51 protein-coding genes (2 of these 51 running past the window's edge) are annotated in these 57521 nt (G+C 71.7%); 33 read left to right on the forward strand and 18 right to left on the reverse strand.

Annotation, left to right across the window (positions count from 1 at the left end):
• The 3 genes in view from AS97_RS16435 to nirD are tightly spaced (at most 32 nt apart) and all read left to right on the forward strand, a layout consistent with a single transcriptional unit that may run on beyond the window.
• A protein-coding gene (locus AS97_RS16435) for an FAD-dependent oxidoreductase (protein ID WP_210565189.1) crosses the window boundary here: on the forward strand, positions 1-1157 show its 3' portion. 223 nt of this gene lie to the left of the window's left edge; 1157 of the gene's 1380 nt are visible here — the last part of the coding sequence; the start codon falls outside the window, past its left edge; its stop codon occupies positions 1155-1157.
• Between the two features lie 32 nt (positions 1158-1189).
• Positions 1190-3844 (forward strand): nitrite reductase large subunit NirB, encoded by a 2655-nt coding sequence (nirB, locus tag AS97_RS16440; RefSeq protein WP_282615725.1) that lies wholly within the window; start codon positions 1190-1192, stop codon positions 3842-3844.
• Positions 3841-4212 carry a nitrite reductase small subunit NirD gene (gene nirD, locus AS97_RS16445; RefSeq protein ID WP_059148052.1) on the forward strand — a complete coding sequence of 124 codons (372 nt, stop codon included), beginning with the start codon at positions 3841-3843 and terminating at the stop codon, positions 4210-4212. Before nirB ends, nirD begins: the two co-directional genes overlap by 4 nt.
• A gap of 114 nt (positions 4213-4326) precedes the next feature.
• Here the strand turns inward: nirD and AS97_RS16450 are convergent, their stop codons facing one another.
• The 3 genes from AS97_RS16450 to AS97_RS16460 all read right to left on the reverse strand — a co-directional run bounded on the left by AS97_RS16450 (position 4327) and on the right by AS97_RS16460 (position 7621).
• Complete coding sequence (locus tag AS97_RS16450; RefSeq protein WP_210565190.1) at positions 4327-5604, reverse strand: hypothetical protein; 1278 nt, start codon at positions 5602-5604, stop codon at positions 4327-4329.
• Positions 5605-5682: 78 nt separating this feature from the next.
• Entirely contained in the window at positions 5683-6888 is a 1206-nt protein-coding gene (locus AS97_RS16455; protein ID WP_210565191.1) for a CU044_5270 family protein, read from the reverse strand.
• A gap of 1 nt (position 6889) precedes the next feature.
• Entirely contained in the window at positions 6890-7621 is a 732-nt protein-coding gene (locus AS97_RS16460; protein ID WP_247204391.1) for a sigma-70 family RNA polymerase sigma factor, read from the reverse strand.
• A 493-nt stretch (positions 7622-8114) separates the two neighbouring features.
• Between AS97_RS16460 and AS97_RS16465 the strand changes: the two genes are divergently transcribed.
• From AS97_RS16465 to AS97_RS16480, 4 genes are all read left to right on the forward strand, one after another.
• Positions 8115-9158 (forward strand): LacI family DNA-binding transcriptional regulator, encoded by a 1044-nt coding sequence (locus AS97_RS16465; protein WP_210565192.1) that lies wholly within the window; start codon positions 8115-8117, stop codon positions 9156-9158.
• A 414-nt stretch (positions 9159-9572) separates the two neighbouring features.
• Positions 9573-9788 (forward strand): hypothetical protein, encoded by a 216-nt coding sequence (locus tag AS97_RS16470; RefSeq protein WP_079059565.1) that lies wholly within the window; start codon positions 9573-9575, stop codon positions 9786-9788.
• Between the two features lie 58 nt (positions 9789-9846).
• Positions 9847-10779 (forward strand): oxidoreductase, encoded by a 933-nt coding sequence (locus AS97_RS16475; protein WP_210565193.1) that lies wholly within the window; start codon positions 9847-9849, stop codon positions 10777-10779.
• 231 nt (positions 10780-11010) lie between these two features.
• Positions 11011-11808 (forward strand): putative protein N(5)-glutamine methyltransferase, encoded by a 798-nt coding sequence (locus AS97_RS16480; protein ID WP_086711443.1) that lies wholly within the window; start codon positions 11011-11013, stop codon positions 11806-11808.
• A 159-nt stretch (positions 11809-11967) separates the two neighbouring features.
• Here AS97_RS16480 and AS97_RS16485 read toward each other — a convergent pair whose 3' ends face one another.
• Complete coding sequence (locus AS97_RS16485) at positions 11968-12408, reverse strand: MarR family transcriptional regulator (protein ID WP_059146302.1); 441 nt, start codon at positions 12406-12408, stop codon at positions 11968-11970.
• 248 nt (positions 12409-12656) lie between these two features.
• On the opposite strand from AS97_RS16485, the gene AS97_RS16490 reads away from it, so the two are divergent.
• The 10 genes from AS97_RS16490 to AS97_RS16535 all read left to right on the forward strand — a co-directional run bounded on the left by AS97_RS16490 (position 12657) and on the right by AS97_RS16535 (position 23235).
• The gene (locus AS97_RS16490; protein WP_059146303.1) at positions 12657-13481 is read left to right on the forward strand and encodes a CoA-transferase; all 825 of its coding nucleotides are present in this window, start codon (positions 12657-12659) and stop codon (positions 13479-13481) included.
• 20 nt (positions 13482-13501) lie between these two features.
• Positions 13502-14383: a CoA-transferase gene (locus AS97_RS16495; protein WP_346159109.1), complete on the forward strand. Its 882-nt coding sequence runs from the start codon at positions 13502-13504 to the stop codon at positions 14381-14383.
• Positions 14380-15582, forward strand: a complete 1203-nt coding sequence (locus tag AS97_RS16500) for a thiolase family protein (protein ID WP_210565195.1) — start codon at positions 14380-14382, stop codon at positions 15580-15582. Before AS97_RS16495 ends, AS97_RS16500 begins: the two co-directional genes overlap by 4 nt.
• Before the next feature lie 59 nt (positions 15583-15641).
• A complete protein-coding gene (gene pcaH, locus AS97_RS16505) occupies positions 15642-16409 on the forward strand; it encodes a protocatechuate 3,4-dioxygenase subunit beta (protein WP_059146306.1) in 768 nt (255 codons plus the stop codon).
• Positions 16409-17053 (forward strand): protocatechuate 3,4-dioxygenase subunit alpha, encoded by a 645-nt coding sequence (pcaG, locus tag AS97_RS16510; protein WP_210565196.1) that lies wholly within the window; start codon positions 16409-16411, stop codon positions 17051-17053. The genes pcaH and pcaG overlap by 1 nt, the downstream gene beginning before the upstream one ends.
• A 25-nt stretch (positions 17054-17078) precedes the next feature.
• Positions 17079-18359, forward strand: a complete 1281-nt coding sequence (pcaB, locus tag AS97_RS16515) for a 3-carboxy-cis,cis-muconate cycloisomerase (RefSeq protein WP_210565197.1) — start codon at positions 17079-17081, stop codon at positions 18357-18359.
• 421 nt (positions 18360-18780) lie between these two features.
• Positions 18781-19992, forward strand: a complete 1212-nt coding sequence (gene pcaD / locus AS97_RS16520) for a 3-oxoadipate enol-lactonase (protein ID WP_210565198.1) — start codon at positions 18781-18783, stop codon at positions 19990-19992.
• A gap of 101 nt (positions 19993-20093) precedes the next feature.
• Positions 20094-21359, forward strand: coding sequence for a sugar ABC transporter substrate-binding protein (locus AS97_RS16525; protein WP_185929927.1), 1266 nt, complete (start codon positions 20094-20096; stop codon positions 21357-21359).
• On the forward strand, positions 21359-22297 hold the full coding sequence (locus AS97_RS16530; protein ID WP_086707392.1) for a sugar ABC transporter permease: 939 nt from the start codon (positions 21359-21361) through the stop codon (positions 22295-22297). The genes AS97_RS16525 and AS97_RS16530 overlap by 1 nt, the downstream gene beginning before the upstream one ends.
• Positions 22297-23235, forward strand: coding sequence for a carbohydrate ABC transporter permease (locus tag AS97_RS16535; protein ID WP_247204392.1), 939 nt, complete (start codon positions 22297-22299; stop codon positions 23233-23235). Before AS97_RS16530 ends, AS97_RS16535 begins: the two co-directional genes overlap by 1 nt.
• An 8-nt stretch (positions 23236-23243) precedes the next feature.
• Here the strand turns inward: AS97_RS16535 and AS97_RS16540 are convergent, their stop codons facing one another.
• Positions 23244-23423 carry a hypothetical protein gene (locus tag AS97_RS16540; protein ID WP_210565199.1) on the reverse strand — a complete coding sequence of 60 codons (180 nt, stop codon included), beginning with the start codon at positions 23421-23423 and terminating at the stop codon, positions 23244-23246.
• A gap of 38 nt (positions 23424-23461) precedes the next feature.
• On the opposite strand from AS97_RS16540, the gene AS97_RS16545 reads away from it, so the two are divergent.
• Positions 23462-23698, forward strand: coding sequence for an amino acid permease C-terminal domain-containing protein (locus AS97_RS16545; protein ID WP_210565200.1), 237 nt, complete (start codon positions 23462-23464; stop codon positions 23696-23698).
• Here the strand turns inward: AS97_RS16545 and AS97_RS16550 are convergent.
• Entirely contained in the window at positions 23670-24254 is a 585-nt protein-coding gene (locus AS97_RS16550) for a DUF308 domain-containing protein (RefSeq protein WP_210565201.1), read from the reverse strand. The genes AS97_RS16545 and AS97_RS16550 overlap by 29 nt on opposite strands.
• A gap of 209 nt (positions 24255-24463) precedes the next feature.
• On the opposite strand from AS97_RS16550, the gene AS97_RS16555 reads away from it, so the two are divergent.
• Both AS97_RS16555 and AS97_RS16560 read left to right on the forward strand, forming a co-directional pair.
• The gene (locus tag AS97_RS16555; protein WP_210565202.1) at positions 24464-25657 is read left to right on the forward strand and encodes a histidine kinase; all 1194 of its coding nucleotides are present in this window, start codon (positions 24464-24466) and stop codon (positions 25655-25657) included.
• Positions 25657-26316 carry a response regulator transcription factor gene (locus AS97_RS16560; protein WP_059146315.1) on the forward strand — a complete coding sequence of 220 codons (660 nt, stop codon included), beginning with the start codon at positions 25657-25659 and terminating at the stop codon, positions 26314-26316. Before AS97_RS16555 ends, AS97_RS16560 begins: the two co-directional genes overlap by 1 nt.
• Before the next feature lie 42 nt (positions 26317-26358).
• Here the strand turns inward: AS97_RS16560 and AS97_RS16565 are convergent, their stop codons facing one another.
• Positions 26359-27462, reverse strand: a complete 1104-nt coding sequence (locus AS97_RS16565; RefSeq protein ID WP_086707403.1) for a helix-turn-helix domain-containing protein — start codon at positions 27460-27462, stop codon at positions 26359-26361.
• Positions 27463-28015: 553 nt separating this feature from the next.
• On the opposite strand from AS97_RS16565, the gene AS97_RS16570 reads away from it, so the two are divergent.
• The 4 genes from AS97_RS16570 to AS97_RS16585 all read left to right on the forward strand — a co-directional run bounded on the left by AS97_RS16570 (position 28016) and on the right by AS97_RS16585 (position 31427).
• Positions 28016-29212, forward strand: coding sequence for a helix-turn-helix transcriptional regulator (locus AS97_RS16570; protein WP_210565203.1), 1197 nt, complete (start codon positions 28016-28018; stop codon positions 29210-29212).
• Between the two features lie 132 nt (positions 29213-29344).
• Positions 29345-30550, forward strand: coding sequence for a helix-turn-helix transcriptional regulator (locus tag AS97_RS16575; protein ID WP_210565204.1), 1206 nt, complete (start codon positions 29345-29347; stop codon positions 30548-30550).
• Between the two features lie 101 nt (positions 30551-30651).
• On the forward strand, positions 30652-31251 hold the full coding sequence (locus tag AS97_RS16580; protein ID WP_086707407.1) for a hypothetical protein: 600 nt from the start codon (positions 30652-30654) through the stop codon (positions 31249-31251).
• Positions 31248-31427 (forward strand): hypothetical protein, encoded by a 180-nt coding sequence (locus AS97_RS16585; protein ID WP_086707409.1) that lies wholly within the window; start codon positions 31248-31250, stop codon positions 31425-31427. Before AS97_RS16580 ends, AS97_RS16585 begins: the two co-directional genes overlap by 4 nt.
• Positions 31428-31561: 134 nt before the next feature.
• Here AS97_RS16585 and ppdK read toward each other — a convergent pair whose 3' ends face one another.
• The 6 genes from ppdK to dusB form a co-directional block, all read right to left on the reverse strand.
• Positions 31562-34288 (reverse strand): pyruvate, phosphate dikinase, encoded by a 2727-nt coding sequence (gene ppdK / locus AS97_RS16590; RefSeq protein ID WP_059146321.1) that lies wholly within the window; start codon positions 34286-34288, stop codon positions 31562-31564.
• Between the two features lie 636 nt (positions 34289-34924).
• Complete coding sequence (locus AS97_RS48580; protein WP_059146322.1) at positions 34925-38422, reverse strand: tetratricopeptide repeat protein; 3498 nt, start codon at positions 38420-38422, stop codon at positions 34925-34927.
• Positions 38422-39381 carry a MoxR family ATPase gene (locus AS97_RS16600; RefSeq protein WP_210565205.1) on the reverse strand — a complete coding sequence of 320 codons (960 nt, stop codon included), beginning with the start codon at positions 39379-39381 and terminating at the stop codon, positions 38422-38424. The genes AS97_RS48580 and AS97_RS16600 overlap by 1 nt, the downstream gene beginning before the upstream one ends.
• Before the next feature lie 15 nt (positions 39382-39396).
• Positions 39397-41625: a caspase family protein gene (locus AS97_RS16605; RefSeq protein ID WP_125758624.1), complete on the reverse strand. Its 2229-nt coding sequence runs from the start codon at positions 41623-41625 to the stop codon at positions 39397-39399.
• Positions 41622-42914, reverse strand: coding sequence for a hypothetical protein (locus tag AS97_RS16610; RefSeq protein WP_247204393.1), 1293 nt, complete (start codon positions 42912-42914; stop codon positions 41622-41624). Before AS97_RS16610 ends, AS97_RS16605 begins: the two co-directional genes overlap by 4 nt.
• An 85-nt stretch (positions 42915-42999) precedes the next feature.
• Positions 43000-44286, reverse strand: a complete 1287-nt coding sequence (gene dusB, locus AS97_RS16615) for a tRNA dihydrouridine synthase DusB (protein WP_210565206.1) — start codon at positions 44284-44286, stop codon at positions 43000-43002.
• Positions 44287-44414: 128 nt separating this feature from the next.
• Here dusB and AS97_RS16620 point away from each other — a divergent pair, with 128 nt between their 5' ends.
• Entirely contained in the window at positions 44415-45902 is a 1488-nt protein-coding gene (locus AS97_RS16620) for an MFS transporter (protein ID WP_210565207.1), read from the forward strand.
• 227 nt (positions 45903-46129) lie between these two features.
• Here AS97_RS16620 and AS97_RS16625 read toward each other — a convergent pair whose 3' ends face one another.
• Positions 46130-47089, reverse strand: coding sequence for a helix-turn-helix transcriptional regulator (locus AS97_RS16625; RefSeq protein ID WP_346159058.1), 960 nt, complete (start codon positions 47087-47089; stop codon positions 46130-46132).
• Positions 47090-47359: 270 nt separating this feature from the next.
• Here AS97_RS16625 and AS97_RS16630 point away from each other — a divergent pair, with 270 nt between their 5' ends.
• Complete coding sequence (locus tag AS97_RS16630) at positions 47360-48733, forward strand: MFS transporter (protein WP_247204810.1); 1374 nt, start codon at positions 47360-47362, stop codon at positions 48731-48733.
• Between the two features lie 138 nt (positions 48734-48871).
• On the opposite strand, the gene AS97_RS16635 is transcribed toward AS97_RS16630, so the two are convergent.
• Together AS97_RS16635 and AS97_RS16640 are read right to left on the reverse strand one after the other, a co-directional pair.
• The gene (locus AS97_RS16635) at positions 48872-49516 is read right to left on the reverse strand and encodes a response regulator transcription factor (protein ID WP_125758583.1); all 645 of its coding nucleotides are present in this window, start codon (positions 49514-49516) and stop codon (positions 48872-48874) included.
• Entirely contained in the window at positions 49504-50709 is a 1206-nt protein-coding gene (locus tag AS97_RS16640) for a sensor histidine kinase (protein WP_210565209.1), read from the reverse strand. Before AS97_RS16640 ends, AS97_RS16635 begins: the two co-directional genes overlap by 13 nt.
• A gap of 93 nt (positions 50710-50802) precedes the next feature.
• Here AS97_RS16640 and AS97_RS16645 point away from each other — a divergent pair, with 93 nt between their 5' ends.
• The gene (locus AS97_RS16645) at positions 50803-51387 is read left to right on the forward strand and encodes a hypothetical protein (protein WP_247204394.1); all 585 of its coding nucleotides are present in this window, start codon (positions 50803-50805) and stop codon (positions 51385-51387) included.
• Here the strand turns inward: AS97_RS16645 and AS97_RS16650 are convergent.
• Positions 51356-51649 carry a hypothetical protein gene (locus AS97_RS16650; protein WP_236669562.1) on the reverse strand — a complete coding sequence of 98 codons (294 nt, stop codon included), beginning with the start codon at positions 51647-51649 and terminating at the stop codon, positions 51356-51358. The two genes, AS97_RS16645 and AS97_RS16650, sit on opposite strands and share 32 nt — an antisense overlap.
• Positions 51650-51788: 139 nt before the next feature.
• On the reverse strand, positions 51789-53171 hold the full coding sequence (locus AS97_RS16655; protein ID WP_014060587.1) for a glycine--tRNA ligase: 1383 nt from the start codon (positions 53169-53171) through the stop codon (positions 51789-51791).
• 150 nt (positions 53172-53321) lie between these two features.
• On the opposite strand from AS97_RS16655, the gene AS97_RS16660 reads away from it, so the two are divergent.
• From AS97_RS16660 to AS97_RS16685, 6 genes are all read left to right on the forward strand, one after another.
• Positions 53322-54317, forward strand: coding sequence for a metal ABC transporter substrate-binding protein (locus AS97_RS16660; protein WP_086706235.1), 996 nt, complete (start codon positions 53322-53324; stop codon positions 54315-54317).
• Between the two features lie 47 nt (positions 54318-54364).
• Complete coding sequence (locus AS97_RS16665) at positions 54365-55159, forward strand: metal ABC transporter ATP-binding protein (RefSeq protein ID WP_086706241.1); 795 nt, start codon at positions 54365-54367, stop codon at positions 55157-55159.
• A gap of 1 nt (position 55160) precedes the next feature.
• Entirely contained in the window at positions 55161-56033 is an 873-nt protein-coding gene (locus tag AS97_RS16670; protein ID WP_086706233.1) for a metal ABC transporter permease, read from the forward strand.
• A 145-nt stretch (positions 56034-56178) separates the two neighbouring features.
• Positions 56179-56604, forward strand: a complete 426-nt coding sequence (locus tag AS97_RS16675) for a Fur family transcriptional regulator (protein ID WP_014060591.1) — start codon at positions 56179-56181, stop codon at positions 56602-56604.
• A gap of 198 nt (positions 56605-56802) precedes the next feature.
• On the forward strand, positions 56803-57141 hold the full coding sequence (locus tag AS97_RS16680) for a hypothetical protein (RefSeq protein ID WP_059146332.1): 339 nt from the start codon (positions 56803-56805) through the stop codon (positions 57139-57141).
• A protein-coding gene (locus tag AS97_RS16685; protein ID WP_185929917.1) for a hypothetical protein crosses the window boundary here: on the forward strand, positions 57141-57521 show its start. It continues 1056 nt past the right edge of the window; 381 of the gene's 1437 nt are visible here — the first part of the coding sequence; it begins with the start codon at positions 57141-57143; its stop codon lies off the right edge, out of view. The genes AS97_RS16680 and AS97_RS16685 overlap by 1 nt, the downstream gene beginning before the upstream one ends.

The raw sequence follows: 57521 nt of genomic DNA on the forward strand, positions 1-57521 counted from the left end.
CCGCCGCCGGGACCGGGGCCGGGGTGCGGCGGCTCAGCGGGGTGCGGGTGGTCCGCGTCGACCGCCCCACGGCGGAGGTGCTGTGCGACGACGGCCGTCGCGTGCCGTACGACGCGCTGGTGCTGGCCACCGGCTCCAACCCGGTGCTGCCACCGCTGCGCGGCCTGTTCGAGCCGGAGGGCCGCGACGACCTCCGTGCCCTCCCGGATGGCGTCCACGCCTTCCGCACCATGGACGACTGTTTGGCCCTCGGCGCGGCCGTACGGCCCGGGACACGGGCCGTCGTCATCGGCGGCGGACTCCTCGGCGTCTCCGCCGCCCGTGCGCTGGGCCAGCGCGGTGCCCAGGTGGTCCTGGCCCACCAGGGCGAACACCTGATGGAACGCCAGCTGGACCCGGGCGCGTCACGGCTGCTGCGACGGCATATGGCGGCGCTGGGCGTGGAGGTCCACACCGAGTGCCGGGCCCGGGGCCTGCGCACCGACGGGCGGGCAGCGCGGGCAGTCCACGCCGTCGAACTGGCCGACGGATACGCCCTGGAGGCCGATCTGGTCGTGCTCGCGTGCGGAGTCCGGCCACGGGTCGGGCTGGCGCGGGCGGCGGGGCTGGAGGTGGCACGCGGCATCGTCGTCGACGACGAGCTGCGGACGCGTGACCCGCGAGTCTTCGCGATCGGCGACTGCGCGGAACACGACGGCGTCGTGTACGGCTTGGCGAGCGCGGCGCAGGAACAGGCGGACGTGCTGGCGCGCCTGCTCTCCCCCGCCCCGCCCCTCCCCGAACCCAGGGGGCACGGCCCCCTGGAGTCCCACCGGGGCTCCGCCCCGGACCCCGCTCCCCAATCGCCGGAGGGGCTGGATTTTCGCTACACGGGCACCCGTGCCCTCACCCGCCTGACGCTCACTTCGACGTCCGGCCCCCTCGACCTCGCTGCCTTCGGCAACCCCACCCCCGCCCCCGGCGACGACGTCATCCACCTCACCGACGCCACCCGCAACACGTACCGCAAAGTCGTGGTCCGCGGCGACCGTCTCCTCGGCGGCATCCTTCTCGGCGATCTCGGCACCGTCGGCGCGCTCGCCCGTGCCTGGGAGGGCGACGAGCCGCTCCCGGCCACCCCCCTGCTCCACCTGCTGACCAACGATGGAGGCTCCTGACGATGAGCGCACCGATCACCACGAGTGCACCGATGACGACGACGATGGCGAGCGCGCCGAAGCCCGAGCCCGCCGCCGCCCCCACCCTCGTGTTGGTCGGCCACGGCATGGTCGGCCAGCGGTTTCTCGAAGCGCTCGTCGAGCGGAACGTCACCGAGACCGCCGCCCGCATCGTCGTGTTCTGCGAGGAGCCCCGGCCCGCCTACGACCGCGTCCAGTTGACCTCGTACTTCTCCGGCCGCACTCCCGACGAACTCTCCCTCGTCGAGGACGGCTTCATGGCCCGGCACGGCATCGAGCTGCATCTCGGCGATCCGGCCGAGTCCATCGACCGCGCCGCCCGCACCGTGACCGCCCGCTCCGGGCTGACCGTCGCATACAACACGCTCGTGCTGGCCACCGGCTCGTATCCGTTCGTCCCGCCCGTGCCCGGCAAGGACAGTGACGGCTGCTTCGTCTACCGCACCGTCGAGGATCTGCTCGCGATCGAGGAGTACGCAGAACACCGCGCCACCGGCGTCGTCGTGGGCGGGGGGCTGCTGGGCCTGGAGGCGGCGGGGGCGCTCAAGGGGCTCGGCCTGACCACGCACATCGTGGAGTTCAACCCGCGGCTGATGGCCATCCAGGTGGACGAGGGCGGTGGCGCGGCCCTGCGCCGCACGGTCGAGGACATGGGCCTGATCGTGCACACCGGCGTCGGCGGCAAGGAGATCACGGCGGACGACAACGGCGCGGTCACCTCCATGGCGCTGTCCGACGGCTCGTCCATCGACACCGATCTCGTCATCTTCTCGGCGGGCGTACGCCCCCGCGACCAGCTGGCCCGGGACTGCGGTCTGGAGGTCGGCGAGCGCGGCGGGATCGTGGTGGACGAGCGGTGCCGCACCAGCGATCCGGCGGTGTACGCGATCGGCGAATGCGCGCTGGCCGCCGACGGCCGGGTGTACGGGCTGGTCGCGCCCGGCTATGAGATGGCCGAGGTCGCGGCCGGCACCATCACCGCGCAAGCCACCGCCCAAGCCACGGCCCAAGCCACCAAGCGCTTCAGCGGTGCCGACACCTCCACCAAGCTCAAGCTCCTCGGCGTCGACGTCGCCAGCTTCGGCGATGCCCACGGCACCGCCGACGGCTGCCTGGACGTCGTCTACTCCGACTCCCGCACAGGCGTCTACAAGAAGCTGGTGGTCGGCGCCGACGGCGCCCTCCTCGGTGGGGTGCTGGTCGGCGACGCCGACGCGTACGGCATGCTGCGCCCGCTCACCGGCTCGGTGCCGCCCGTCGCCCCCGAACAGCTCGTGCTCCCGGCAGGGCTGGGCGCGCCCGTCGCCCTCGGGCCATCGGCGCTGCCGGACGAGGCGGTCGTCTGCAACTGCCACAACGTCACCAAGGGCGCGATCCGTGCGGCCGTCACCGACCACCACTGCACCACCGTCCCGGAGGTGAAGAAGTGCACCAAGGCGGGCACGGGCTGCGGCAGTTGCGTCAAGGCGCTCACCTCACTCGTCAACGACGAGCTGGAGGCGAGCGGCGTCAGCGTCGACAAGGGGCTGTGCGGCTGCTTCGCGTACACCCGCGCCGAGCTGTACGAGATCGTCCGCACCCTGCGCATCACCACCTACGCCCAGCTACTGGACAGCCACGGCAGGGCCGAGGCCCGGCAGGGCGACGGCTGTGAGGTGTGCAAGCCCGCCGTCGGCTCGATCATCGCCTCACTGGCCCCGACCCTGGGCGCGAGCGGCTACGTCCTGGACGGCGAGCAGGCCGCGCTGCAGGACACCAACGACCACTTCCTGGCCAATCTGCAGCGCAACGGGTCGTATTCGATCGTGCCCCGGATCCCCGGCGGGGAGATCACCCCGGAGAAGCTGATCGTGATCGGCGAGGTGGCCCGGGACTTCGGGCTCTATACGAAGATCACCGGCGGTCAGCGGATCGACCTCTTCGGCGCCCGGGTGGACCAGCTCCCCCTGATCTGGGCGCGGCTGGTGGACGCCGGATTCGAGTCGGGCCACGCGTACGGCAAGGCGCTGCGCACCGTGAAGTCGTGTGTGGGGCAGACCTGGTGCCGCTACGGCGTGCAGGACTCGGTCCGGATGGCCATCGACCTGGAGCTGCGCTACCGGGGGCTGCGCTCACCGCACAAGCTCAAGTCGGCCGTTTCCGGGTGTGCCCGCGAATGCGCGGAGGCACGCGGCAAGGACTTCGGCGTGATCGCCACCTCCACCGGCTGGAACCTGTACGTGGGCGGCAACGGCGGAGCAGATCCGCGCCACGCCGATCTGCTCGCCCAGGACCTGGACGACGAGGAGCTGATCCGGCTCATCGACCGGTTCCTGATGTTCTACATCCGCACCGCGGACCGTCTGGAGCGCACCTCGGCCTGGCTGGAGCGGATCGAGGGCGGCCTGGACCATGTGCGCGATGTGGTGGTCGACGACTCGCTGGGGCTCTGCGCCGAGCTGGAGGCGATGATGGCCGACCATGTGACCGGCTACCGCGACGAGTGGGCCGAGACCCTGGGCGATCCGGAACGGCTGCGGCGCTTCGTCTCCTTCGTCAACGCACCTGACGCGCCGGACCCGACGGTGAAGTTCGTGCCCGAGCGCGACCAGGTCAAGCCGGACCTGACCATCCTGTCCGGCCCCACCCTCCCCGTCCGTACTCTCGAAGGGACCGCCAGCCGATGACCATGGCACCCGAGCGGACCGCCGTCCGCGTGGAACTCCTCATCGAACAGCGGTGGTTCGCGGTCTGCGAGCTGACCGACCTCACCCCCGGGCGCGGAGTGGCCGCCCTGCTGCCGGACGGCAACCAGGCGGCGATCTTCCTGGACCGGTCGGGACGCACGTACGCGATCGCCAACCGCGACCCGTTCACGGGGGCGTACGTCCTCTCCCGGGGATTGCTGGGCTCGGCGGGCGGGCGGCCGTTCGTCGCCTCCCCGCTGCTGAAGCAGCGCTTCGACCTGGAGACGGGGCGGTGCCTGGACGACGAGACGGTCGCCGTCCAGGCGTATGTCACACGCACGGGGGACGCGGTGGCGCGCGTCGCCTGAGGGGGCGGCACACGTCCCGTGAGCGGTCTCCGCACGTCCCGTGAGGGGCCAGCGTGCGTCCCGCGAGGCGAGCAGTGCACGCCCCGCGAAGGGCCGCACGCCCCGCGCGGAGGGTCAGCCCACGTCGCGTGAGACCACCACCCCGCACATCACAGGGTCGCTCTGGCAGCCCGCCGTCCCCGCGGCGAACACCCCGTTCGTCCCGGGGACCGCGGCGATGCCGGACACCGTGGACATCTCGCTGTGCTCGGTGACGTCGGCGGGCAGCTCCTCGGTCGCCCATCCCGTGCCGGTCCAGCGGGACAGCACGGAGTGACGGCCGCCGGCGGACCAACCGGCGATCCACAGCTTCCCGGCGCCGTCCGCACCGGCGGCGTTGGCCTCGTCGACCGGCAGCGCGGGCAGCGACTGCCAGCGGCTGCCGGTCCACTGGGTGGCCATGGTGCCCTCGGGCACCTCCGCGTCGTTGGTCTTGCCGACCACGTAGACCGAACCGTGGCCGGTGGCCACGGCGTGGTTGGCGACCCAGCCGGTCGGGTGCTCGGCCGGGGTCGGCACCTCGCGGACCGTCCAGCCGCGGCCGTTCCAGTGGTAGAGCAGCGGGTCGGACACATCGCCGGTCACGGCCTCGGCGGTGACCCACACATCGTCGGGGTCGGTGCCGGTGATGTCCCACGGCCGCACCTCCCCGCCACCGGGGGCGGCGGGGAGTGACACCTCCTGCCACCCGGAGCCGGTCCAGCGCTCCAGGCGGGACGTGGAAGCGCCGCTGTCCCGGTCCCAGTCGAAGCTCGTCAGCCAGGCCGACTTCTCGCCGAACGCGGCGATGTCGCCGACAAAGCTCATCCAGCCCTCCTGGGGCGTGGCGTGGGCGGTGTCGGCCCACTTCTCGCCGTCCCAGTGCCGCACCACGACCGGTGAGGTGGTGTCGCCGAGCCGGACGCCGGCGACCCAGACGTCGTCGGGTGCGGCGGCGCTGACCTTCTCGAGCTGCCCGGGCTCGTCTCCGGTCCCGGCCGCGGGCACGTCCGTCCAGGTGGTGCCGTTCCAGTGCTTGATCGCGGGGGTGGGCCCGTCGGCGCCGTCGGTCTTCCGGCCCACCGCCCAGGCGTCCTTGGCACCGGTCGCGGCGACGTCCCAGAACTCCGTGGAGACGGTCTCGCTCAGCGGCGTCCGCAGCGTCCACGGGGTGGCGGCGCGGGCCGCCGGGCCGGACGTGCCGCCGGTCGCGGCGTTCGCGCCATTCGCGAGGGCGGCATTCGCGGGGGCGGCATTCGCCGGGGCGGCGAGGGTGCCGAAGGTGCCGAAGGTGCCGAGTGCGACCGCGCACACCGTGACCGCGTTGCGCAGCCATATCCGGCGGGTTCCGGGCCGTCCTGTGGTTCTGTCCATGACCTTCCTTCTGCTCGGGTGGGGCTCTCAGAAGGAAATGGCCGCCGCCCGGCCGTTCTTACAGCCCGCCCCGGCCGGTCATTCCGACGTTTCCGGGGCTTCCGGGATCTTCAGCTGCCGGTCGGTCCACTCCGACCTGACGGTGGCGGTGTAGTTGACCACCGTGCCCGAGGTGAGCCCCGCCTCGGCGGCCTTCGCGTCCGGCTCGGTCAGCACCTCCTGCTCGGACAGCAGGGCCCCGGTCGACGGGTCCACGATCAGCTCGGACCGTCCGGTCCCGTAGCCGGGCCGGTCGGACGCGGGCAGGGCGAAGCCGACGCCCTCGCGGCCCAGCGGATCGGTCACCTCGCCGAGCGCGCGAATGCCCGGCAGCCCCGCGATGACGCGGTACGCGGCGGCCCGTACCTCGGCCTTGACCGGCAAGCCGATCAGCCCGGCCGCCTGCCGCCACATCCACTCGGTGCGGCCGCGGACCTCGCTCCCGCCGTCCTCCCGGTACAGGTCCGCCAGCACCTCCTGCAACTTCGCGCTGTCGCCCGGGAGTTTCCGCAGGTCCTCGTAGGTGACATTGCGCGCGCCGAGGGCGGCGATCCGGTCGCCCGAGTTGATGCGGTCCACCGTCGGCCGCTTCCCGGCCCCGGTCTCGATCCGCAGACCGAGCCTGCCGCCCTGTCCGGTGTCGGCGAGCGTCAGGTCCTTCGGCGAGCCGACGGCCCGCCAGCGCGCCGCATCGCGCTCGCTGCGGGGCTTGGTGGTGGCCTCGAGCCCCATGACGTTGAGGCTTTCCGTGCCGGGCCGTACCCCGAAGGACCGCTGCTGTTTCTCGGAGGAGGACACCGCGAAGGTCTCCCCGGACGCGTCGACGACGCCGATCCAGCCCGACCGCGTGGCCACCTGCCAGTAGGTGCCCTCGTCCGCCGCCGTCCGGTCCAGCCGGTCGGCGACGTGTCGCAGCGCCAGACGGCCGTTGGCGGGGATGTGCCGGGCGCCGTCCGCCGTGGAGCCGGGGCCGGCGGACGTCCGGGAGCCCTCGGCGCCCGAGCCGCCCTGGGGGAGGGTGGCGACGAGCACCCCGGCGGCCGCCGCCGTCGCCGCGACGGGCAGCGCCCAGCGCCAGGTGAACATCCGCGGGGACCGGCGGAGCTGCGGCGCCTCGGCCCGGCCGGCCAGGATGGTCTCCAGGTCGCGGCGGGCGCGTGCGGAACCGGCCAGGTGGTCCGGATCGAACTCCGGGGGCCGCGCGTCCGCCAGGGTCTTCATCACATCGTGCCGCTTGCGTGCCATCTCAGGTCTCCTTCACTGTCACGTTCGCGCGCGGGGCGCGAGGGCGAGGGTCAAGGTCGGGGGCGGGGCCGGGGCCGGGATCGAGGGCCGGGGCGGGGCCGGGGCCGGGATCGAGGGCCGGGGCGGGGCCGGGGCCGGGATCGAGGGCCGGGGCGGGGCCGGGGCCGGGATCGAGGGCCGGGGCGGGGCCGGGATCGGGTTCAGGGGAGGGGCCGGGGCCGGGATCGGGTTCAGGGGAGGGGCCGAGCGCGTCCACGGCCCGCTCCAGCCGCCGTCTGGCCCGGTGCAGCCGCACCGCGAACGTGGCGCTGGAACAGCCGAGGACACGCGCGGCCTGTCTCGGGCCGAGCCCGTGCCAGGCGACCAGCGTCAGCAGCTCGCGGTCAGCGGCGGACAGCCCCGCCAGCGCCTGCAGCGCCACCGCACGCTCGGTCACCCCCGCGGCCACGTCCTCGACCTGGGCGCCGGAGGTGATGATGCGCTGGGCCTCCTGGGCGGCCAGGTCGTACTGCCTGCCGTCGCGGCGCCGCAGCTCGCGGGTCAGATTGCGGGCCACGCCGAGCAGCCACGGCAGCGGCGGTGTGGGGATGTCCCGCATCCGCCGCCAGGCGACCGTGAAGGTCTCGCTGGTGATGTCCTCACCGACCTGCCGACCCACCAGGCTGGCCGTGTAGGCCAGCACACGGGGGTGGCACTCCTCGTAAAGGTCCCGAAAGCGTTGGGCGTCGGTCACGCCGTCTCCTCATCTCGGCTCTCTCACCATGCAGTGGTCGAGGGCCGCGCTTTCTTACACCCGGGGAGAGGAAAGTTTGGGCGGCGCGGTGCATAGCCGCTGGAGCGGGGTCACCGGCCAAGTGGTGCGTGATCACTGCTCAGGCGGAGAGCGGCGCTCAGCCGGTCGCGCAGGGCCAACGGCCAAGCGGACCACGGCGCCCAACCGGCCGAGCGGCGCCAACGACCACGCGGACCCGGCACCCAGCCGACCGCGCGGGACCAACGGCCAGGCAGCCGAGGGTGCACGGCCGGTGCAGCAGGTCAACGACCAGGCATGGGCTGCCCTCAGCCGGCCGACCGCGTGGCGCTGCGTAAGCTCAGGAACTTATGGGGACGTTTCTCTCTCGTCTCTTCACGCCCGGTCCGGTTTTCCGGAAGACTTCTGCAAGGTTCCGAGGGTGCGCCCCGGAAAATGAGAGGCGGGGGTGGCTCCCGTCAGCCAAGGAGGCGGAATGTCTACGGAGAGCAGGGGCACCAAGGGCGGCGCCCGGCCCAAGGTGACGATCACGGCCATCGCACGGGAGGCCGGGGTGTCGGTGCCCACGGTCTCCCGGGTGGTCAACGGCCGTTCGGATGTCGCGCCCGCGACCCGGGCCCGGGTCGAGGACCTGCTGCGGGTCCACGGCTACCGCCGCCGCCAGCGCGTGCCCGGCGACCACGCCGCCCTGGTGGACCTGGTCTTCAACGACCTGGACAGCCCCTGGGCGGTGGAGATCATCCGCGGCGTGGAGGAGGTCGCCCACCAGGACGGGGTGGGCACGGTGGTCTCGGCGATCCACGGTCGCGCGGGCTCGGCCCGACAGTGGCTGAAGAACCTGCGAGCCCGCGCCTCGGACGGGGTGATCCTGGTGACGTCCGTGCTGGAGCCGGTGGTCCACGAGGAGCTGCGGCGGCTGAACGTGCCGATCGTGGTCGTCGACCCGGCCGGCTCCCCGGCGCTGGACGCGCCCACCGTGGGGGCGACCAACTGGGCGGGCGGCATGGCCGCCACCGAACATCTGCTGAGCCTCGGCCACCGCCGGATCGGCCTGATCGCCGGTCCGCCGCGGCTGCTGTGCAGCCGTGCCCGGCTGGACGGCCACCGTGCGGCGCTGGAGGCGGCGGGCGTGCCGTTCGATCCGGCGCTGGTGGTGCAGGGCGACTTCTACCACGAGTCCGGTTTCCACGGCTGCGTTCAGCTCATGGACGCCGATGCCCCGCCCACCGCCGTGTTCGCCTCCAGCGACCAGATGGCTCTGGGCGCGATCGAGGCTCTGCGGCGCCGGGGGCTGCGGGTTCCGGAGGATGTGAGCATTGTCGGCTTCGACGACTTGCCCGAGGTGCGGTGGTCGGCGCCGCCGTTGACGACGGTGCGTCAACCGCTTTCGGACATGGGGAAGTTGGCCGCCCGTACGGTGTTGCGGCAGGCACGGGGGGAGGAGATCGAGTCGCCGAGGGTGGAGCTGGCCACGCAGTTGGTTGTCCGCTCCAGCACGGCCCCGCCTGCCACGGGCTGATCCCCCACCTCGCCCCTTCCCGAACCGAGGGCTGGCCCCCAACCCCCGCCGGGGCTCCGCCCCGGACCGGCCCTCAATCTCCCCCAGCTACCGCTGGGAGGTGCCCCCTGACGGGCTGGATTTTCCAGCCCGTCCGACGATTGAGGACACGCCCGAAGGGCGTTCGGGAGCTCAGCCACCGGCCGGGCGGGCCGTGCGGCCTCGACGGGGCGAGGGGCTTGACCCTCTTCGGGAAGGGGCGGGGTGGGGAATGACCCCACCCGCCGCCAGAACCCTTGACACCGCATCAGCACCCCCATACCTTCCACGCAACCGCTTCCAAGAATTATCGGGATACTTCCGGAAGACACAGGCTGCGCATACCTCGGTCAAGCTGAAGGTCAAGGTCAAGGGCAAGGTCACGGCCCACCCTGCGTGGCTCCACCCTTCGCGTCCACCCTCGCGACGGCCCTGCTGCTGGCCGGGACGGCGCTCGCCGGCTGCGGGAGCGGCGGGCCCGGGGGTTCGGATGACGGCTCCCTCGACGTCTGGGTCTACCACCGCCGGGCGGCGCTTCCCACGCCCACCGGCAAGGACCTGTGGTTCGAGTGCCGTTCCGCACGGCTCGCACCTTCGCGAGCCCGCCCTTAGGCTGTCGCCGGACACCAGGGGCTACCGGCGCGTAACACGCACCGCGAAGGAGCGCGTGATGAAGGGCTGGACCGCGAGCGACATCCCCGATCAGACCGGCCGCACTGCCGTCGTGACCGGCGCCAACAGCGGGCTCGGCTTCGTCACCGCCCGGGAGTTGGCACGGCGCGGCGCGCGGGTGGTGCTCGCCTGCCGCAATGAGGCGCGCGGGGCCGAGGCCGCGCAGCGGATCCGGGCGCAGGCGCCGGGTGCACGGGTGGAGGTGGCGCCGCTCGATCTCGCCGACCTGACGTCCGTACGGGCCTTCGCGGCCGGGCACAAGGGCGACCGGCTCGATCTGCTGATCAACAACGCGGGTGTGATGGCCCTTCCGCACGGCAGAACCGCCGATGGCTTCGAAACGCAGTTCGGCGTCAACCACCTGGGGCACTTCGCGCTGACCGGACTGCTGCTGCCCAAGCTGCTGGCGGCGGGGCCGGGGGCACGGGTGGTCACCGTGTCCAGCTTTGTGCACCTGCTGGGGACCGTCGACCCGCGGGACCTGAACATGGAGCGCGGATACCGCCGTTGGGCCGCCTACGCCCGCTCCAAGTCCGCCAACCTCCTCTTCACCCATGAGCTGGCCCACCGCCTGCGCGCGGCGGGCGCCCACCTCGTGGCGGCCGCCGCGCACCCCGGCTACGCCGCGACCAACCTCATGTCCGTCGCACCGAAGATGGAGGGCCACCGGGCGAAGCAGCGCTTCATGGAGATCGGCAACCGCTACTTCGCCCAGAGCCCGGAGCAGGGCGCACTCCCCACCCTGTACGCGGCCACCGGTCCGGACGTCCGCCAGGACGACTTCTTCGGTCCGCCGCTCCAGGGGCTGTGGCACGGCTCCCCCGGCCGCTCGGCCCGCGCGAAGTGGACGCTCAGCGATACGGCGGGGCGTGGGCTGTGGGCCGCGTCCGAGCGGCTGACCGGGGTGCGGTACGAGGCGCTCGCGAGCTGAAGTCTCTTCCGCCACCGCCACCGCCACCGCCACCGCCACCGCGGGCGGCCGGTCCCCCGGACCCGTTTTGGGGTACTGTTGCCGCGCCAGTGCCTACCGAGGAGGTGAGACCCATCAACGCCAGTTCAGGCTGGGTGCTCGCCCTTGAGGGCTGTGCGGTTGCCGCGACATACGCGGCCTAGCTGACCGCCGGGAGCGCCCTGAGACCTCCCGAAAGGCTTTCCAGGCCCCATGTCGGCTTCATCAGCTTCACCTTCACTCATCACCTTCCCCTCCGTCGTCTCCAGGCTCCGCGCCGCCGGGTGTGTGTTCGCCGAGGACGAGGCGCGGTTGATCCTCGCCACGGCCCGTACCCCGGCCGGGCTCCGCGCCATGGTGGAGCGGCGCGCCGCCGGGCTGCCGCTGGAGCATGTGCTCGGCTGGGCGGAGTTCCGGGGGCTTCGGATATCCGTGGACGCCGGGGTCTTCGTGCCACGGCGACGCACCGAGTTCCTGGTCGATCAGGCCGAGGCGCTGGCCCGGCGCGGGGCCGTCGTGGTCGATCTGTGCTGCGGCTCGGGCGCGCTGGGCGCCGCGCTGGCCTCGACCCTGGACGAGGTGGAGCTGTACGCGGCCGATATCGACCCCGCCGCGGTGGCCTGCGCGCGGCGCAACGTCGAGCCCGTGGGCGGCAGGGTGTACGAAGGCGATCTCTACGAGCCGCTACCCGCCGCGCTGCGCGGCCGCGTCGATGTCCTGCTCGCCAACGTCCCGTATGTGCCGACCGAGGAGGTCGAACTGCTGCCCCCGGAGGCCCGGGTCCATGAGGCCCGGGTGGCGCTGGACGGCGGCGCGGACGGGCTCGACGTACTGCGCCGGGTGACCGCCGAGGCGGGCCGATGGCTGGCCCCGGGCGGCTCACTGCTGTTCGAGGCGAGCGGCCGGCAGGCGCCTCCGGCCATGGCCATCGTGGCGGACGGCGGGCTGGAGCCGCGGCTGGCCGAGTGTGACGAGTTGGACGCGACGGTCATCGTCGGCACCAGGCCATAGGGGCCTTGGAAACCACAGGCGCCCCCGCCACCCGTGCGCGCCGCGCGGCGCGGGCTTCTCCCCGGGGACGCTCGGGTCGTGGCGGGCAGGTCCACGCCGCCGGCCGGTCCGGCGGCGGACGACCCGAGCGGTACCCGGGCCATCGGCGCCCAAGGGCGCCTACGCGCGCAGCTCCTCCGCCGCGTCCGTGACCCGGGCGATCAGCCGCAGCAGCGTCTCGCGCTCCGTCTCGTCCAGCGGGGACAGGAAGACCCGGTTCATCCGGGCCGTCCGCGTGACCAGCTTGCGATGGACGCGGGCTCCCTCGTCCGTCAGCCGCAGGACGTTGCGGCGGCCGTCGTTCGGGTCCCGCACCCGCTCCAGCAGACCGCGCCGGGCCAGCCGGGCGACCAGGTCGGCGATGGTGGAGCGGTCGAGGTGGACGTGTTCGCTCAGCGTCCGCTGGTCGATCTCCGGCTTCTCCATCAGCGCGTTGACCACCGCGAACTGCGGCGAGGTGATCTCCTCGGAGACCATCGCGCCCCACAGCAGGGAGTGCGCCTGCTGGAAGCGGCGGGCCAGATGCCCGGGGTGCGTGTTCAGATCCACCGCGCCGCCCATGTCGTGCCTCCCGGCCCCCACTGCTCACTGCTCACTGCTCACTGCTCGCCGCTCGCCGCTCGCCGCTCGCCGCTCGCTCGATGAACTCATTAGTCCGTGCACTGAGTGATTCTGCCCTGTGGAAGACCCCATGTCGAGAGGCCGACATTCACCTTAGAATCCCTTGACGAGCGCACCAGCCAATGGCAGCGTGCGAAATCGACACCACATTAGTCAGTACACTGAGCATTGCCGATCGCGGAGTGACGATGGCCGACATCCGAAGCCTCCAGGACGCCGTGGCGGACCTCGTCCACAACGGGGACACCGTCGCGATGGAGGGATTCACCCACCTGATCCCGTACGCCGCCGCGCACGAGGTCATCCGCCAGGGCATCACCGACCTGACCCTCGTCCGGATGACTCCGGACGTCATCTACGACCAGCTCATCGGCGCCGGACTCGTCCGCAAGCTGGTGTTCTCCTGGGGTGGCAACCCCGGCGTCGGCTCGCTGCACCGCTTCCGTGACGCCGTCGAGAACGGCTGGCCGCGGCCGCTGGAGCTGGACGAGCACAGCCACGCGGGCATGGCGAACCGCTATGTGGCCGGTGCCTCCAAGCTGCCGTTCGCCGTGTTGCGCGGCTATCGCGGCAGCGACATCCCGACCCGTACGGACACCGTCTCCACCGTCACCTGCCCCTTCACCGGGGAGGAGCTGGCCGCCGTCGCGGCCCTCAACCCCGACGTCACCGTCATCCACGCCCAGCAGGCCGACCGCGCGGGCAATGTGCAGATGTGGGGGCTGACCGGGGTGCAGAAGGAGGCGGCCCTCGCGGCGAACCGGGTGCTGGTGACCGTGGAGGAGATCGTCGAGGAGCTGGCGCCACGGCCGGGCGGAGTCGTCCTGCCGACCTGGGTGATCGACGCGGTGTGCGTGGTCCCCGACGGTGCCCGCCCCTCCTACGCCACCGGGTACTCGACCCGCGACAACGCCTTCTACCAGGCATGGGATCCAATCGCCCGCGACCGCGAGGTGTTCACCAAGTGGATCGACGAGAACGTGCGCACCACCGAGGGAGCCCTCACCCGATGAACGCGACCCCCGCAGGGACGATGGACTTCACATCCGACGAGCTGATGGAGGTCAACGCCGCCCGCGCGCTCGCCGACGCCACCACCTGCTTCGTCGGCATCGGGCTCCCCAGCACCGCCGCCAACCTCGCCCGCGCCACCGTCAACCCCGGCCTCGTCCTCATCTACGAATCCGGCACGATCGGCTCCAAGCCCACCCGGCTCCCCCTGTCCATCGGCGACGGCGAGCTCGCCGACACGGCCGACGCGGTGGTCCCGGTGCCGGAGATGTTCAACTACTGGCTCCAGGGCGGCCGGATCGACGTCGGCTTCCTCGGCGCCGCCCAGGTCGACCGCTACGCCAACATCAACACCACCGTCGTGGACCGCGGCCCGGACAAGCCCGAGGGCCGCCTCCCCGGCGCGGGCGGCGCCCCCGAGATCGCCTCCAACTGCCGCAAGGTGCTGATGGTGCTGCGCCACTCCACCCGCAACTTCGTGGAGCGGCTGGACTTCGTGACCACCATGGGCCACGGCGGCGGCCCCGGCGACCGTACGAAGCTCGGCATGCCGGGCGCGGGCCCCGTCGCCGTCATCACCGACCTGGGCGTTCTGCGCCCCGACCCGGCCACCGCCGAACTGGTGCTGACCGAGCTGCACCCGGGCGTCACCGTGGAGCGGGTGCGGGCCGCCACCGGCTGGGAGCTGACCGTCGCCGGCACCGTGGGCACCACCGAGCCGCCCACCCCCCATGAGCTGGCGGCGCTGCGCGCCCTCAAGGCCGCCGGAAAGCCCGCAGCGGCCAGAGAATCCGGAGCAGCCGGAAAGTCCGGAGCGGCCAGGAAGCCCGGCGCCGCCGCCGGAGAGCCCGCAGCCGCCGGAAAGCCCGCAGCCGCCGGAAAGCCCGGGAAGGAGACCCGATGACCACCTTGCGTGACGTCTATATCGTCGACGCCGTCCGCACCCCCGTCGGCAAGTACGGCGGCGGGCTGGCCGGAGTGCGCCCCGACGACCTGGCCGCCCATGTGGTGCGCGGGCTGCTCGCCCGCACCCCCGCCCTGGACCCGGCGCGCATCGACGACGTCTACTTCGGCAACGCCAACGGCGCGGGCGAGGACAACCGCGATGTCGCCCGCATGGCCGTGCTGCTGGCCGGGCTGCCCGTCACCGTGCCCGGTGCGACCGTCAACCGGCTCTGTGCCTCGGGCCTGGAGGCCGTGCTGCAGGCCGCCCGCGCAATCGCGGTCGGCGACGCGCATATCGCCCTCGCCGGCGGGGTGGAGTCGATGAGCCGCGCCCCCTGGGTACTGCCCAAGCCCGAGCGCGCCTTCCCCACCGGGCATCAGCAGCTGTACTCCACGACCCTCGGCTGGCGGATGACCAACCCGGACATGCCGCCGGAGTGGACCGTCGCCCTCGGCGAGGGCGCCGAACTGATCGCCGACAAGCACGGCATCACCCGCGAGGCGCAGGACGCGTTCGCGTTCGGCAGCCATGAGAAGGCGGCGCGGGCGTGGAAGGACGGGGCGTACGACGCCGAGGTGCTGCCGTATCCGGACAGCGACCTCGTCCGCGACGAAAGCATCCGCGAGACCACATCGCCGGAGGCCCTGGCCAAGCTCAAGCCCGCCTTCCGCAAGCCCGGCGGCACCGTCACCGCGGGCAACTCCTCGCCCCTCAACGACGGGGCAGCCGCGCTGCTGCTGGTGGACGAGGAGGGACTGAAGGCCACCGGGCGCGAGCCGCTGGCCCGGATCGGCGCCTCCGCCGTCACCGGTATCGAGCCGCAGTACTTCGGGCTCGGACCGGTCGAGGCCGTACGCCGCGCCCTGGCCAAGGCGGGCCGCTCCTTCGCCGATCTGGCCACGCTCGAACTCAACGAGGCGTTCGCCGCGCAGGTACTGGGCTGCCTCGCCGAATGGTCCGCCCAGGACCCCGGCTTCGACCCCGCGATCGTCAACCCGCGCGGCGGCGCCATCGCCATCGGCCACCCGCTCGGCGCCTCCGGGGCCCGGCTCGCCGGGGCCGTCGCCCATCAGCTCGCCGCCCGCGGCTCGGGAACGGGCCTGGCCACCTTGTGCATCGGCGTCGGACAGGGCCTCGCCCTCGTCCTGGAGAGGTAATCCGGGACGGCAAGACCGGCAATGGCTGGAACGGCTGAAAGGTAAGGCTGACGGCAGACATGGCTCTCACCCAGTCCGACATCGACCGCGAACTCGCGCACATACGGGAGTCGTACGACACGGCGCGCGCCGAAGGGGCTCCCGCCGCCGACCATCCACCGCGCGACTTCCCCCCGTACCGCAGCAGTGTGCTGCGCCACCCCAAACAGCCACTGGTCGCGGTCCACGGCGACCCGGAGACCGTGGAGCTGCACACCCCCGTCTTCGGCCACACCGACATCACCGCGATCGACAACGACCTCACGGCACAGCACCAGGGCGAACCGCTCGGCGAGCGCATCACCGTCTCCGGACGGCTCCTGGACAGTCGGGGCCGCCCCGTCCGGGGCCAGCTCATCGAGCTGTGGCAGGCCAACGCGTCGGGCCGCTACGCCCATCTGCGCGATCAGCACCCCGCGCCGCTCGACCCCAACTTCACCGGTGTGGGGCGGACGCTGACCGACGACGACGGTTCCTACCGCTTCACCACCATCAAGCCGGGCGCCTATCCGTGGCGCAACCACGAGAACGCGTGGCGCCCCGCGCATCTGCACTTCTCCGTCTTCGGCTCGGCGTTCACCCAGCGCCTGGTCACCCAGATGTACTTCCCCGGCGATCCGCTCTTCGTCTACGACCCGATCCTGCAGTCGGTGACGGACCCGGCGGCGCGGGGGCGGCTGGTCGCGGCGTACGACCACGCGCTGTCGCAGCCGGAGTGGTCGCTGGGCTACCGCTGGGACATCGTGCTGGACGGGCCGTCCGCCACGTGGATCGAGGAGGGCCGCTGATGGCCGGGAGGCTCGTACCCGAACAGGGGCTCGCGCCCGAGCAGGGGCATGCATCGGAGCAAAGGCTCGCGCCCACCCCGTCCCACACCGTGGGCCCCTTCTACGGCTACGCCCTGCCCTTCCCCGACGGCGGCGAGATGGCCCCCGCGGGCCACCCCGGCGCCCTCACGCTCCACGGCTACGTCTACGACGGCGAGGGAGCCCCCGTCCCGGACGCGCTGATCGAGCTGTGGCAGGCGGGCCCGGACGGCTCGCTCGCCGGCGCGGGCGGGTCCATGCGGCGGGACCCGGTGACCGGCGGTTTCCTCGGGCGCAACGGCGTGGACTTCACCGGCTTCGGCCGGATCGCCACCGACGCGGACGGCCACTGGACGGCCCGTACGCTGCCGCCGGGCGGCCCGGCCGCGCCCGCCGCCCCGTACATCAGCGTGTGCGTCCACGCCCGGGGGCTGCTGCACCACCTCTTCACCCGGGTGTACTTCCCCGGGAACGCCGAGGCCAACGCCGCCGACCCGCTGCTCGCCTCGCTGGATCCGGCGCGCCGCGAGACGCTGGTGGCGACGGCGGGGTCCCCGCCGGGGACGTATCGCTTCGACATCCGCTTGCAGGGCGAAGGGGAGACGGTCTTTCTTGAGTTCCGGTAGTTCACGTCCTTCGGACGGTCACGACGTGGGGCTGCTGTCCCCGGTGCGGGCCGGGTCGGCGGTGGAGGACGCCACGGGCGACACCGCGTTTGTGCAGGCCATGCTGGACGCGGAGGCCGCGCTGGCGCGGGTGGTGGCACCCGCCGGGGCGGCGGAGGCGGTGGCGGGCGCGGCCCGCGTCGAGCTGTACGACGTACGCGATCTGGCGCTGCGCGCCCGCTCCGGGGGCAACCCGGTCATTCCGCTGGTCGCCGATCTCACGGCGGCGGTGGCCCATGCGGACGGCGAGGCCGCGCCGTATGTCCACCGGGGCGCGACCAGCCAGGACATCGTGGACACGGCCATGATGCTGGTGGCCGCCCGTGCGCTGCCGCTGATCGTGGCCGATCTGGACCGTACGGCGGCGGAGCTGGCCCGGCTCGCCGCCGCGCATCGCGACACCCCGATGCCCGGCCGCACTCTCACCCAGCACGCCGTGCCCACCACCTTCGGGCTGAAGGCGGCGGGCTGGCGGGCGCTCGTCCTGGACGCCCGTGACCGGCTCGCGGCGCTGCGGCCGCCCGCTCAACTGGGCGGTGCGGCAGGCACGTTGGCGGCTTTCGGGGTGGGGGTCGGGCTGCTGGCACGGTTCGCCGAGGCGACCGGGCTGGCCGAGCCCGATCTGCCGTGGCACACCCTGCGCACCCCCGTCGCCGACCTGGGCTCGGCGCTCGCCTTCACCGTGGGGGCGCTGGGGAAGGTGGCGGCGGATGTGCTGGTGCTCTCGCGGACGGAGATCGGCGAGGCGGCCGAGGGGGCGGGTGGCGGATCGTCCGCGATGCCGCATAAGTCGAACCCCGTGCGCGCCACGCTGATGGCCGCCGCCGCCCGTCAGGCCCCGGGGCTCGCCGCGACCCTGCTGGGCTCGCTGGCCGCGGAGGACGAACGGCCGGGCGGTGCCTGGCACGCCGAGTGGCAGCCGCTACGGGAGCTGTTGCGGCTCGCGGGGGGCTCCGCCCGGGACGCGGTGGAGCTGACGTCCGGTCTGAAGGTGTTTCCCGAGCGGATGGCCGATCATCTGCGGCTGACGGGCGGTCTGATCGTGAGCGAGCGGATCGCGGCCGAGCTGGCGGAGGTGGTCGGTCGCGCCCGTGCGAAGGAACTGCTGACGGAGGCGTCGCGGCGGGTCGCGGCGGAGGGTGGGGGGCTGGCGGAGGCGCTGGCGGGTGCGCTGCCGCCGGGCCGTCTGCGTGAGCTGATGGACCCGGGCACGTATGTGGGTGCGGCCGCGGCGCTGGTCGACCGGGCGCTGGGGCGCGATGCGTAACGTAGCCGGGCGGCAAGTCCCCCACCCCGCCCCTTCCCGAAACTGGGGACCGCGCCCCCAGCCCCCGCTCCGGGGGCTCCGCCCCCAGCCCCCCGCTCCTCAAACGCCGGAGGGGCTGGATAGATGCCCTCAAACGCCGGAGGGGCCGGAAGATGCCCTCAAACGCCCGCAGGGGCTGGAAGATGCCCTTGAACGCCGGAGGGGCTGGATGTGCACCCGGTTGTGGGCAATCGTTCCGCGGGGCGGAACGGGTGGGCACAACCCACCCACCGGCCCGCACCCAGGCAGCAAAGCCCCGGAGTCCGGGGGCGGAGCCCATGGTTGGTTACGGGAAGGGGCGGGGTGGGGTGGGGGAGGACAACCCGCCGCAAGGACAACCCGCCGCAACCGCCCACGCACCCCCACCCACCGGAGCACCCCAGTGACCGACGACCGTCCGCACCACGACCTCACCGGCCCTCCCACCGCCCCACCCCTCGTCCTCGGCCCCTCCATCGGCACTTCCCTCGCCGTCTGGGAGCCCCAGCTCCCCGCGCTCGCCCGCGAGCACCGCGTCCTGCGCTGGGATCTGCCCGGCCACGGCCGCTCCCCCGCCGCGCTGCTGCCCTCCGACGGCTCGGCCACCATCGACGCGCTCGCCGCCCTCGTGCTGCGCCTCGCCGACGAACAGGGGTGGGAACGGTTCGCGTACGCGGGCATCTCGATCGGCGGCGCGGTCGGGCTGCACCTCGCCGCCCACCACCCCGACCGGGTCGGCTGCCTGTCCGTCGTCTGCTCCTCGGCCCGCTTCGGGGACCCCGCCGTCTGGCGTGAGCGGGCCGCGCTGGTACGGGCCGAGGGGACGGAGGCGATGGTGGCGAGCCGTCCGGGCACGTGGTTCTCGCACGGCTTCGCCCAATCGCCCGCAGGCGCCGCGCTGATCGAGGATCTGCGCGCCACGGACCGCGCGGGCTACGCCGCCTGCTGCGACGTTCTCGCCTCGTACGACATGACGGCCGACCTGGAGAGGATCATGGCGCCCACCCTCGTCGTGGCCGGTCGCGACGACCCCGCGACCCCGCCCGCACACGCCCGCCGGATCGCGGACGCGGTGCCCGGCGCGAGTCTGCTGGAGATCGCCGGGGCGGCCCATCTGGCGGGGGTGGAGCGCCCGGAGGCGGTCACGGCCGCGCTGCTCGCCCACCTCTCCGGCACAGCGCCGGCGCGGCCGGGTGACGACGCTTCCCGCCACGCCGCCGGGATGGCGGTGCGCCGGGCCGTCCTCGGGGACGCGCATGTAGATCGCGCGGTGGCCCGGACGACCCCGTTCACCGCCCGCTTCCAGGACTTCATCACCCGCTACGCATGGGGCGAGATCTGGACCGGTGACGGTCTGGACCGGCGGACCCGGAGCTGTATCACCCTCACCGCGCTGATCGCCCACGGACACGACGCCGAGCTGGCCATGCACATCCGGGCCGCGCTCGCCAACGGGCTGACCCGGGAGGAGATCGGCGAGGTGCTGCTGCAGTCGGCGATCTACTGCGGTGTCCCGGCGGCCAACTCGGCCTTCGCCACCGCCCAGCGCATCTTCGACGAGATCGATGCCACACCCCACGTCGACTCAGCGTCACATTCCGATACCGAAAAGTGACATCCCTTCGCAATACCTCTGTCGTAATCCGCCTCCATCGTTGATCGTTGGGTCGTACGGAGACCGGGAACGGAGACCGGGAGACGAGGGGGCGCACGCCAATGTCCATGAGCCGCCGAAGGCTGCTGGGTGCGGGCGGAGGGCTGGCCCTGACGGGGGCGCTGGCCTCCGCCTGTGGGTCGAACACCGGGCGGGACGGCGATGACCACGCCGGCCAGCCCGTGATCGAGCAGTGGTACCACCAGTACGGCGAGCCCGGCACCGAACAGGCCGTCAGGCGCTACGCCGACGCGTTCGACCAGGCCAACGTCCAGGTGCAGTGGCGGCCGGGCGCCTACGACCAGCAGACCGCCGCCGCGCTGCTCACGAAGTCCGGCCCGGATGTCTTCGAGGTCAACGGCCCGACGCTGGACCAGATCCAGGGCGGTCAGGTGGCCGACCTCACCGATCTCCTCAGCGAGGCCAAGGACGACTTCAACCCGGCCGTACTCGCCCCGAAGACGTATCAGGGCAAGATCTGGGCCATTCCGCAGGTCATCGACACCCAGTTGCTCTACTACCGCAAGAGCATGCTGGAGGACGCCGGAGTGGAGCCGCCGCGCTCCCTCGACGCGCTGATCGACGCGGCGAAGAAGCTCACCACCAGGGACGTCAAGGGGCTCTTCCTGGGCAATGACGGCGGCCCCGGCGTCCTCGGCGGCACCCCGCTCAACGCCGCCGGGCTCACGTTGGTCACCGAGGACGGCAAGGTCGGCTTCGACGACCCGGCCGCCGCCCGGACGCTCGGCAAGCTGCGTCACCTCTACGCCGAGAAGTCGCTGCTGCTCGGGGCGCCCTCCGACTGGTCGGATCCGGCCGCGTTCACCCAGGGGCTCACCGCCATGCAGTGGTCCGGGCTGTGGGCGCTGCCGCAGGTGAAGAAGGCGCTGGGGGACGACTTCGGGGTGCTGCCGTTCCCGCAGGACGGAGCGCACGGCGCGCCGGCGGTGCCGGTCGGCGCGTACGGGGCGGCGGTCAGCGCCCGCTCCCGGCACAAGGCGGTGGCGAAGGCGTATGTGAAGTGGCTGTGGGTGGAGCGGACCGACTACCAGGAGGACTTCGCGCTCCGCTACGGCTTCCACATCCCCGCCCGGATCTCGCTGGCCACGAAGGCGGCCAAGCTGCGGCAGGGCGCGGCCGGTGAGGCGGTGCGCTACGCCACCGACCACGGCCATGCCGAGCCGCTGCTGTGGACCTCGGCGAGCAGGACGGCGTACCAGGACGCGCTGAGCCGGATCATCAAGGGCGGCGCCGACCCGGACGGCGAGCTGCGGTCGGTGGTCCGCAAGACCGAGGCCGAGCTGCGGCGCGTGCGGAAGAAGAACTGATGCGGGGGCCGCTGACCACCACACCGACCCGCAAGCTGCTGGGCCCGCAGAACCGCCATCTGTGGTTCTGGATATTCGTCGGCCCCTTTGTCCTGGGGCTGACCCTCTTCACCTATGTCCCGCTGGCCTGGAGCGTGTATCTCAGCTTTTTCGACGCGCACAACACCGTCTCGCCCACGGACTTCGTCGGCTTCGACAACTACACGGCGATGCTGGGCGACGACGCGTTCACCGGCAGCCTGGTGACCTTCCTGGTCTTCACGGCGTTCATCGTCCCGGCGACCTATGTGCTCTCGCTCGCGCTCGCGCTGATGGTGAACCGGCTGCGCTGGGCGCAGGCGTTCTTCCGGTCGGTGTTCTTCCTGCCCGTGGCGTGCTCGTATGTGGTGGCGGCGCTGATCTGGAAGATGTCGATCTTCAACGGGGTGCGCTTCGGGCTGGCCAACACCGTGCTGGACTGGTTCGGCGCCGATCAGATCGCCTGGCTGTCGACCACCGATCCGCCCTGGTACTGGCTGGTCATCGTGACCGTACGGCTGTGGCTGCAGGCGGGGTTCTACATGGTGCTGTTCCTGGCCGGGCTGCAGCGCATCTCGCCTCGGCTCTACGAGGCGGCGGCCGTGGACGGGGCACGGCCGGGGTGGCAGGTGTTCCGGCACATCACCTTTCCGCAACTGCGGGCGACCTCGGTCGCGGTGGTGCTGCTGCTGGTGATCAACGCGTTCCAGGCGTTCGACGAGTTCTACAACCTGCTGTCCGACTCGCGCGGCTACCCGCCGTACGCCCGTCCGCCGCTGGTCTACCTCTACTACACGGCGCTGGGCCAGGGGCAGAACCTGGGCCTGGGCAGTGCGGGTGCGGTGATCCTGGCGCTGATCATCGCCGTGGTGACGGTGGTGCAGGCCCGCTGGTTCGGCCTGGGCCGGAAGGAGGACTGATGCGCACTCCCCGTAGCGCTTCCCCGAGCGCTCTCCCGGGCGGCACTCGCCCAAGCGATCCCCCGAGCACGCGCCCGCGCGTCCCCGCCAACACGCGCGATGCCCGGGACGCCCTCGTCGGCGTGGGGCGCGCCGTGCGGCTGGTGCTGCTGCTCGCGCTCGCGCTGCTCTTCCTGATCCCGTTCTACCTCCTGGTGCGCAACGGGCTGTCGAGCGAGGCGGACATCACCTCGCCGGAGTGGACGTTCTTCCCCGGTGAGCTGCACTGGTCCAACGTCCGCGAGTTGTTCGACGACCCCAATGTGCCGATGGCGCACGCGCTGCTCAACTCCTCGCTGATCGCGGTACTCACCACCGTGGGCACCCTGCTGCTGGCCTCGCTCGCCGGATACGGCCTGGCCCGCATCCCGTACGCCTACGCCAATGTGGTCTTCTACTGGATCCTGGGCACCTTGATGGTCCCGGCGGCGGTCACCTTCGTGCCCAGCTTTGTGCTGGTCAGCTCGCTCGGCTGGGTGTCCACCCTGCGCGGCCTGGTGGTGCCGACGCTGTTCAGCGCGGTCGCGGCGTTCATCTTCCGCCAGTACTTCCTGGGCTTCCCGAGGGAGCTGGAGGACGCGGCGCGGGTGGACGGGCTCGGCTACTGGCGTACGTACTGGCGGGTCGTGGTGCCGAACTCCCGGCCGGTCTTCGCGGCGGTCGGCACGATCGTCTTCATCGGCGCCTGGAACTCCTTCCTGTGGCCGCTGGTCATCGGACAGGACCGGGACGCGTGGACGGTGCAGGTGGCGCTGTCGACGTTCACCACCGCCCAGACCGTCAACATCCATGAGCTGTTCGTGGCGGCGGCGGTGTCGATCGTGCCGCTGCTGGTGGTCTTCCTCGTGCTCCAGCGCCATATCGTCGCGGGTGTCGAGCGCAGCGGCATCGACGACTGAGACGCTGATCAGCGGGCCGGGCCGGCGTCCGGCGGCGGGCCGTACCGCCGCAGCCAGACCTCGGTCTGGGACAGATGCGAGCTGGCGGCCGCGGCAGCGGCCGGATCGCGGGCGGCGGCCAGCGCGGCGGCGGGCGCGGACTGGGCGGTGCGGATCGTGGGCATCGGCGCGATCTGCGGGCCGGCCACGGTCGTGATGACGCGTCCGCACCCCGTGGGTGCCGGTCGTGCCCGCCGTCGCGGTGCTGCTGTGCCTGCTGCTGGTGGGCAATCTGCCGCTGATCACCTGGGCCCGGTTCCTGGGCCCGATGGCCGCCGGACTGCTGATCCACCTGTGCTGGGGCCGTCGGCACAGCAAGGTGGCCACGGGTGAACTCGCCGCGGGGGCCACACCGGGGACGGCGGAGGACCACGCGATGGCCGAGGGCCGAAGGGCTAGCCGCGGCGGACGCTCAGGGCGATGACGGAGACGAGGAACCAGAAGGCGCCGAAGGCCGAGTATCCGGCGACGGTGGACAGGCTGCTCGTCGCCGAGGCGGACGTGGCGGCGACGGTGGCACCGGCGAGGACGGACTGTCCGCCGCTGATGACCATGGGCCACTGGGCGCCGACGGTGCGCCGGCGCCGGATCGCCACGACGAGCTGGATCGCTCCGGAAAGGAGGGCCCAGACGCCGAACACGAGAAGGGCCGTCCCGATGGTGGAGAAGACGGCGATGACCATTCCGGCGGTGGTGGCGAGGCCGAGAGCCATGTTGATCGTACTGACGCGGTTCGTGGCGCCGGTGGCGGCCATCCGCCGCTCGAGGAGCGTGGCGATGACGTCCCACAGGGGATAGACGACGAGCAGCACGGCCGCGATCACTGTGGGCCTGTCCCTCGACACGAGCGAGGCGGAGGTCGCGAGGACGAGTGCCACCCAGATCAGGGAGAAGGCGACGCGGATCAGGTAGAGCGAGCGGAGCCCGGGCCCGGAGGGCGCCGTGGTGGTCGTGGCCGGAGTTACGGTGGTGTGAGTCATCGGGTGTCCCGTTGTGATCGTGATGATGTGAGACGGTCGCCTCGCTGAGGAGTCTCAGCGGTCTCGGCAGGCGCGATGTACTTCGATCGAAGTAGTTCTGCCATCCGCTTCGATCGAATGAGTTCTGCCGTCCCCACCGGCGGAATCAGGTTCGCCGTCTACAACGTTCGAAGTACACGGCCGCGGCACACGTGAACGAGAATCGGGGCATGGTCAAGGCGCAGAACAGTCCGGACGGGCCCGCGGCCCCACTGTGGGTCCGCCGCCCCGAGGCGCTGCACCGAGCCGCCTACGCGGTGGCCGCGCTGGTGTTCAGCGGTCAGATCGTGGCAGTGGTCCTGAGGGGCTCGGATGGGCCGACGGCCCTCTCCGTCCTTCTCGCCGGTGGCGGTGTCGCCCTCTCATGGTGGCAGCCGTGGGCAGGGCTGGTCGTGACGAGCGCGGCGTCCTTCGCCGTCACAGCGGTGGGCCACGACCCCCTGTCGGTGTGGATGATGGCCGTGCTGGTGCTGTTCTCGGTCACGCTCAGGGGAAAACAGCCGCTGGCCGGAACCGGCATCGTGGCGGCGTTCTTCCTGGGAGCCTTCATGACCTTGGGAGGATTTCGTGGCGGCGCGATCGTGGGAGCCGCCGCCCTCTTCTCGGCCATAGCGGGAGGTGCGACAGGAGCCGCGCTCCGCATCCATCGGGACCACTGGTGGATCTTGGAGGAGCGGGCCGAAAGCGCCATCGCCACCCGCGAGATCGAAGCCACTCGACGAGTGACCGAAGAACGACTCCGCATCGCACGAGACCTCCACGATGTCATCGGCCACCAAGTGGCGATGCTGAGCCTGCATCTCGGTGCCGCGGAAATCGGGCTGCCCGAGGACGCCGAATCGTCCCGGCAGGCCCTCGTCTCGGCCAGGTCCAGCGCTCGCACCGTCGTCGTCGAGACGCAACGGATCCTCGCACTCCTCCGCGTCGGCGACGACACTTCCGACGGCGAGGCGCTCCGGCCGACTCCGTCGCTGAGCGGCCTCGAAGGGCTGATCGCCTCTTTCGAGAGCATCGGCCTCGACGTCCAGCCCTCCATCGACATCCCCGCCGGTTTCGTGGAGCCCAGCGTCGGCGTGACGGTCTACCGGGTCGTTCAAGAAGCACTGACCAATGCCTACCGGCATGGGGAGGGGACGGCGACGGTGGAGGTGCGCGAGCGCGAGGGCAGGATCTGCGTCACCGTGGAGAATCGTGTCGGTCATCCACTCCGCGGCTCCGGCTCCGGCAGCGGCTCCGGCAGCGGACTCGGGCTCGTCGGGATGCGCGAGCGCGTCGAGTCCTCAAGCGGGCGACTGACGATCGACAGCGACGACGGACGATTCCGGGTCCACGCGGAGTTCAGCCCCCTGGGAGCCGTCGTCTGATGACCCGGATTCTGATCGTCGACGACCAGGACGACATGAGGGCCGGCATCCGAACGATGCTTGCGCTCGACCCGGGTCTGGTTGTCGCGGGTGATCTCTCCGATGGACTCCAGGTCGTCCCCTTCCTCCGGGACCACCCCGTCGACCTGGTCTTGATGGACATCCGGATGCCCGGCATCGACGGCGTCGAAGCCACCCGCCGGATCCGCGAAGAGCATGCGCCCGAAGAGCTGCGGGTGATCGTGCTGACCACTTTCGACCAGGACGACATCGTTCTCGCCGCCCTTCGCGCGGGCGCCAACGGCTTCCTGAGCAAGACCGTGAGCCCTGCCGAACTCGTCGCCGGAATCAGTGAGGTCGTCCGCGGTGGCGGTGCGCTGTCGGCCGCCGCGACGGCCGCGCTCATCGGTCATATGACCGACAGCCCGCCCCCGGTGATCGACCGGGAACTGCTGCGACGCTTCGACGCTCTGACCCCCAGGGAGCGGGACGTGGTCGTTCTCGTCGCAAGCGGTCTCGGCAACGACGAGATCGCGGCCCAGATGTCCGTCTCGCCGTTCACCGTGAAGACGCATGCGGTGCGGGCCATGACGAAGGTCGGCGCACGTGATCGGGCGCAACTCGTCTCGTTCACCTTCCGGGCCGGCCTCTATCCCTGAGCCCGTCGAGCGGAACCCACAGTACGGCCGGGCCGAAACGCCTCATCCGCGCCCGGACGGCCCCCGCCCGCTCGTGGCGACCGGCGGGAGCTGCGCCGGTGAGCCGAAGACGCGCTCTCCGGGTGCCCCGCCGCGCAGCAGCGCCGCACCCAGGGGCGTCAGCGTGTGCAGAACGGCGCTGCCCTGGCGCAGGGTGTGCACCAGGCCCGCCTCGCGCAGCACACTGGCGTGCTGACTGGCCGAGGCCAGCGATACGCCCACCCTGCGGGCGAGTTCACTGGTCGTACAGCCGCCGCCGACTTCCAGCAGCACCGCCGAACGGGTCTGCCCGACCAGCTTGCCGAGCGTCCGGGCGGACCCGACCCCGGACGCGGATGCCGCCCCGGCCCCGGCCCCCGGCGCGAGGGCGGGCCGCTGCCCGGGGCGGAGCGGAAGTCCGCACGGGGCGTGTTCGACGGGATAGACCAGTACGGGCGTCAGATCCGGGTTCCGGAACGTCACCGGCGCCCCCCGGCAGAAGAACGACGGCAGCAGCAGCAACCCCCGCCCGCGCAACCGCAGATCGCGGTCCACCGGATAGTCGACCTCCAGCACGGGCGCCCGCCACCGCATCGTCGCCGGCAGCGAGGCCAGCAGCCCATCGGCGCCCCCGTCCAGCAGGGCACGGCCCCGGGCCACCCGGTCGGCCTCGATCCGGGCCTGTATATGAGGCCAGTACGGCGCGACGGCGGCCTGGTGGTAAGTGCGTAGCGTGCGGATCAGCCGGTCCAGCGGCTTTCGCTCGCCCTCCCCCAGATCCCGTATCCACCCCGGAAGCGCCCGGGCCGCCGGAAGCCCGGCGAGCTCCGCGTTCAGCCGCTCCCCCGGGGTGGCGCGCAGCGCGGACATCGCGGCGTCGCAACCGATTACCCCTTCGGCGGGGGTCAGGAAGTCCGGGAAATAGCCGCGCAAGGGAATGAGCGGCGCGAGCAGCCGCGCTTCGCCGTTGAGTCGGTTTCGCGCCTCCGAACGCCATTTCCCGTATACGGACTCCGCCCGGTTCTCCCGCAGCCGATGGAAACTTAAAACGGTTTCCCAGAGCGCGTCCGGTCGGACCGCCATCCGCAGCCGGGCCAGATCGAGTTCACTGAAATGAACACGGAGCACCAGACCCCCACACGTGACATGACGACCGCCCCCCGATCACCGATGAGTATGCACGCTGGCACGGTCAGTCACCACGCCCTTTTGGCCAGATGTGAAACGGGGAGCGGCGCGGACGCCGGAAGAGGAAAGCTGTTCCCCAGGAAAACCGGGGGCCGCCGGTAAACACTTCCAGGGGCCGTCCGGAATTCAACAGGCGGTGCTCAGAGCCAGTTTGCTCGTTCCCGTGGGGGGTGACGAGTACGTTACGGCGACTGGGCACTTGTGTTGCCGCACGTAGCCGATGCGCGCGGCAACAGCTCCCGTGGGGGGAGTGAGAGGGGGCGGCACCTCCGCACAGGTGCCGCCCCATTTAAGTCCCGCGCCCGCGATGACGCTGCGCTGTGCGGAGACGCTGCGCTGTGCGGGGACGTCGGTGACGGCCGACCCGCCCCCGCGCCGGTCCCGCCGCGTCAAGGAGGCGCGGAGACCCTCACCGAAATGGGGGCTGATCAGCCGTACCGGCGGAGCGGGTCGCGGGTACCGTTCTGAGTGTCGAGGCCAGAACGGAGTTCACATGCCGCAGAGCATCGAGGAACACACCGGCGCATGCATCGCCCGCACCCGCCGCGAACGCGACCTGACCCAGCAAGGTCTGGCCATGCGCGCCAACGTCTCGAAGTCCCTGCTGTCGAAGGTCGAGTGCGGCCAGCGACCCGCCTCGCCCTCACTCATCGCGGCCTGCGCACGCGCGCTCAGCGTGACCACCTCGGACCTCCTCGGCCAGCCGTACACCCAGGAGCTTCGGCGCGAGCGGCTCGACGAGGTCATACAGCCCATCCGGGTCAGCATGGAGAACTGGGACATCCCCCTCGACTGGCAGGTCCCGGCCCGTCCGGTCGCGCTCATCCGCGCCGACATGGAGAAGGTCCTGGTGCAGCGGCGGCAGGCCGAGTACCTGCCCATGGCTGTCGACCTCCCAGCGCTCATCGACGAATGCGTGCAGGCCATACACACCACCAGTGGCGAGGAGCGGAGGCAGGCCCACGAGTGCCTGGCCTGGGCGTTCCGGTGCGTCTTCACGCTGGCCTGGTCCTTCGGCTACGTGGACCTGGCCACCGTTGCCTTGCAACGGCTGGACTGGGCGGCACCACGCGCCGATGAACCGGGCCTCGCCGCCATGTACGGCTACCTGCGCGCCCAGACCACCCTCTCGTCCAGCCGATACGACCTGGGCATGCGCATCGTGGACAGCAGTCTCCGGGACCTGGAAGGTCAGGCTTCACGGAGTGCGGAGGGTCTGGCCGCGATGGCTGGTGTCCTTCAACTCCGTGCGGCTGTGATCGCTGGCCGCATGAAGGATCCCGATCAGGTCGAGGCCCGCGTAACCGAAGCCCGCGAACTGGCGGAGCGGACCGGCGAGACCTCGGCCTACGGCGTGGGCTGGGGGCCGACGAACGTCGGCGTCCACGCCATCGCGATTGCCTGCGACCTGGAGGAGTACGACCAGGCGGTCCAACTGGCGGACGACGTACGGTTCCCCAAGCGCTGGGACCGGTCCCGGGCAGGGCATCACTGGCTGGACCTGAGCAGGGCCAACGTATGGACCGGGGATTCGGCGCAGGCACTCGACTGCCTGCAGAAGGCGCGCCGGACGGCGCCGCAGCAGACGCGCTACCACCCCACGACCCGCGAGACGGTCATCGCCCTGCGGTCGCGTGAGCGGTCGCGCGGCAGCGAACTTGCCGAGTTCGCCGGCTGGATCGGCCTGTAGCACGCGCCTGCCACCCGGCGTGATCTCCGGCCCCGTAGGCCGGGGCACCACCGGAATGGTTGCCGATCAGCCGTACCCACGCAGCCGCCCATGGGTACCGTTCCGAGTGTCGAGGCCAGAACGGAGTTCACCATGCCGCAGAGCAATGAGGAACACACCGGCGCACGCATCGCGGACTATCGGAAACTGCGTCAACTCACCCAGACCGCACTCGCGCAACGTTCGTTCCTCTCCCGCGGGACCATCGCCAAGGTCGAGCGCGGCCTGGCTCCGGCCACGCCCTCCGTCGTAGCCGCCGTCGCGCGCGTCCTTCAGGTGGACGTCGCCGAGCTCAACGGCCAGCCGTACACCTCCGAGTTACGGCAGGACCATCTCGACCGCCTGATCTCCCCACTGTCCGAGGCGCTCGACATGTACGACCTCGGGCCGGACCCCCACATCACCCCCCGGCCCATCGACCAGGTGGAGAGCGATGTGCGGGCGCTGTGCGCCGGGGCCTCCGCCACCGAGTACAAGGACATCGGATCGAAGCTGCCCGGCCTGCTCGGCGAACTCACCACCATGGCCAGCCTGTTGTCCCCAGGCGAGAACTACCGGCGCGCGGCCTCGTCGCTGAGCTGGTGCTACTGGGTGGCATACGAGTTCGCCTACCGGGTCGGCTACCACGATCTTGCCACCATCGCATTGGAGCGCATGGGGTGGATGGCCGAGCAGGCACAGGATCCGCTACTGCTCGCCATCCGCCTGAACAAGCGGTCGAGCATGCTGCTCCGACGCGGGAACAACCAGATGTCGTTACAGGTCGTCACGCGCGGCCATCGGCTCATCGGCCAGGTCGAGCAGCCCGAGTCCGTTGAGGCGCTCGCGGTGACCGGCAGCCTGCATCTCGCATCGGCCATCGCGGCCGCCCAAGCCAAGGACGCTGACGCCGTCACCGGGTACATGGGTCTGGCGCGCGAGATGGCCAAGAAGATCGGCCGGGATGTGCCGGACGTCTACTGGTCGTCGTTCGGCCTGACGAATGTGCAGCACTTCGACGTCGCGACGAGCGTGGAACTCGGCGAGCTCGGCGAAGCGGTGAAGCTGTCCAAGAAGCTGCACTTCCCGGAGACGCACCCTCGCATGCGCGTCGGCCGGTACTACATCGAGATGGCCCGCGCCTACGCGCAGATGGGCAAGACGGAACCTGCCGAGCGGTTCCTGGTACGGGCGCGGAAGGTAGCGCCGCAGCAGGCCCGGTATCACCCGCTGGTGCGAGAGACGATCGGCGTCCTGGTGCGCCGTCAGCGGCGGTCGCCTGAGTCTCTGTCGTCGTTGGCCGCATGGGTGGGCATGTAGCAGCGCCAAGGCGCCCCATTGTTCCGTATCTGGGAACACTGAGGGCTTTGCCGGTCGGCACGATGTGACGGTCAGAACACAGACCGTGCACGGAGCCGACCATGACGACGAGCAGAATCCTGCCGTGGACACCGCCGAACACCGAGGACATCGAGCCGTTACCGGTGGGCAGATGGTGGGACGCCGTCTCCGCGCCCACCGCCGTCGCGGACCGCGCACTGGAGCTGCTCGGGCGGAACTCGGGCGCCGTGATCCAGGACGACACCTACGGCAAGACCTACTGGCTGATCGGCATCGACACCGCCCGCAGCTGGTGCATCCGCCAGATCCGCGTCCTCACCGCACTCGCCGACGAAGCCACCCTCCTCGGCGTACCACCCGTCTCCTGGGGGCCCGAGCACCGGACGCACTGGCGGATCCCCCTGGGCCCGAATCGGTATCTGACCGGCACCGATCACCTGGCCCGCGCCCTGCGTCAGGCCGTCAACGAGGTCCTCGGCCCGGCCCCGGACGGCCGCCAGCTCTGCCACCGCTGCCAACTCCCCACCGACGAACCGGTCCCCATCGCCATCGAACACACCGGCAGCGTCGCCGCCGCGACCACCTACGCCTGCCCCACCCACGCCCGGCACCATCCGCACGACACGGTGGCCCAAGCCGCCGCCATGCGCCGCGCCCTCGACCAGGGCAGGACGCGATGACGACCTCCGAAGAGCCCAAGGACCCGTTCGCCGATGAGGCATGGCGCGCCGCCATCGAGCACGCCGCGGGCTGCCCGGCCTGCCGGACCCCCGGCACCGGATGCGCGACCGGCGAGCGGCTGCTGCACGCCTACGAGGAGGCCGCACGGCAGGCCCGGTCGGAGGAAGTCATGTAAGGCACCGCTGACAGACGAATGAGGGGGCGGCACCTCCGCACAAGGTGCCGCCCCCTCCGAGATCCGGAGCCGCTGCCGGGGGTGAGGGTGGGTGTTTCCCGGCGCCGGCTCCGGTGGCCTTGTCCGCTGATGGCCTACCGGCCGTTCGCCGCCGCTCGGCCGGCCTCCAGGCGGGCCACGGGGATGCGGAACGGGGAGCAGGAGACGTAGTCCAGGCCCACCTCGTGGAAGAAGTGGACGGACTCCGGGTCGCCGCCGTGCTCACCGCAGATGCCCAGCTTGAGGTCGGGGCGGGTGGCGCGGCCGGCTTGGGCGGCGTCGCGGACGAGGGCGCCGACGCCGTCCTTGTCGATGGTCTCGAACGGGCTGACGCCGAAGATGCCCTTCTCCAGGTAGGCGGTGAAGAAGCTGGCCTCGACGTCGTCGCGGGAGAAGCCCCAGACGGTCTGGGTCAGATCGTTGGTGCCGAAGGAGAAGAAGTCGGCGGACTCGGCGATCTGGGCGGCGGTCAGCGCGGCGCGCGGCAGCTCGATCATGGTGCCGAGGGTGAGCTTGAGGTCGACGCCCCGGGCCTGCTCGACCTCCGCGATGACCCGCTCGGCCTCCTCGCGGACGATCTCCAGCTCCTGGACCGTGCCGACCAGCGGAATCATGATCTCGGCCCGCGGGTCGGCCTTGGCGTTGCAGCGCTCGGCGGCGGCCTCGGCGATGGCCCGTACCTGCATGGCGAACAGGCCGGGGATGACCAGGCCGAGCCGTACGCCGCGCAGGCCCAGCATCGGGTTCTGCTCATGGAGCCGGTGCACGGCCTGCAGGAGCCGCAGGTCGTTCTCGTTGTGGTCCTTGCGGGACTCGGCGAGCGCGACGCGCACCGACAGCTCGGTGATGTCCGGCAGGAACTCGTGCAGCGGCGGGTCGAGCAGCCGGACGGTGACGGGCAGCCCGTCCATCGCCTCGAAGAGCTCGACGAAGTCGTCCCGCTGCAGGGGCAGCAGCCCGGCGAGCGCCGTGTCCCGCTCCTCGTCGGTGTGGGCGAGGATCAGCCGCTCGACCATCTCGCGCCGCTCGCCGAGGAACATGTGTTCGGTGCGGCACAGTCCGATGCCCTGGGCGCCGAACCGCCGGGCGCGGGCGGCGTCCTCGGCGTTGTCCGCGTTGGCCCGTACGCGCAGCCGGCGCACCCGGTCCGCGTACGCCATGATCCGGTGCACCGCGCCGACCAGCTCGTCGGCGTCGTCGGCGCCCGCGTGCATGCGGCCCTCGAAGTACTCCACGACCGGCGAGGGCACCACCGGGACCTCGCCGAGGTAGACCTTGCCGGAGGAACCGTCGATCGAGACGACGTCGCCCTCCTCGATGACGATGCCGTCCTTGCCGTCCCGGCCGGGGACCGTCATCCGGCGCCGCTTGGTGTCGACTTCGAGCTCCTCGGCGCCGCACACACAGGTCTTGCCCATGCCGCGGGCGACGACGGCGGCGTGTGAGGTCTTGCCGCCGCGCGAGGTCAGAATGCCCTCCGCGGCGATCATGCCGTCGAGGTCGTCGGGGTTGGTCTCCCGGCGGATCAGGATGACCTTCTCGCCCGAGCGCGACCACTTGACGGCGGTGTACGAGTCGAAGACGGCCTTGCCGACCGCGGCGCCCGGGGACGCGGCGATGCCCCGCCCGATCTTCTGGACGGTGTCGCCGGAGGCCACCTCGTCGTCGAAGCGCGGGAACATCAGCTGGGCGAGCTGCGCCCCGGTGACCCGGCGCAGCGCCTCGGCCTCGTCGATGAGCCCCTGGTCGACGAGCTGGGTGGCGATGCGGAAGGCGGCCCCGGCGGTGCGCTTGCCGACCCGGGTCTGCAGCATCCACAGCTTGCCGCGCTCGATGGTGAACTCGATGTCGCACAGGTCCTTGTAGTGCGTCTCGAGGGTTTCCATGATCTGCATGAGCTGGTCGTAGGACTGCTGGTCGATCCGCTCGAGGTCGGCCAGCGGGACCGTGTTGCGGATGCCCGCGACCACGTCCTCGCCCTGGGCGTTCTGCAGGTAGTCGCCGTAGACGCCCTGGTGGCCGCTGGCCGGGTCGCGGGTGAAGGCGACGCCGGTGCCCGAGTCGGGGCCGAGGTTGCCGAAGACCATGGAGCAGATGTTGACCGCGGTGCCGAGGTCGTGGGGGATGCGCTCCTGGCGGCGGTAGAGCTTGGCGCGGTCGCCGTTCCAGGAGTCGAACACCGCCCGTACGGCGAGGTCCATCTGCTCGCGCGGTTCCTGCGGGAAGCCCCGGCCGGTCTCCTTGGCGACGATGTTCTTGAACTCGCCGACCAGCTTCTTGAGGTCGGCGGCGTCGAGGTCCACGTCCACGGTGACGCCCTTGGCCTGCTTGGCGTTCTCGATGGCCTCCTCGAAGAGGTCGCCGTCCACGCCGAGCACGGTCTTGCCGAACATCTGGATGAGGCGCCGGTAGGAGTCCCAGGCGAACCGGTCGTCACCCGCCTGCGCGGCGAGCCCGGCCACGGACTGGTCCGAGAGGCCGATGTTGAGGACGGTGTCCATCATGCCGGGCATCGAGAACTTGGCACCGGAGCGTACGGATACGAGGAGGGGGTCGTCCGCCTGGCCGAGTTTCTTGCCCATCTTCGCTTCGAGGGCGTCGAGGTGCGCACTCACCTCGTCGCGCAGGGCCGCGGGTTCCTCACCGCTGTCGAGGTAGACCTTGCATGCCTCGGTGGTGATGGTGAAGCCCGGTGGCACGGGGAGACCGAGATTGGTCATCTCGGCGAGATTGGCTCCCTTACCGCCGAGCAGGTCTTTGAGATCCTTGTTGCCCTCGGTGAAGTCGTAAACGAACTTCTGCTGATCTTGTGTTTCCGGCACGGGACTCGATCTCCTCGGCTCGGCTGCCCTGACGGCGGGGAGCGTACCCAGATCAAAGGCCCCTGAGCAGGTCCACTCCACCGTCATACGGCCGTAACCACCCGCCTGCCACGTGTTCGAAAGTGCGGCGCCCGATCGAGGCTCGCTTGAAGTGCCTTCAAGCCTCGAACACACACCCACCCTCCGCCCGTGGCGGACGCTTGGAATTTCACTATACGTAACCGTTGGTTCGAGATGTCGAACATCAAGTGGGTGGCACTGAGTGCCACGCATTGGAGAGGTGAGCACAGCGGGGGACCGCCGGATCACCCCCCGATCACCGCTCATATGAGCGACACCCCGATCAGAGTGGCGAGAATCACGCCTTGTCAGGGCCCATTGTCTCGCCTTTTGGATACAACGAGAGGGGTGCCGCTCAAATGAGCGACACGCCGGGAGGGGCTGCCGAGCCCCCCGTCAGCGCACGGCCCTCGCCAACCGAACTGGCGAGCGGTGCCGGACGCGTACCGAAGACCGGCAGGGCGATCGGATCGCGCCATATTTCGCCACGGCACGCCCGGCGGGAACGGGAAGCCCCCGCGCGCCGCCCGAGGGGGCGGCGGGCGGATCCCCCGTCAGGACGCCTGACCGTCCCCGTCAGGACATCTGATCGTCCTCGGGCCCCCGCAGCCCGGCCAGGGCCTCGCGGGTCTTGACGGTGCAGTTGTGCTCCTCGCCCAGGACGCGCTCGGCGATCTCCAGCACGGCCCGCCACTCGGCCTCGGCCTCGTCGAGGCGGCCGAGGCCCTTGAGCGTGGTGCCGAGGTTGTGCCGGGTCCAGAGGGTGTTGGCACGCTCCGGTCCCAGGACGCGCTGCCGGGCCATGAGCGTTTCCCGGATCTCCGTCTCGGCCTCGGCGAACCGGCCCATCTTGTTGAGCACATTGCCCAGGCTGTGCCGGGCGGCCAAAGTGTCTTTGGCCTCGGCCCCCATGGACCGCGTGCGCCCCTCGACCACCCGGCGGTACAAGGACTCCGACTCCTCGTAGCGCTTCTGGTCACGCAGCAGAGCGGCCAGTTGGACCAGGGTCAGCAGGGCACTCGGGTCGTCCGGCCCCAGCACCCGGGCCTCCCCCTCCATGGTCAGGCGGTACTCCTGCTCGGCCTCCTCCACGCGCCCCAGGCTCGACAGCACCCCGGCGCGGCTGTAGCGCTCCACCAGCGTCGCCGGGGCCTCCGGTCCCACCATGCGGATCCGGTCCTGGAGCACCTGGGTGTACGCCTCCAGCGCCTCCTCGTGCCGTCCGGCCATCCCCATGCTGACCGCCAGATGGTGCCGGGTGGTGAGGGTGCTGGGATGCTCGGCCCCGAGCACGGCGGTCTGCCGTTCCAGCAGGTCGCGGTGGGCCGCCTGCGCCTCGTCGTGCCGCCCCTGATCGTCCAGGACCAGCGCTCGCATCCGCAGGGCGGTCAACGACTCGTCGTGCCGCTCCCCCACGGCGGCGAACGTCTCCGCCACCAGCACGTCGGCCTCGGACTCCGCCTCGGCGTACCGCCGCAGGCTGCGCAGGCGGTCGATGCGGTTGCGGCGCGCCCGACGCACCCGCCAGTGGGTGGGGCTCAGGGCCGCCGACGTCCTGTCGACCAGGTCGTGCCACAGCGACTCCGCCTCTTCGTGGCGCTGCCCGAGGTTCAGGATGTCGCCGAGCGTGAAGAGCGCCGTCATCAGGGCCGGGTCCACCTCCGACTCCGCCTCTGCGGCGCAGTCCTCGGCCGCCGCCCGCATCTCGGCCTCCGCCTCGTCGAGCCGGTTCTGCCGCCGCAGCGCGGTGGTCAGCCAGGCCCGTGCGTTGACGGTCTCGTGGTTCGTGGGCCCGCGCAGTTCCCGCGCCATGGCCAGCGAGACCCGGAGTTCCTCCTCGGCCTCCTCCACCCGCCCGAGGTCCAACAGCAGACGCCCGCGCCTGAAGTGCTTGTCCTGGGCATTCGACCGGGAGTCGTCGTCCCGCCGCTCCCACGCCTCGATCAGCGTGCGGCACTCCTCCTCCGCCGCGTCCGCCCGCCCGGCGTCGCTCAGCAGGTCGACGAGGTAGCCGCGGGCGAAGAGCGTGTAGTCGTCCTCCGCGCCGTGCACCCTCCCCGAGATCGCGACCACCGCGCGCAGCTCACGCTCCGCCTCGTCGTGCTCCCCGAGCTTGTTCAGGGTGATCGCCAGATGCCCACGGAGGTTGCGGGATTCCAGGTCGTCCCGGGACCGGAGCCCCTCGATCTGCTCCCGGGCCATCTCCCGCAGTTCGGCCACGTGCTCCCTCCACCCGGCGTCGATGAGCTGCTCGGCCAGGTCGGGCAGGGTCCGCACCCCCCGCCAGCCGGTTTCCCCGTCGCGCTCGTCGGCTTCGGCCAGCATTTTGTCGACGTAGTCGCGCACCGACTTCGGCAGCCCGTCATCCTCCCCGATCCGCCGCACCACCGCCATCACCGCCGGCTGGACCTGCTCGGAGGTGTAGGAACGGGACGGGAAGGCGGTGGCGGGGGGCACCGGCCGCCGTTCGGGCACCTGTGGCGGCGGCGCCGGATCGTCCGGGCCCTCCTCCAGCAGCCCCAGCCGCGACAGCAGCTCCGGGGACGCCGCCGCGAACGGGCGGGCCTCCTCGGCGACGCGGGAGTCCCCGTGGTCGCCCGAGAGCCGGGCACGGAAGTCGGGGCCGCTGCCCTGGCGGTGCAGCAGGAACTCGGTGACCTGCGCCGCCGTCTCCAGCGCGTCCGACGTCCGGACCGCGTCCAGCAGCAGATCCGCGACCCCCGGATGGAACTCGTACTCCTCCGCGCCGCCCTCCCGCCTCCGCAGCAGCCCGCCCAGGAACACCTCGGCCAGCTGCGCCGGGTGGAACCGCTCCCCACGCCCCGCGCCCGCCTGGTGGATCAGCCGCATCACCGGCAGCGTCAGCGGATGGACGGTGGCCAGCGCCCCGGCCAGGCGCTGGGCCTCGGGCGAGGCGGCGCCCCGGAAGCGGCGCAGCCGCTCCTCGGCCGTCGGCTCGGGGACATGGGCCGTGGCCCGCGCGGCCACGGGCTTCTCCGCGCCGTCGAGCAGCATGACCGGCAGCGGCGCGCCGCTGCCGCCCGTACCGGTGAGCGCCGCCCAGGCGCCCAGCTCGCCCTCGGCCAGCTCCAGCACGGGCACGGGTGTCTTGCCGTCGTACGACACCAGGCCGCGCGGCAGCACCGGGTGGCGCACGGACAGCGCGCGGCCCGGGCTGCCCTCGCGGCCGCCGGCGTCGACCAACAGCCGCTGGGTGGGCATTCCGCGCTCCGGCCACATCCGCGCGGGCAGCGGCTGGAGGACCGCCACCGGCGAGTGGCGGGCCCAGCGACGCAGCAGCCGAGGAATCGCGCCGCCGCGCCACCCCGGGCCCACCCCGTCCGAGAGGACCAGCATCACGGTGCGGCCGGAGGTGTCGGTGAGCTGGCGCGCGGTGCGGCGCGGGGCGCCGGGGGCGTACGGGCGCGCCCTGAGCACCGGTGCGGCGTCCTGGGCGCTGTCCAGGCCATAGGTCCGTACGGAGCGGAAGGCGCCCTGCCGCTCCAGCAGTCCGCGCACCTCGGCGGCGAGCTGCTGCCACAGCACCATCGACGGGCCGTCGTCCACGATGAGCGCGACGCTCAGCCAGCGCTCGGGGCGGGGGCGCAGCACCACGTCCGGCAGACCGGTTTCGGCGATCCACTCGGCGGTGGCGGTCTCATCCACGCAGAAGGAGGTGCGGGACGGCACGCTCCGCCGCAGCGGCCGCAGCGCGCGGGAGAGCCCGCGCGCCGCGGGAAGCGCCCGGACGCCCCGGACGCCGATGGCACGCGCCGGGCGGGCCGCGGCGGAGCGGACGGCGCCGGGGGCGTAGAGCCCGGCGGGGGCGAGGGGGCCGGGCTCGGGTTCGCCTTCGGTGGGTGGCGCGGCGGGCTGCCGCTGGTCGCCCTTGCCGTCGTCGTCGCCGTCGGCCGCGCCGGAGGCGGGACCGGTGGAACCCGGGGACGGCGTGGGTTCCCCCTCACCACTCCGGGCCGGGGACGTGGTCGCGGCGAACCACAGGGCGTCGCGCAGCTCCTCCTCGGAGAGCTCGACGCCCGCGTCCTCCAGCAGGGCGCACAGCCGCTCGATCATTACGCGTCGACTTCGTTCAGCGAACGGAACAGCTTGTCGAGAACGTCCTGGTCGACCCGCACCCCGGAGGACCGCAGCCGGACCGCGTTGAGGAGTTGATCGGTGGCCAGCTCCCGCTCGTTGCGCCGGGACACGAAGTCGGCGATCAGCTCTTGCGCCCGTGCGCCGATCTCCTCGCCCAGATGCATGGTGACGATCTGCTGGAGCTGCCGCTCATCGGGCTGCTTGAGGTCGAGCCGGACGCAGCGGCGCAGAAACGCCGGGGGGAACTCCCGCTCGCCGTTGCTGGTGATGACGACGACGGGGAAGACGCGGCAGCTGACCCAGCCGCCGGGGATCCCGACCTTCTTCCGGGACCCGGAGGTCTGCACCTGGATCGCCTTGTCCTCCCCCAGGCGGGCCAGCTCCGGAATCTCGAACTCGCCCTCCTCGAAGACCGTAAGGAGGTCATTGGGCAGGTCGACATCGCCTTTGTCTAGCTCGTCCACGAGCAGAACCCGTGGCTTGTCCACCGGGAGCAGCGCGGTGCCGAGTGGGCCGAGCCGCAGATAGTCGCCGATATCCGGTTCGGATTCGGCGGTCTCGTCGGCGCGCCGCTTGAGGGAGGCTTCGCGCAGCCGGCCCACCGCGTCGTACGAGTAGAGGCCCTCGGTGAGCGTGGAGCGGCTGTTGACCGGCCAGTGCAACACCTCGCCCAGCTTCAGCTCGCGGGCGATGGCGTGGGCCAGGGTCGACTTGCCGGTGCCGGGGCGGCCGGTGACCAGCAGCGGGCGGTGCAGATGCAGCGCCATATTGACGACGTCGCGGTCCTCGTCGGAGATCAGATACGGCAGCGGCCGCTCCTCGTCCCGGCGCCGCGCATCCTCGCCGAAACGCCGCCACGGCGGGGCGGCGGGCCAGGTCTCCACCGCATGCGGCTCGGTGTCGCCACCCTGGAAGAGCCTCCAGTCCTGTGCCATCTTCTTCGTCTCTCCTCAGGGTGCGGACAGGTCGAGTTGGTCGGGGAGCGGGCGGTGCGGATCGTCCCACAGCAGCGCCATATGACGGCCGTGGTGGCTCTTGTAGGGGTCACTGTCCGACCGGAGTTCACGCAGCCGCTGGGGAAGGGACCGCAGTGGTCTCTCCTCGCCGAGCAGCTTGCGCACCTCGTCCTCCGCGATGGACGGCTCCGCCTCGCCATGCCATATGAGGACGGGCACACCGCCGAACAGACAGGCGTTGAAAACGTCCTGCCGGGCTCGCCGGGAGGTGGTCGTCATCGCGCCCGGAGTGTCCACGGACTGCTGGACGACGCGGTACACCTCACCACAGTCCAGGTGACCCGGCAGCCAGCGCAGACTCTTGGTCCCGGCGGCGCCGACCTGCTTCCAGCGGCGCTTCCACAGGTCGTGGCGCTGGGGTTCGCGGAACTCGGTGCAGCGCATCACGACCGGGTAGTCCGTGCCCAGATGCCGCTCGACGGGCTGGGCGAACTGCCAGCGGTGCACGGCCAGATCGAGATCGGTGGAGGGAACGAAGAACTCCACCAGGGTGTCCGGGGAGTAGGGCTGGGCGCTCAGCACGGCTTCCAGACCGTTCCGTATCTCCTCCAGGGAGGCCGGGGTGTCCACCTTGGCCAGGGAGCTGACGTCCTCGCCGCGCCGCGTCCACACCTCGTACGCACGCCGCTGTCCGGGGTCGCTGGAGGGATGAAGCCGGATCTGGATGCTCCCCCAGCTACCGCCGGGAGGTGCCCCCCGCTCCTGGGCGAGACCGGCGGCCTTGACGCTCTCGGCGTACTCCTTCGCCTCGCCGCGCCGCTCCTTCAACTGGCCCTCCAGCCCCAGCCGTTCGGCGCACCGCAGCGACCAGGCGCGCAGATCGGCCGCGACCGCCCCGTCATCCACGGCCGCGAAGCGCTCCACCACCCTGAGCAGTTGGGGAAGCTGATCCGGTTTGGGCAGCAGCTCCTCCAGCGCGTCGGTGAGCAGGGCCGGATCGTGGAACGACAGGTCGACGAGGCCGAACAGCACGCGGGCCTCCTCGGCGACGTCGTACCGGCCCCGCTCGTCCAGCCGCCCCAGCAGCGCGACCAACTCCACGTACTCGGCGCGGGTCAGCCACTGGCCCTGCAGGACATGGCACGCCTTGCGGATCTCCGTGCGGACCGGGGCGTGGGCGCTCAGCTCGGCGAGGAGGGTGATGGTGCCATGCGGGTTCTCCAGCGCCCAGTCGACCAGCTCCTCGGCCGAGGGCGGCCTCGTGGCGGGCGGGGCGGTGGTGAAGTGCTCGGACAGCCGGGCGGCGACGCGCGCCGCCGATCCCGCCGGATCCGCCCCGAGCAGCCCGGACGCCTCCAGGACCAGCGTCTCCCGGAACCGCCGCTTCTCCGGATCGAGGGGCGGGGCGGACGGGCCGAGCCGGATCGTCCGCTCCTCCTGCTCCCAGTTGATGACGTGCATCGTCGGGTACTGCCGGCTGCTCCCGCCCTCGCGCACCTGGGCGAACTCGTCCTGTACGCCCTTCCAGACCTGGTCCAGATCCAGCCCCGCCCCGTCCGCGCCCGCCGCTTCGAGCTGTCGCAGCAGGACGGAGGTGAAGCGCCCGGCGCCGTCCTGCTCCATGGCGACGGCCCCGGCCTGGCAGGCCCGCATCCAGAAGACCGGCCGATCGGATCTGGTCTGGGTCACGTTGGTGAGCGGCTGCGGGGTGTCGGCCAGCTCGTGGATGTCGAGGGGAAGGGCCCGCCGGCAGGCGTCGATGACCACGGTGACCCGGTCCGCTCCGTCCCAGTGCACATGGTCGGTGCGGACCAGGTCCATCAGGCTGTCGGCGTCCAGCCCCTGGAGGTCGGTGTCGGAGGTCTCCGGGTACAGCAGGCTCCACCGGCCGCCCGGTGCCTGCACCCCGTGCCCGGCCCAGTAGATCCACAGCCAGTCGCCGTCGATCTCGCGCAGCCCGTCCCGGAAGACCTTGCGCACATCGGCGCGCTCCGCCGGGCGGTAGCCGGGGTGCGCCGCCTCCAGGGCCGCCCTGTTGCGTTCCATGGGCGAGGCCAGTAACTGGATGTTCTCCGGCGGTACGCCGCGCCCGGTCAGCCACGTGCGCATGCCGAGGGCGTCGTGCACCGGGCCGTCGAGGTTCAGGTCGTCGCTGCCGTTGTACCGCTCGACCGCCACGATCACGGCATGGGTGCGGCGCCAGTCGTGCTCCACCGCTGTCACTTCGGCAGCTCCGGGGCCAGCAGTTCGTACAGCCGCTGGTGGGCGAAGTACGAGGTGTGGGCGCGCGGGAAGGGCTGGCGGGTGTTGACGCGCAGATCGGTGACCCGGTCGGGGAAGACCTTCTCCCCGACGAAACCGAGCAGATCCTGCTCGTCGTAGACATTGATCCAGCGTGGGAAGGCGCCGGGCAGCGGTTCGCCGCGGCGCAACGCGGTGAGCGCGTCCAGCTCGTAGAGGAACGGCGCCTGCGAGCCGACCGTCACCAGCAGGTCCACCCCGGCGGGCGGATCGGGCTCGGCGAGCAGATCGACACAGGCGATACCGCCGAGGCTGTGCGCGAGCAGCACCACCGGGCCGCCCCCTGACGCGATCTCAGCGCGCACCGCCTCCCGGATCGCGGCGCGCACCCCGGCTCCGCGCACCTGGTAGCGGAGGATGTCACCACTGGCCGGGACGGATCCCTCGGTGATCCCGCCACGGAAGGTATGGGCCAGCGAAGACAGCGGCGAGAGGTAGGAGTTGAGCGCCCGTACGGCGACGCCCTTCGCGGCGCGGGCGGCGAATCCGCCCCGGCCGGCGCCACCCAACTGAGCGGTGAGCGCGCCGACGACGGTGTCCCGGTCGGCGCCGTCCACCGCGAGCGGCTCCTCGTCGCCGTGCGGGCCCTCGGCCCGCTGGAGGGCCAGGGCGTACACGGCGCGGGCCGCGATGGGCTCGATGCCGTCGGCGGGCGGAGTGCCACCCAGGCTGCGAGAGATCTCCTGGGCCACGCGGCCACCGGCCGTGCCGAGGTGCGGTGCGAGGTCGGACACCAACGCGTCCAGGCTTCCCCCGCCGCCGGTCACCGCCTCCAGGCTCAGCCCGCGCGCCGTACCGGCGACGACCTGCCAGGGGTCCTGACGGCCGGGGGCGAAACCGGCCCGTACGCCCTGGCCGCGCCGCGCCTTCGCCGCCGCCGCGAACTCCCGCAGCTCGGCGAGCGGATCCACCTCCAGCAGCGCCCATACGGCCAGCGGATCGTCCTCGTCCAGCAGCTCATCGCCGCCGACGCCGCGGCCCTTGGCCCGCACCGGGATCGACACCCCGTCGAGCCCCAGCGACGCTCCATGCCGCTCGCCCCAGAGGCAGCGGACCACCCGGATATCGGCTCTCACCCGCCCCAGGCCGCTCACGACCCGCGCGAAGCTCTTCTCGTACGACTTGGCCCGGACCCCCGTGCCGTGGACGAAGACGACGCTTGTCACCGATCCCCCCAGATCGTCCAGATCCCACCGCGACCACGAGCCCATCACTTTATCCCGTGATGCCCCCGTGTGACCCCGGGACTACGGGACTACGGGACTACGGGACTACGGGAGACTGGACTGGCGGGGTTCAGCCGCCCGAGGTGTCCAGCTCCGCGTCCGCACCGATCCCCGCGCAGTCGTACGGGTCGTCCAGCCAGCCGTCGGGCAGCACCACGCGGTTGCGGGCCGAGGTGCGGCCGCGCGGGCCGTCGGCGCCGGTGGGCCACTCCTGGTCCAGGTCCAGCTCGGCCAGCAGGGCGTCCAGCTCGGCGAGTGACGAGGTGATCGCCAGCCGCTTGCGCATCTCCGAGCCGACCGAGAAGCCCTTGGTGTACCAGGCGACATGCTTACGGAAGTCGATCACGCCGCGCTCCTCGTCCTCCAGCCACTCGGCGAGCAGCTCGGCGTGGCGGCGCATCACGGCCGCGACCTCCCTGAGCGTCGGCCGCGCGTAGCCGGGCACCTCGGAGCCGCCCACCGGCGTCCCGGAGCCGGACACCGACCCCTCCCGGCCGGGCTCGAACGCGGCCACCAGGTCGCCGAAGAGCCAGGGCCGCCCGAGGCAGCCGCGTCCCACGACCACGCCGTCACAGCCCGTCGCGCGCATCATCCGGACCGCGTCGTCGGCGGACCAGATGTCGCCGTTGCCCAGCACCGGGATTTCCGGGACGGCCTCCTTCAGGCGGGCGATGGCGTCCCAGTCGGCGGTGCCGCCGTAGTGCTGGGCCGCGGTGCGGCCGTGCAGGGCGATCGCGGTCACGCCCTCCTCGACCGCGATCCGGCCCGCGTCGAGGAAGGTGATGTGATCGTCGTCGATGCCCTTGCGCATCTTCATGGTGACCGGCAGCGGGCCCGCGGCGGTCACGGCCTCGCGCAGGATCGAGCGCAGCAGATGCCGCTTGTACGGAAGCGCCGAGCCGCCGCCCTTACGGGTCACCTTGGGCACCGGGCAGCCGAAGTTGAGGTCGATATGGTCGGCGAGGTCCTCGTCCACGATCATCTGGACGGCCTTGCCGACGGTCATCGGGTCCACCCCGTAGAGCTGGATGGAGCGCGGCTTCTCGCTGCCGTCGAAGTGGATCAGCCGCATCGTCTTGGCGTCCCGCTCCACCAGCGCCCGGGTGGTGATCATCTCGCTGACGAACAGCCCCTTACCGCCCGAGTCCCGGTCTCGCGGGGGATTCCGCACCGGATCGCGGCTGCGCCGCGGGCCGGACCCCCAGCCGGCGCCTTCGGCGAATTCCCGGCACAGGGTGCGGAACGGAGCGTTGGTGATCCCGGCCATCGGTGCGAGAACGACCGGCGGCTGGACCATATGCGGTCCGATCCGCAGCTGCGCCCGCGGCTGATGCGGCGGCTGCGGCGTCTGCGTCATGGGGTCAGCTTCCTTGTGCGTACTACGGTGGAGAGGACGGGCCGATCTCTTATTGTCCCGCACCCGCCGGAGGGACCGACAGGGCGGTCATGACCGCCGCACCGACCGTATCGATGTAGCGTTCAACCATGCGTGAACTCAGCCATCGGCGGCGCATGCTCGTGCTGGCGATCTGCTGCATGAGTCTGCTGCTCGTCAGCCTCGACAACACCGTCCTCAACGTCGCCCTGCCCTCGATCCGAAGCGATCTGCATGCCTCCGTCTCCGGGATGCAGTGGACGATCGACGCGTACACCCTGGTCCTCGCCGCGCTTTTGATGCTCTCGGGGTCGACGGCCGACCGGGTGGGACGCAAGCGCACCTTCCAGACCGGGCTGGTGATCTTCACCCTCGGGTCGGGGCTGTGCAGCCTCGCGCCCAACCTGGAGATGCTGGTCATCTTCCGCATGGTGCAGGCGATCGGCGGTTCGATGCTGAACCCCGTCGCCATGTCGATCATCACCAACGTCTTCACCGAGCCCAGGGAGCGGGCCCGTGCCATCGGAATCTGGGGCGGAGTCGTCGGCATCAGCATGGCCGCCGGGCCGATCGTGGGCGGCGTGCTGGTGGAGTCCGTCGGCTGGCGCTCGATCTTCTGGATAAACCTTCCGGTCGGGATCGCGGCGCTGCTCCTCACCGCCCGTTACGTACCGGAGTCGCGTGCCCCCAAGCCGCGCCGGGTCGACCCCGTCGGCCAGCTGCTGGTCGTCGCGGTGCTGGGCACCCTCACCTACGCGATCATCGAGGCGCCGGACCGCGGCTGGGACTCGCCGCTGATCGTGATCTTCGCGGTCATCGCCGCCGTGGGGCTCCTCGCGCTGATCCGCTACGAGCTGCGGCGTGAGGAACCGCTGATCGATGTGCGGTTCTTCCACAGCGCGACGTTCAGCGGGGCGACCGTGGTCGCGGTGTGCGCCTTCGCGGCGCTCGGCGGCTATCTCTTCATGAACACGCTCTATCTGCAGGACGTGCGAGGGCTCGACGCGCTCCACGCCGGGCTGTGGATGCTCCCCATGGCGTTCATGTGCTTCGTCTGCGCGCCGCTGTCGGGGCGGCTGGTGGGCGCCCGCGGGCCCCGGCCGTCGATGCTGGTGGCCGGGGTGGCCATAACGGCCAGCGGGGTGATGTTCGCCGTCTTCGACGTCCAGACGACCGATCTCGGGCTGCTGATCGGCTATGCGATGTTCGGCCTCGGCTTCGGCATGGTCAACGCGCCCATCACGAATACGGCGGTCTCCGGGATGCCCCGCTCCCAGGCCGGGGTCGCCGCGGCCGTCGCCTCCACCAGCCGCCAGGTGGGCCAGTCGCTCGGCGTCGCGGTCATCGGCGCGGTGCTGGCGGCGGGCGCCGCGTCGGCGGCGGGCCAGATGGGGCACGCCGCCTCGCCCGCGGCCGCTGCCGCCTTCGTGGACGCCGCCCGTCCGGCCTGGTGGATCATCGCCGGATGCGGTGCCGTCATCCTGCTGCTGGGGATGGTGACCACGGGCCGCTGGGCCGAGAAGACGACCCGGCGCGCCGCCGCGCTGCTCGAGGAGAGCGCGCCCGCGGGACGGACATCGGCGAACGCGAAGGCGTAGTCGGCGCGAGGGGGGCGGGCGTCCGGCGCACGGTGCCGCCCGCGGCGGACTGTTCCCCTCCGCGCCCCTTCCCGCAGCATCGATATGCGGCTCCGCCGCGTGATGCGGCTCCGCCCCAGCCCCCGGGCCGGACGGCCCGGACGGGGTCCGGGGGCGGAGCCGCTGGTTACGGGAAGGGGCGGGGATGGGGAAAGATCCGCGGCACGGCGGGCCCGGGGCCCGGCGCGTCAGACTGCCGCCGGGGCGGCCTCCGCCGTAGACCCGGGGTCCGCCCCCGCCCCGGCCCCCTCCGCGAGCGCCATGGCGTGCAGCCGCTCCAGGCGCTCATGCGTCTCCGCGTCCGCCGGGGTGTAGGTGAGCAGCTTGGGGCCCTGTCTCGGGCCCGTCCACAGGCTGGTGGAGGCCAGCCGGAGGATGCCGACCCGCGACTGGCGGTAGACCTTGATCTTGTCGCCGGGCCGGACGACCTCATGCCGCGCCCAGATCTCCCGGAACTCCGCCGAGGCGTCCTCCAGCCGCTTCACCATCGCCTTCCATGCGGGCTCGGCGACATGCTCGGCCATGACGGCGCGGAACTTGGCCGCCATGAGCCGGATCGTCTCGTCCCGGTCCACCAGGCTCGAACGCCACTCGTCATGGGTGAAGGCCAGCCACAGGCAGTTGCGGTCCTCCGGCGGCACCTTGTCGAGGTCGCACATCATCAGCCGGTAGGTGCGGTTGTAGGCGAGCAGGTCGAAGCGGCTGTTCTGGACGCAGGCCGGGAACGGCTCCAACTGCTCCAGCATGCGCCGCAGCGACTGCGGAACGCCCGTGCACTCGCTCGCCGGGCTCGGATCGACGGTCCCGGCGAGCGCGAAGAGATGGGCCCGCTCGCTGCGGTCCAGGATCAGCGCGCGGGCGATGGCGTCGAGGACCTGCGCCGAGACATGGATGTCGCGGCCCTGCTCCAGCCACGTGTACCAGGTCACGCCGACGGTCGAGAGCTGTGCGACCTCCTCGCGGCGCAGACCGGGGGTGCGCCGGCGGCGGCCCCGGGGCAACCCCACCTGCTCCGGCGTGATCCGCTCCCGCCGGCTCCGCAAGAACGCGGCCAGCTCGCCCCGCCGTATCTCGGCCCCCGCACTCCTGCTCTCGGCCGTGGCACCGGGCGTGGCACCGGCCGTGACTTCCTGCACCATCGTGGTCATGGCTCCAGGGTGCCTGAAGGGCTCAGCCGGTTGCCAGGTACTTCTGGTACCAGGATAAAGACACTCTGGTACCAGCTTGAGCGACCCAGGATCTTCGTAAGCGTGACCGAAACGCAGATTTCCACGATACGAACGAGAAACGCCGCCCCGGACACGGCGAAGACGACCGGGAAGACCGCCGGCACGAAGACCACCGGCGCGAAGACCACCGGCGCGAAGACCACCGGAGGAAAGACCACCGGGCGGACCCACACCTCCTCCGGCCCCGCGCTGAGCCCCCTCGGGCTGTTCACCGTGCTGCTGGGCGCGGCACTGCCGCTGATCGACTTCTTCATCGTCAACGTGGCCCTGCCCACCATGGACCACGACCTCCACGCCGGTCCGGCCGTGCTGGAGCTCGTCGTCGCCGGGTACGGCGTGGCGTACGCGGTGCTGCTGGTCCTCGGCGGCCGGCTGGGCGACACCTTCGGACGGCGCAGGCTCTTCCTCGCCGGGATGGCGGCCTTCGGGCTGACCTCGCTGGCCTGCGGGCTCGCGCCGGACGCCTGGAGCCTGGTGGGCGCCCGGGTGGCGCAGGGCGCCTCGGCCGCGCTGATGCTGCCCCAGGTGCTGGCCACGATCCACTCCTCGACCAGCGGGACGCGCCGCGCCCGCGCGCTCAGCATGTACGGCGCGACGGCCGGTCTGTCCATGGTCGCGGGGCAGATCCTGGGCGGTGTGCTGGTGGCCGCGGACATCGCGGGCACCGGGTGGCGCGCGGTCTTCCTGGTCAATGTGCCGGTCGCGGTGATCGGCCTGATCCTCGCGGTCCGTACGGTCCCCGAGACCCGTTCGAACCGGCCCGCACCGGTGGACGTGTCGGGCACCGTGCTGCTCGCACTGTCGCTGATCACGCTGATGGTGCCGCTGACCGAGGGGCGGGCCGCGGGCTGGCCGCTGTGGACCTGGCTGGCGCTGGGCGCGTTCCCGCTCGTGGCCGCCGCGTTCTACGTCGTGGAGCGGCGCGCCGACCGGGCGGGACGCACGCCGCTGCTGCCGCCGAGCCTGTTCGCGCTGAACGGGCTGCGGCGCGGGCTGCCGCTGGTGGTGCCGTTCTCGATCGGCTTCGGTGGCTTCATGTTCGTCATCGCGGTCGCACTGCAGCAGGGGCTGCGGTACGGGCCGGTCGAGGCCGGGCTGGCGCTGGCGCCGATGGCCACGACGTTCTTCGTGGCCTCGCTGATGGGTCCGCGCCTGGTGGGCCGGTACGGCAGCCGTGTGGTGACCGCGGGCGGGCTGATCCAGGCCGTGGGCATCGCGATGCTGATGGTGGCCGTATGGCGCGACTGGCCGGATCTGTCGCTGGCCGGGCTGCTGCCGGGGGTCGCGCTGGCCGGGTTCGGGCAGGGGCTGCAGCTTCCGGTGCTGATCCGGATCGTGCTGGCCGATGTGCCGAACGAGCGGGCCGGGGTCGGGAGCGGCGTGATGGTCACGACCCAGCAGTCCGCGCTGGCGCTGGGCGTGGCGACGCTCGGCACGCTCTTCCTGTCCCTGGAGCCGTCGATGGGCATGGGTGACGCGCTGGTCATCACGCTCGCGGCCCAGCTGGCGACGATCGCGCTGACCCTGCTGCTGAGCCTGCGCCTGCCGCGCAAGGTGTCGTAGCTCGTCCGCGGCTGCCGCGCGGGGTGCCGTAGCCCGTTCGCGACACCGTCGTGGCCGGCCGCGCCCAGGCGGGCGGCGGAGCCGCACACCGACGCGGCCCCGCGCCCCTTCAGGGCACCCCTCACTTCAGGGCGCCCCTCAGCCCACGCCCAGGAAGCGCAGCACGGCCAGCACCCTGCGGTGGTCCGCCTCGGCGACCGGCAGGTCCAGCTTCCCGAAGAGGGAGTTGATGTGCTTGGCCACCGCACTCTCGCTGATCACCAGCGCCCCCGCGATCCCCGCGTTCGACCGCCCACCCGCCATCAGCTCCAGTACGTCCCGCTCGCGCGAGGTCAGCCGGTCCAGCGGATCGCTGTGTCGTCGTACCAGCAACTGGGCCACCACCTGCGGGTCCAGGGCGGTGCCGCCGCCCGCCACCCGGCGCAGCGCGTCGATGAACTCCTCCACGTCCGCGACCCGCTGCTTGAGCAGATAGCCGATCCCCTCGGTGTGGGACGTCAGCAGATCCGCCGCGTACCGCTCCTCGACGTACTGCGACAGCAGCAGTACGGCCGTGTCCGGCCACTGCCGCCGGATCAGCAGGGCCGCCCGGACGCCCTCGTCCGCGAAGCCCGGGGGCATCCGGACGTCCACGACCGCGATGTCCGGACGGTGTTCCCCGACCGCCGCCAGCAGCCCCTCGGCGTCGTCCGCCTCCGCCACGACCTCGAAGCCCGCGGTCTGTACGACCTTGACCAGGCCGACCCGCAGCAGAACCGAGTCCTCGGCGATCACAGCGCGCACGGCAGCTCCACGGTGATGACGGTCGGGCCCCCGCGGGGGCTGCTGATGTCGAACGTGCCGTCCACCGACCCGGCCCGTTGGGCGAGCCCGCCGAGGCCGCTGCCCCGCGCGGGGTCGGCACCGCCCACCCCGTCGTCGGTGACCACCACCCGCAGCGTGTCCCCGGTCCGGACGACAGTGACCTCGGACCGGGTGGCCCGGGCGTGCTTGGCGATGTTGGCGAGAGCCTCGGAGACGACGAAGTACGCGACGGCCTCGACCGTCGGGGCGGCCCGCTCGGGGACGTGGACGCGCAGCCGCGTCGGCAGCGGGGCACGGGCGGCGATCCCGGAGAGGGCGGCGTCCAGGCCGAGTTCGTCCAGGACGGCCGGGTGCAGCCCCCGCACCAGGTTGCCGAGCTCCTCGATGGCCTCCTTGGCCTCGCGGTGCGCCTCGTCGATGACCTGCCGTGCCTCGTCCGGCAGATCCTTGAGAGTGGCCTTGGCCAGCCCCAGGTTGACCGCCATGGAGACGAGCCGCTGCTGGGCGCCGTCGTGCAGATCGCGTTCGATGCGGCGCCGCTCGGCATCCGCCGCGTCGACCGCCCCCGCACGGCTCTCGGTCAGGTCCTCGACCCGCCGCTCCAGCTCCTTGGCGGGGACGGGGCCCAGCAGCGCGGTGGCGGCGCGGGTGTCGAGCCGGGCGAGGGCGCCGATGAGCCAGTACCCGAGGGCCAGCAGGGCAAGGCCGCCCACGGTGAGATACGCGGCCGCCGTGGCGTCGGGCAGGAACTTCAGCCGCCCGGCCGGCCACCGCCAGAGGAACACGGTCGCGGCCGCCCCGCCCACCAGGGCCGAGCTCCAGGCCAGCACCCCGCCGAAGGCCACCGCGGGTCCGGCCAGCAGGTGGTACCACAGCTGCCGCCACGACCTCCGGGACCCGGTGATCCGGGCGCCGAGCAGCGCCCCGAACCGGCGCCGCTGCACGCGCGTCAGCAGCGGCGTGGCCACGGCCGGGGCGACCAGCGGGACGGTGAGCGCGAGCACCACGTCCATCAGCGACGAGGCGTCGTCGTAGATCAGCCACGGCACGCTCATCGGCACCGCCCAGGCCATGAACTGCACCGCGATACCCGCGAATCCGAAGCGGGCGTCGCGCCGCAGCCGGTGCGCGATACGCCCGACGGCAGGGCCTATCGCGGTCAGGAGGCTCATGCGACGACCTTAGAGCGGCCCCGGGCGGCGGCGCGCTGGACCACGGGCCCGGATTCGGGGTGCATCTGGTGCCACCCCGAGTCGGCAACTGGTGTGACCGACACCGGAGGCGGCGCCGACCAGGCTGGTGGTGTGCCCGGGACGACCGACCGGGCCCGGAAGGAGATCCGCGCCATGACCGCCCTGTGCTCCCCCACGCCCACCGCTGCTCCGGCCACCGGCCCGGGGAAGTCGCGGAGGACACGGCCCGCGCTTGCCCGGCGGCTCGTACGTCCGCAGTCGGCACTGCTGGTCTCGGGGGTGGCGCTGGTCCCCTGGCTGTACGTACTGGCCCGGACGCTGCCGTCCACGGCGCGGGTCGGCCACTGGAACGTCGCGTGGGTGGGCCTGGACGCCCTCGAAGCGCTGGGGCTGCTCTCCACCGCCGCGCTGCGCCGGCGCGGCGACGACCGCCACCGGCTGACCGCGGCGGCGACGGGGGCGCTGCTGGTGGTGGACGCGTGGTTCGACACGGTGACGGCCGCGCCGGGCGGGGAGCTGGCGGCGGCGGTCGCGATGGCCCTCGGCGCGGAGCTGCCGCTGGCGGCGGTGTGCACGGCGCTGGCCCTCGGCCGGGAACGGCGGACCGCCCGCGACGACCTCCGGCTCATCCCTGGGCGGCGGCCCACCAGACGATGACCGCGGCCGCCGCGAAACAGGCCAGCATGATCAGGAGGACCTGCCGCCGCGCCGCCGCGTCGGCGGTCATCCGCGGGGAGCCGAGGGCTCCGTGCGCCTGGGCGAGGTGGTCGAGTCCCTTGTGGCGGGCGCCGCCGGAGGTGATCCGCTCCTGCCAGTCGCAGTGCTTGCAGCCGAGCAGCCGCCGTTGCCCCGGACCGTAGCCGTAGCTCACCTCGAAGACCGTGCCGTCCTCGCGGGTGGCGGTGATGTGATGTGTCACGCCTCGCACGATTGGTGAACCCCCCGGTTCTGCCGAGCCGACGGGCCCCGGTGCCACGGACATGGCGTCCGCGGCGCCGGAGCCCGTCGTCGGGTACGTATCCGGTGCCCGTGGTCCGGGCGCGACGGCCCGGGCCGGGTCAGCAGCCGATCAGGCGGCCGCCGAGGTAGGACTGGATCTGGTCGAGGGAGACCCGCTCCTGCTTCATCGTGTCGCGCTCACGCACGGTCACGGCGTTGTCGTCGAGGGTGTCGAAGTCCACCGTGACGCAGAAGGGCGTACCGATCTCGTCCTGGCGACGGTAGCGGCGGCCGATCGCGCCCGCGTCGTCGAACTCGATGTTCCAGTGCTTGCGCAGGTCCGCCGCGAGCCCCTTGGCCTTCGGCGAGAGCTGCGGGTTGCGGGACAGCGGCAGCACCGCGACCTTGACCGGCGCCAGGCGCGGGTCGAGCCGCATCACGGTGCGCTTCTCCATCTTGCCCTTGGCGTTGGGCGCCTCGTCCTCGACGTACGCGTCGAGCATGAAGGCCAGCATCGCGCGGCCCACGCCCGCCGCCGGCTCGATGACGTAGGGGGTCCAGCGCTCGCCGGCCTCCTGGTCGAAGTACGACAGGTCCTGGCCGGACGCCGCCGAGTGCGCCTTCAGGTCGAAGTCGGTGCGGTTGGCCAGGCCCTCCAGCTCGCCCCACTCCGAGCCGCCGAAGCTGAAGCGGTACTCGATGTCAGCGGTGCGCTTGGAGTAGTGGGAGAGCTTCTCCTTCGGGTGCTCGTACCACCGGATGTTCGCCTCCTGGAGACCGAGGTCCCGGTACCAGTTCCAGCGCTGCTCCATCCAGTACTCGTGCCACGTCTCGTCCTCGCCCGGCTTGACGAAGAACTCCATCTCCATCTGCTCGAATTCACGCGTACGGAAGATGAAGTTTCCCGGCGTGATCTCGTTGCGGAACGACTTGCCGACCTGGGCGATGCCGAACGGCGGCTTCCGGCGCGAGGTCTGCTGGACGGCGAGGAAGTTGGTGAAGATGCCCTGGGCGGTCTCGGGGCGCAGGTATGCGATCGAGCCGGAGTCCTGGGTCGGGCCGAGGTGGGTGGCGAGCAGCCCGGAGAACTGCTTGGGCTCGGTGAAGCTGCCCTTGTTGCCGCAGTGCGGGCAGTTGACGTCGGCCAGGCCGTTCTCGGGGAGCCGGCCGTGCTTGGCCTCGTACGCCTCCTCAAGGTGGTCCGCGCGGAACCGCTTGTGACAGGAGGTGCACTCGGTGAGCGGGTCCGTGAAGGTGGCGACGTGGCCGGACGCCTCCCACACCTCACGGGCCAGGATCACGGACGAGTCGAGTCCGACGACGTCGTCACGAGAGGTGACCATCGAACGCCACCACTGCCGCTTGATGTTCTCCTTCAGCTCCACGCCGAGCGGTCCGTAGTCCCAGGCGGCTCGCTGGCCGCCGTAGATCTCGCTGCACGGGTAGACGAAGCCACGGCGCTTGCTGAGGCTGACGATGGTGTCGATCTTGTCGGCGGCCACGGTGCTCTCTTCATTGATGACGACATTGACGACGAAGCGAATGCTTCAGGTTACCGGCGGCGGCACCCCCCGGATCAAATCGGTAGTCGAAGCGATCAACAAGAGGACAGTTGTTGACAATCGTTTCCATCTTTGTTGAAAATGAGAGTCATGAACATACGTCGCCTCAGGCCCACGACCGCCCTCGTCGGAGCCGCCGCGCTGGGTCTGACCACCCTCACAGCCTGCTCCTCCAACGTCGACGACGGAAGGACGGACGGCAAGCTGGACGTGGTGGCGTCGTTCTATCCCCTGCAGTTCCTCGCCCAGCGGATCGGCGGTAGCGCCATCCATGTGTCCTCCCTGACCAAGCCCGGCGTCGAACCGCACGATCTGGAGATCAGCCCCCGGCAGACCGCCGATCTCAGCGAGGCGGGTCTGGTGGTCTATCTCAAGGGGCTCCAGCCCTCCGTCGACCGGGCCATCGCCCAGGCCGAGCCGAGGCATGTCGCCGACGCCGCCTCGTACACCACGCTGGAGGACCACGGCACCGAGGTCGAGGGCGACCACGACCACGGGGGCGAGGGCGGCCATGGGGACGAGGGCGAGGAAGGGCACGAGGGCCACGCCCACTCCGGCGACGCCGCCGCCGACCCCCACATCTGGCTGGACCCGGTGCGCTACGCCCAGGTCGCCAAGGGCGTCGGCAAGGCGCTGGAGAAGGCCGACCCCGATCACGCCACGACGTACAAGAAGAACACCACCGCCCTGGTCAAGGAGCTGACCACGCTCGATCAGGACTTCCGGAGCGGTTTGAAGGACCGTTCTTCGGACACCTTCATCACGACCCACGCCGCCTTCGGCTATCTCGCCGAGCGCTACGGCCTGCGGCAGGAGGCGATCTCCGGGCTCGACCCCGAGTCCGAGCCCAGCCCGGCCCGGATCAAGGGCCTGCACAGCGTCGCCAAGAAGGACAAGGTCAACACCGTCTTCTTCGAGACCCTCGTGAGCGACCGAACGGCGAAGACGCTGGCCGGCGATCTCCATCTGCGGACCGATGTGCTCGATCCCATCGAGGGCATCGGCGACAAGTCCAAGGGTGACGACTACATCCAGGTCATGCGATCCAACCTGAAGGCCCTGCAGAAGGCGCTGGGCACCAAGTGACGGACCACCCCAGGGAGGTCGAGGAAACGATGGCGACCGAGGAACCCATGGCAGCCGAGGAGCCGGACATAGCCCCGGCCGCGGACCCCATATCCCTGCGCGGCGCCACCGCCACCCTCGGTGGCCGCCCCGTGCTGCGCGGCATCGATCTGACCGTCCGCCGCGGTGAGCTCGTGGCGCTGCTCGGCGCCAACGGCTCGGGCAAGTCCACCGCCGTGCGGTCCATCGTCGGCCAGGTGCCGCTCAGCGGCGGTGAGCTGGCCCTCTTCGGCACGCCCCGCCGCCGCTTCCGCGACTGGGCCCGGATCGGTTACGTACCGCAGCGCACCACCGCCGCCAGCGGTGTCCCCGCGACCGTGCGCGAGGTCGTCTCGGCGGGCCGGCTGGCCCGCCGCCGGTTCGGCCCGCCGCGCAAGGCGGACCGGGCGGCCGTTCAGCGGGCCCTGGAGCTCGTCGGCATGGCCGACCGCGCCCGGGACCCGGTGAGCGCCCTCTCCGGCGGTCAGCACCAGCGCGTGCTGATCGCCCGCGCTCTCGCGGGCGAACCGGAACTGCTGATCATGGACGAGCCGATGGCCGGGGTCGACCTCGCCAGCCAGGAGATCCTCGCGGGGACCCTCCGCGAGCAGGTCGCCGCCGGCGCCACGGTCCTCCTCGTCCTCCATGAACTCGGCCCGCTGGAGCCGCTGATCGACCGCGCGGTGGTGCTCCGCGACGGCTGTGTGGTCCACGACGGACCGCCACCCGAGGCCGTGGGCCAGCACGCGCTGCCCGGCCATGACCACGTCCATCCCCATGCGGCGCCCGACGCCGAACCGATCCGGACAGGGTTGCTGACCTGAGATGCTCGAGATCCTCGACTACGCCTTCATGCAGCGGGCCCTGCTCGCCGCCGTTCTGGTGGGCATCACCGCACCCGCCGTCGGCATCTACCTCGTCCAGCGCCGCCAGGCGATCATGGGCGACGGGATCGGCCATGTCGCCCTTACCGGCGTCGCCCTCGGCTTCCTGACCGGCGCCAACCCCGTGTGGACCGCCGTCGCCGTCTCCGCCCTCGGCGCAATCGCCATGGAGCTGATCCGCTGGTACGGCAAGACCCGGGGCGATCTCGCCCTCGCGATGCTCTTCTACGGCGGGATGGCGGGCGGTGTGCTGCTGATCAACCTCTCGCCGACCGGCTCCAACGCCAACCTCACCACCTATCTCTTCGGCTCGATCACCACGGTCTCCCCCGAGGACGTCGTCGCGATCTCCCTCCTCGCCGCCTTCGTCGTACTGATCACGCTGGGGCTGCGCCGCCAGCTGTTCGCGGTGTGCCAGGACGAGGAGTTCGCCCGGGTGACCGGCCTCCCGGTGCGCACGCTCAACCTGCTGCTGGCCGTCACCGCGGCCGTCACGGTCACCGTCGCCATGCGCGTCGTGGGCCTGCTCCTGGTCAGCGCCCTGATGGTGGTCCCGGTCGCCGCCGCCCAGCAGGCCACCCGGGGCTTCGCGATGACCCTCGCGCTGGCGATCACCATCGGCGTCGTGGTGACCCTGTCCGGCACGGTCTTCTCCTTCTACAAGAACGTCCCGCCCGGCGCGAGCATCGTCGTCCTCGCCATCGGCGTCTTCGCCGCGATCACGGCGCTGGCCGCGCCCCTGGCGAAAAGACGCGCTCAGCGGGCGGCCGCGGCCGGGGAAGGGTGCACGGTGAGGGACGATGTACTCGTATAGTCCACAAACTCGCACACTCGACCACCCGGTCTGTCGCTCTCGTCCGTCCGCCGAGCGATAACTGGCACAATGGCCGGGCAGAAGACGCAGTGGGCGCGCAGAGAGCCCCGAGAGCGACGGAGCATGTGAGGTTGAGGAGGCAGCTGTGGTGACCGCGGGTCCCCCAGTACGCGGCCGGTCCACCAGGCAGCGCGCCGCGGTGGCGGCGGCACTGGACGAGGTGGACGAGTTCCGCAGTGCGCAGGAGCTCCACGACATGCTCAAACACCGGGGCGACTCGGTCGGCCTGACCACCGTCTACCGCACCCTCCAGTCCCTCGCCGACGCCGGCGAGGTCGACGTCCTCCGCACCACCGAGGGCGAGGCGGTCTACCGCCGGTGCAACAGCGAGGAGCACCACCACCACCTGGTCTGCCGCGCCTGCGGCAAGGCGGTGGAAGTGGAAGGCCCCGCCGTCGAGAAGTGGGCCGACGCGATCGCCGCCGAGCACGGCTTCGTGGACGTGGCCCACACCATCGAGATCTTCGGCACCTGCGGGGACTGCGCGGCGGCGAAGGCCGCGCAGGGTTGATCACCCCTTCGCGGGGCTAGCCCCCACCTCGCGGGACCACCTCCTACAGTCCGCGTTTCCCCACTTACGGTCCGCTCCCCCAGGTCGTCACAGCTCTGTACGGAAAGCACGGCCGACCGCGCGTCGCCCCGCTTCATCGGCTGGGCGCCGGGTACGGTGCCAAGTACATGAACATTACGGCTACTTGGGGGGAGCCTGATGTCCTTGTTTCCTGATCTACCGGGGCTGCCGGACCTCTTCGTCGATCCGCCGTCTCCGAAGAAGAGCGCGGGCGCCTTCCACACCACCAGCGCGACGGGGCAGAACAAGACCAAGCTGGACGACCCCGAGGCCGCCGGGAAGGCCCATTCGGGGTGGGCGCTCGCGGGGCCCAACCAGGAGTGCGTCACGGCGTGGCGCAACCGTCTGCACGAACTCGGCAAGTCGGCCAGAGAGGCGGCCTCCGCCATCACCGATGCCATGGACGACTACATGGACACCGACCAATCCATCGAGGCGGAACTCCGCAAGGACGCCCGCTGGCTGGAGGGTGCCTGATGGTGTCCGTACCCGACCTCCGGTCCGCGAGCCCGCAAGCCTGGCGCGACGCCGCCACCGACGCCCTCACCGCTGCCAAGCACTGCGAGGAGATCGGCACCTTCGCCCGCGATGATGTGGCCCGCACCATCGAGAAGCAGTGGGTGTCCGACGCGGGGCTCGCCGCCCGCCGCACCTTCGTCAAGCACGCCGACGACTACGAAGCGGCGAACCTGGCATTGCGCGAGCTCTGCCGCGTCTACGACGACCTGGCCGACGAGATCGAGGCCGCCCAGCGCGATCTGAGCAGTGCGCTCGGCTACGCCAAGGACCATGAGCTGTCCGTCGACGACAGCGGTCGCGTCTCCCACTCCAAGCCGGTGGCCTCCGATCCCGGTGAC

This window comes from Streptomyces sp. AgN23, assembly GCF_001598115.1.
Lineage (GTDB): Bacteria > Actinomycetota > Actinomycetes > Streptomycetales > Streptomycetaceae > Streptomyces > Streptomyces antimycoticus.

Bases quoted from the DNA above. Each gene is read 5' to 3' on its own strand.
- nirB (WP_282615725.1), top strand. From the start codon at position 1,190: ATGACGACGACGATGGCGAGCGCGCCGAAGCCCGAGCCCGCCGCCGCC.
- nirD (WP_059148052.1), top strand. From the start codon at position 3,841: ATGACCATGGCACCCGAGCGGACCGCCGTCCGCGTGGAACTCCTCATC.
- AS97_RS16450 (WP_210565190.1), bottom strand. From the start codon at position 5,604: ATGGACAGAACCACAGGACGGCCCGGAACCCGCCGGATATGGCTGCGC.
- AS97_RS16455 (WP_210565191.1), bottom strand. From the start codon at position 6,888: ATGGCACGCAAGCGGCACGATGTGATGAAGACCCTGGCGGACGCGCGG.
- AS97_RS16465 (WP_210565192.1), top strand. From the start codon at position 8,115: ATGTCTACGGAGAGCAGGGGCACCAAGGGCGGCGCCCGGCCCAAGGTG.
- AS97_RS16475 (WP_210565193.1), top strand. From the start codon at position 9,847: ATGAAGGGCTGGACCGCGAGCGACATCCCCGATCAGACCGGCCGCACT.
- AS97_RS16480 (WP_086711443.1), top strand. From the start codon at position 11,011: ATGTCGGCTTCATCAGCTTCACCTTCACTCATCACCTTCCCCTCCGTC.
- AS97_RS16485 (WP_059146302.1), bottom strand. From the start codon at position 12,408: ATGGGCGGCGCGGTGGATCTGAACACGCACCCCGGGCATCTGGCCCGC.
- AS97_RS16490 (WP_059146303.1), top strand. From the start codon at position 12,657: ATGGCCGACATCCGAAGCCTCCAGGACGCCGTGGCGGACCTCGTCCAC.
- AS97_RS16495 (WP_346159109.1), top strand. From the start codon at position 13,502: ATGGACTTCACATCCGACGAGCTGATGGAGGTCAACGCCGCCCGCGCG.
- AS97_RS16500 (WP_210565195.1), top strand. From the start codon at position 14,380: ATGACCACCTTGCGTGACGTCTATATCGTCGACGCCGTCCGCACCCCC.
- pcaH (WP_059146306.1), top strand. From the start codon at position 15,642: ATGGCTCTCACCCAGTCCGACATCGACCGCGAACTCGCGCACATACGG.
- pcaG (WP_210565196.1), top strand. From the start codon at position 16,409: ATGGCCGGGAGGCTCGTACCCGAACAGGGGCTCGCGCCCGAGCAGGGG.
- AS97_RS16525 (WP_185929927.1), top strand. From the start codon at position 20,094: ATGTCCATGAGCCGCCGAAGGCTGCTGGGTGCGGGCGGAGGGCTGGCC.
- AS97_RS16530 (WP_086707392.1), top strand. From the start codon at position 21,359: ATGCGGGGGCCGCTGACCACCACACCGACCCGCAAGCTGCTGGGCCCG.
- AS97_RS16535 (WP_247204392.1), top strand. From the start codon at position 22,297: ATGCGCACTCCCCGTAGCGCTTCCCCGAGCGCTCTCCCGGGCGGCACT.
- AS97_RS16550 (WP_210565201.1), bottom strand. From the start codon at position 24,254: ATGACTCACACCACCGTAACTCCGGCCACGACCACCACGGCGCCCTCC.
- AS97_RS16555 (WP_210565202.1), top strand. From the start codon at position 24,464: ATGGTCAAGGCGCAGAACAGTCCGGACGGGCCCGCGGCCCCACTGTGG.
- AS97_RS16560 (WP_059146315.1), top strand. From the start codon at position 25,657: ATGACCCGGATTCTGATCGTCGACGACCAGGACGACATGAGGGCCGGC.
- AS97_RS16570 (WP_210565203.1), top strand. From the start codon at position 28,016: ATGCCGCAGAGCATCGAGGAACACACCGGCGCATGCATCGCCCGCACC.
- AS97_RS16575 (WP_210565204.1), top strand. From the start codon at position 29,345: ATGCCGCAGAGCAATGAGGAACACACCGGCGCACGCATCGCGGACTAT.
- AS97_RS16580 (WP_086707407.1), top strand. From the start codon at position 30,652: ATGACGACGAGCAGAATCCTGCCGTGGACACCGCCGAACACCGAGGAC.
- AS97_RS16585 (WP_086707409.1), top strand. From the start codon at position 31,248: ATGACGACCTCCGAAGAGCCCAAGGACCCGTTCGCCGATGAGGCATGG.
- AS97_RS48580 (WP_059146322.1), bottom strand. From the start codon at position 38,422: ATGATCGAGCGGCTGTGCGCCCTGCTGGAGGACGCGGGCGTCGAGCTC.
- AS97_RS16600 (WP_210565205.1), bottom strand. From the start codon at position 39,381: ATGGCACAGGACTGGAGGCTCTTCCAGGGTGGCGACACCGAGCCGCAT.
- AS97_RS16610 (WP_247204393.1), bottom strand. From the start codon at position 42,914: ATGGGCTCGTGGTCGCGGTGGGATCTGGACGATCTGGGGGGATCGGTG.
- dusB (WP_210565206.1), bottom strand. From the start codon at position 44,286: ATGACGCAGACGCCGCAGCCGCCGCATCAGCCGCGGGCGCAGCTGCGG.
- AS97_RS16620 (WP_210565207.1), top strand. From the start codon at position 44,415: ATGCGTGAACTCAGCCATCGGCGGCGCATGCTCGTGCTGGCGATCTGC.
- AS97_RS16625 (WP_346159058.1), bottom strand. From the start codon at position 47,089: ATGACCACGATGGTGCAGGAAGTCACGGCCGGTGCCACGCCCGGTGCC.
- AS97_RS16640 (WP_210565209.1), bottom strand. From the start codon at position 50,709: ATGAGCCTCCTGACCGCGATAGGCCCTGCCGTCGGGCGTATCGCGCAC.
- AS97_RS16660 (WP_086706235.1), top strand. From the start codon at position 53,322: ATGAACATACGTCGCCTCAGGCCCACGACCGCCCTCGTCGGAGCCGCC.
- AS97_RS16665 (WP_086706241.1), top strand. From the start codon at position 54,365: ATGGCAGCCGAGGAGCCGGACATAGCCCCGGCCGCGGACCCCATATCC.
- AS97_RS16670 (WP_086706233.1), top strand. From the start codon at position 55,161: ATGCTCGAGATCCTCGACTACGCCTTCATGCAGCGGGCCCTGCTCGCC.
- AS97_RS16680 (WP_059146332.1), top strand. From the start codon at position 56,803: ATGTCCTTGTTTCCTGATCTACCGGGGCTGCCGGACCTCTTCGTCGAT.